50 protein-coding genes and 2 tRNA genes (1 of these 52 cut by a window edge) are annotated in these 56833 nt (G+C 69.2%); 26 read left to right on the top strand and 26 right to left on the bottom strand.

What is annotated here, in order from left to right:
- Window positions 1-94: 94 nt before the first annotated feature.
- Window positions 95-349 (top strand): Sec-independent protein translocase subunit TatA, encoded by a 255-nt coding sequence (gene tatA, locus ACIP9H_RS11645; protein WP_401587517.1) that lies wholly within the window; start codon window positions 95-97, stop codon window positions 347-349.
- Window positions 350-438: 89 nt separating this feature from the next.
- Complete coding sequence (tatC, locus tag ACIP9H_RS11640; RefSeq protein WP_401587515.1) at window positions 439-1239, top strand: twin-arginine translocase subunit TatC; 801 nt, start codon at window positions 439-441, stop codon at window positions 1237-1239.
- 165 nt (window positions 1240-1404) lie between these two features.
- Here tatC and ACIP9H_RS11635 read toward each other — a convergent pair whose 3' ends face one another.
- Complete coding sequence (locus tag ACIP9H_RS11635) at window positions 1405-1878, bottom strand: hypothetical protein (RefSeq protein ID WP_401587512.1); 474 nt, start codon at window positions 1876-1878, stop codon at window positions 1405-1407.
- 99 nt (window positions 1879-1977) lie between these two features.
- Window positions 1978-3939: an N-acetylmuramoyl-L-alanine amidase gene (locus ACIP9H_RS11630; RefSeq protein ID WP_401587510.1), complete on the bottom strand. Its 1962-nt coding sequence runs from the start codon at window positions 3937-3939 to the stop codon at window positions 1978-1980.
- 888 nt (window positions 3940-4827) lie between these two features.
- On the opposite strand from ACIP9H_RS11630, the gene ACIP9H_RS11625 reads away from it, so the two are divergent.
- Window positions 4828-5655 (top strand): alpha/beta fold hydrolase, encoded by an 828-nt coding sequence (locus tag ACIP9H_RS11625; RefSeq protein ID WP_401959002.1) that lies wholly within the window; start codon window positions 4828-4830, stop codon window positions 5653-5655.
- A gap of 503 nt (window positions 5656-6158) precedes the next feature.
- Here ACIP9H_RS11625 and ACIP9H_RS11620 read toward each other — a convergent pair.
- Window positions 6159-6515 carry a nuclear transport factor 2 family protein gene (locus ACIP9H_RS11620; RefSeq protein WP_401587507.1) on the bottom strand — a complete coding sequence of 119 codons (357 nt, stop codon included), beginning with the start codon at window positions 6513-6515 and terminating at the stop codon, window positions 6159-6161.
- Between the two features lie 323 nt (window positions 6516-6838).
- Between ACIP9H_RS11620 and ACIP9H_RS11615 the strand changes: the two genes are divergently transcribed.
- The 3 genes from ACIP9H_RS11615 to ACIP9H_RS11605 all read left to right on the top strand — a co-directional run bounded on the left by ACIP9H_RS11615 (window position 6839) and on the right by ACIP9H_RS11605 (window position 13577).
- A complete protein-coding gene (locus ACIP9H_RS11615) occupies window positions 6839-9118 on the top strand; it encodes an AAA family ATPase (protein WP_401587504.1) in 2280 nt (759 codons plus the stop codon).
- Window positions 9119-9198: 80 nt separating this feature from the next.
- Window positions 9199-9978, top strand: a complete 780-nt coding sequence (locus ACIP9H_RS11610) for an alpha/beta fold hydrolase (protein WP_401587502.1) — start codon at window positions 9199-9201, stop codon at window positions 9976-9978.
- A 449-nt stretch (window positions 9979-10427) separates the two neighbouring features.
- On the top strand, window positions 10428-13577 hold the full coding sequence (locus tag ACIP9H_RS11605) for an AAA family ATPase (protein ID WP_401587500.1): 3150 nt from the start codon (window positions 10428-10430) through the stop codon (window positions 13575-13577).
- A 371-nt stretch (window positions 13578-13948) separates the two neighbouring features.
- Here the strand turns inward: ACIP9H_RS11605 and ACIP9H_RS11600 are convergent, their stop codons facing one another.
- Together ACIP9H_RS11600 and ACIP9H_RS11595 are read right to left on the bottom strand one after the other, a co-directional pair.
- Window positions 13949-14896: a hypothetical protein gene (locus tag ACIP9H_RS11600; RefSeq protein WP_401958912.1), complete on the bottom strand. Its 948-nt coding sequence runs from the start codon at window positions 14894-14896 to the stop codon at window positions 13949-13951.
- Between the two features lie 456 nt (window positions 14897-15352).
- Complete coding sequence (locus ACIP9H_RS11595; RefSeq protein ID WP_401958909.1) at window positions 15353-16768, bottom strand: amidohydrolase family protein; 1416 nt, start codon at window positions 16766-16768, stop codon at window positions 15353-15355.
- Between the two features lie 1297 nt (window positions 16769-18065).
- Between ACIP9H_RS11595 and ACIP9H_RS11590 the strand changes: the two genes are divergently transcribed.
- The 3 genes from ACIP9H_RS11590 to ACIP9H_RS11580 all read left to right on the top strand — a co-directional run bounded on the left by ACIP9H_RS11590 (window position 18066) and on the right by ACIP9H_RS11580 (window position 22420).
- Window positions 18066-19016 carry an SDR family NAD(P)-dependent oxidoreductase gene (locus tag ACIP9H_RS11590; protein ID WP_401958907.1) on the top strand — a complete coding sequence of 317 codons (951 nt, stop codon included), beginning with the start codon at window positions 18066-18068 and terminating at the stop codon, window positions 19014-19016.
- Between the two features lie 255 nt (window positions 19017-19271).
- Window positions 19272-20843, top strand: a complete 1572-nt coding sequence (gene mdlC, locus ACIP9H_RS11585; RefSeq protein ID WP_401958905.1) for a benzoylformate decarboxylase — start codon at window positions 19272-19274, stop codon at window positions 20841-20843.
- Between the two features lie 302 nt (window positions 20844-21145).
- On the top strand, window positions 21146-22420 hold the full coding sequence (locus ACIP9H_RS11580) for an alpha/beta hydrolase (RefSeq protein WP_401958902.1): 1275 nt from the start codon (window positions 21146-21148) through the stop codon (window positions 22418-22420).
- A 186-nt stretch (window positions 22421-22606) separates the two neighbouring features.
- Here ACIP9H_RS11580 and ACIP9H_RS11575 read toward each other — a convergent pair whose 3' ends face one another.
- Together ACIP9H_RS11575 and ACIP9H_RS11570 are read right to left on the bottom strand one after the other, a co-directional pair.
- Window positions 22607-23248 (bottom strand): TetR/AcrR family transcriptional regulator C-terminal domain-containing protein, encoded by a 642-nt coding sequence (locus ACIP9H_RS11575; protein WP_401958900.1) that lies wholly within the window; start codon window positions 23246-23248, stop codon window positions 22607-22609.
- A gap of 177 nt (window positions 23249-23425) precedes the next feature.
- A complete protein-coding gene (locus ACIP9H_RS11570) occupies window positions 23426-24970 on the bottom strand; it encodes an MFS transporter (RefSeq protein WP_401958898.1) in 1545 nt (514 codons plus the stop codon).
- An 804-nt stretch (window positions 24971-25774) separates the two neighbouring features.
- On the opposite strand from ACIP9H_RS11570, the gene ACIP9H_RS11565 reads away from it, so the two are divergent.
- From ACIP9H_RS11565 to ACIP9H_RS11555, 3 genes are all read left to right on the top strand, one after another.
- Entirely contained in the window at window positions 25775-25942 is a 168-nt protein-coding gene (locus ACIP9H_RS11565) for a hypothetical protein (RefSeq protein ID WP_401587478.1), read from the top strand.
- A 106-nt stretch (window positions 25943-26048) separates the two neighbouring features.
- Window positions 26049-26537 (top strand): hypothetical protein, encoded by a 489-nt coding sequence (locus tag ACIP9H_RS11560; protein ID WP_401587475.1) that lies wholly within the window; start codon window positions 26049-26051, stop codon window positions 26535-26537.
- 378 nt (window positions 26538-26915) lie between these two features.
- Window positions 26916-27479, top strand: a complete 564-nt coding sequence (locus ACIP9H_RS11555) for a hypothetical protein (protein ID WP_401587472.1) — start codon at window positions 26916-26918, stop codon at window positions 27477-27479.
- Between the two features lie 190 nt (window positions 27480-27669).
- Here ACIP9H_RS11555 and ACIP9H_RS11550 read toward each other — a convergent pair whose 3' ends face one another.
- Window positions 27670-28041, bottom strand: a complete 372-nt coding sequence (locus tag ACIP9H_RS11550; protein ID WP_401587469.1) for a helix-turn-helix domain-containing protein — start codon at window positions 28039-28041, stop codon at window positions 27670-27672.
- A gap of 51 nt (window positions 28042-28092) precedes the next feature.
- On the opposite strand from ACIP9H_RS11550, the gene ACIP9H_RS11545 reads away from it, so the two are divergent.
- Together ACIP9H_RS11545 and ACIP9H_RS11540 are read left to right on the top strand one after the other, a co-directional pair.
- The gene (locus tag ACIP9H_RS11545; RefSeq protein WP_401958895.1) at window positions 28093-29004 is read left to right on the top strand and encodes a hypothetical protein; all 912 of its coding nucleotides are present in this window, start codon (window positions 28093-28095) and stop codon (window positions 29002-29004) included.
- On the top strand, window positions 29001-30770 hold the full coding sequence (locus ACIP9H_RS11540; RefSeq protein ID WP_401587464.1) for a hypothetical protein: 1770 nt from the start codon (window positions 29001-29003) through the stop codon (window positions 30768-30770). The genes ACIP9H_RS11545 and ACIP9H_RS11540 overlap by 4 nt, the downstream gene beginning before the upstream one ends.
- Before the next feature lie 251 nt (window positions 30771-31021).
- Here the strand turns inward: ACIP9H_RS11540 and ACIP9H_RS11535 are convergent.
- The 7 genes from ACIP9H_RS11535 to galU form a co-directional block, all read right to left on the bottom strand.
- Window positions 31022-31095, bottom strand: a tRNA-Ala gene (locus ACIP9H_RS11535).
- 57 nt (window positions 31096-31152) lie between these two features.
- Window positions 31153-32031, bottom strand: a complete 879-nt coding sequence (locus tag ACIP9H_RS11530) for a hypothetical protein (protein ID WP_401587462.1) — start codon at window positions 32029-32031, stop codon at window positions 31153-31155.
- A gap of 140 nt (window positions 32032-32171) precedes the next feature.
- The gene (locus ACIP9H_RS11525) at window positions 32172-32792 is read right to left on the bottom strand and encodes a GNAT family N-acetyltransferase (RefSeq protein ID WP_401587989.1); all 621 of its coding nucleotides are present in this window, start codon (window positions 32790-32792) and stop codon (window positions 32172-32174) included.
- Window positions 32789-33277, bottom strand: a complete 489-nt coding sequence (locus tag ACIP9H_RS11520) for a molybdenum cofactor biosynthesis protein B (RefSeq protein WP_401587459.1) — start codon at window positions 33275-33277, stop codon at window positions 32789-32791. Before ACIP9H_RS11520 ends, ACIP9H_RS11525 begins: the two co-directional genes overlap by 4 nt.
- Window positions 33274-33756 (bottom strand): cyclic pyranopterin monophosphate synthase MoaC, encoded by a 483-nt coding sequence (moaC, locus tag ACIP9H_RS11515; protein WP_401587457.1) that lies wholly within the window; start codon window positions 33754-33756, stop codon window positions 33274-33276. The genes ACIP9H_RS11520 and moaC overlap by 4 nt, the downstream gene beginning before the upstream one ends.
- A gap of 54 nt (window positions 33757-33810) precedes the next feature.
- Window positions 33811-35172, bottom strand: a complete 1362-nt coding sequence (gene glp / locus ACIP9H_RS11510; protein ID WP_401587455.1) for a gephyrin-like molybdotransferase Glp — start codon at window positions 35170-35172, stop codon at window positions 33811-33813.
- Window positions 35169-36077, bottom strand: a complete 909-nt coding sequence (galU, locus tag ACIP9H_RS11505) for a UTP--glucose-1-phosphate uridylyltransferase GalU (protein ID WP_401587453.1) — start codon at window positions 36075-36077, stop codon at window positions 35169-35171. The genes glp and galU overlap by 4 nt, the downstream gene beginning before the upstream one ends.
- An 81-nt stretch (window positions 36078-36158) precedes the next feature.
- Here galU and ACIP9H_RS11500 point away from each other — a divergent pair, with 81 nt between their 5' ends.
- The gene (locus ACIP9H_RS11500) at window positions 36159-36758 is read left to right on the top strand and encodes a 5-formyltetrahydrofolate cyclo-ligase (protein ID WP_401587450.1); all 600 of its coding nucleotides are present in this window, start codon (window positions 36159-36161) and stop codon (window positions 36756-36758) included.
- 58 nt (window positions 36759-36816) lie between these two features.
- On the opposite strand, the gene ACIP9H_RS11495 is transcribed toward ACIP9H_RS11500, so the two are convergent.
- Window positions 36817-39702: a penicillin acylase family protein gene (locus ACIP9H_RS11495; protein WP_401587447.1), complete on the bottom strand. Its 2886-nt coding sequence runs from the start codon at window positions 39700-39702 to the stop codon at window positions 36817-36819.
- A gap of 210 nt (window positions 39703-39912) precedes the next feature.
- Here ACIP9H_RS11495 and ACIP9H_RS11490 point away from each other — a divergent pair, with 210 nt between their 5' ends.
- From ACIP9H_RS11490 to ACIP9H_RS11475, 4 genes are all read left to right on the top strand, one after another.
- A complete protein-coding gene (locus ACIP9H_RS11490; protein ID WP_401587986.1) occupies window positions 39913-41412 on the top strand; it encodes a potassium/proton antiporter in 1500 nt (499 codons plus the stop codon).
- Between the two features lie 285 nt (window positions 41413-41697).
- Entirely contained in the window at window positions 41698-42942 is a 1245-nt protein-coding gene (locus ACIP9H_RS11485; protein WP_401587984.1) for an MFS transporter, read from the top strand.
- A 66-nt stretch (window positions 42943-43008) separates the two neighbouring features.
- Window positions 43009-43338, top strand: coding sequence for an FmdB family zinc ribbon protein (locus ACIP9H_RS11480; protein ID WP_401587444.1), 330 nt, complete (start codon window positions 43009-43011; stop codon window positions 43336-43338).
- Window positions 43339-43566: 228 nt separating this feature from the next.
- Complete coding sequence (locus ACIP9H_RS11475; RefSeq protein ID WP_401587981.1) at window positions 43567-44577, top strand: zinc-binding alcohol dehydrogenase family protein; 1011 nt, start codon at window positions 43567-43569, stop codon at window positions 44575-44577.
- A 61-nt stretch (window positions 44578-44638) separates the two neighbouring features.
- Here the strand turns inward: ACIP9H_RS11475 and ACIP9H_RS11470 are convergent, their stop codons facing one another.
- Entirely contained in the window at window positions 44639-45325 is a 687-nt protein-coding gene (locus tag ACIP9H_RS11470) for a helix-turn-helix domain-containing protein (RefSeq protein WP_401587442.1), read from the bottom strand.
- A gap of 278 nt (window positions 45326-45603) precedes the next feature.
- Here ACIP9H_RS11470 and ACIP9H_RS11465 point away from each other — a divergent pair, with 278 nt between their 5' ends.
- Both ACIP9H_RS11465 and mscL read left to right on the top strand, forming a co-directional pair.
- A complete protein-coding gene (locus ACIP9H_RS11465) occupies window positions 45604-46209 on the top strand; it encodes a hypothetical protein (protein ID WP_401587439.1) in 606 nt (201 codons plus the stop codon).
- 215 nt (window positions 46210-46424) lie between these two features.
- Window positions 46425-46901 (top strand): large conductance mechanosensitive channel protein MscL, encoded by a 477-nt coding sequence (gene mscL, locus ACIP9H_RS11460; RefSeq protein WP_401587436.1) that lies wholly within the window; start codon window positions 46425-46427, stop codon window positions 46899-46901.
- 30 nt (window positions 46902-46931) lie between these two features.
- On the opposite strand, the gene ACIP9H_RS11455 is transcribed toward mscL, so the two are convergent.
- A complete protein-coding gene (locus tag ACIP9H_RS11455; RefSeq protein WP_401587433.1) occupies window positions 46932-47141 on the bottom strand; it encodes a hypothetical protein in 210 nt (69 codons plus the stop codon).
- Window positions 47142-47281: 140 nt separating this feature from the next.
- Window positions 47282-48271 carry a sigma-70 family RNA polymerase sigma factor gene (locus tag ACIP9H_RS11450; protein WP_360916382.1) on the bottom strand — a complete coding sequence of 330 codons (990 nt, stop codon included), beginning with the start codon at window positions 48269-48271 and terminating at the stop codon, window positions 47282-47284.
- A gap of 187 nt (window positions 48272-48458) precedes the next feature.
- Between ACIP9H_RS11450 and ACIP9H_RS11445 the strand changes: the two genes are divergently transcribed.
- Window positions 48459-49028, top strand: coding sequence for a GNAT family N-acetyltransferase (locus ACIP9H_RS11445; RefSeq protein ID WP_401958889.1), 570 nt, complete (start codon window positions 48459-48461; stop codon window positions 49026-49028).
- Between the two features lie 52 nt (window positions 49029-49080).
- Here ACIP9H_RS11445 and ACIP9H_RS11440 read toward each other — a convergent pair whose 3' ends face one another.
- Window positions 49081-49584: a MarR family winged helix-turn-helix transcriptional regulator gene (locus ACIP9H_RS11440; RefSeq protein ID WP_401958887.1), complete on the bottom strand. Its 504-nt coding sequence runs from the start codon at window positions 49582-49584 to the stop codon at window positions 49081-49083.
- 106 nt (window positions 49585-49690) lie between these two features.
- Here ACIP9H_RS11440 and ribA point away from each other — a divergent pair, with 106 nt between their 5' ends.
- Together ribA and ACIP9H_RS11430 are read left to right on the top strand one after the other, a co-directional pair.
- Window positions 49691-50320: a GTP cyclohydrolase II gene (ribA, locus tag ACIP9H_RS11435; protein WP_401958885.1), complete on the top strand. Its 630-nt coding sequence runs from the start codon at window positions 49691-49693 to the stop codon at window positions 50318-50320.
- Between the two features lie 17 nt (window positions 50321-50337).
- Complete coding sequence (locus ACIP9H_RS11430; RefSeq protein ID WP_401587978.1) at window positions 50338-51096, top strand: dioxygenase; 759 nt, start codon at window positions 50338-50340, stop codon at window positions 51094-51096.
- Between the two features lie 87 nt (window positions 51097-51183).
- Here ACIP9H_RS11430 and ACIP9H_RS11425 read toward each other — a convergent pair whose 3' ends face one another.
- The 3 genes from ACIP9H_RS11425 to ACIP9H_RS11415 all read right to left on the bottom strand — a co-directional run bounded on the left by ACIP9H_RS11425 (window position 51184) and on the right by ACIP9H_RS11415 (window position 54179).
- Window positions 51184-52698 carry an MFS transporter gene (locus tag ACIP9H_RS11425; RefSeq protein ID WP_401587421.1) on the bottom strand — a complete coding sequence of 505 codons (1515 nt, stop codon included), beginning with the start codon at window positions 52696-52698 and terminating at the stop codon, window positions 51184-51186.
- 194 nt (window positions 52699-52892) lie between these two features.
- Window positions 52893-53519 (bottom strand): TetR/AcrR family transcriptional regulator, encoded by a 627-nt coding sequence (locus tag ACIP9H_RS11420; protein ID WP_401587419.1) that lies wholly within the window; start codon window positions 53517-53519, stop codon window positions 52893-52895.
- A 249-nt stretch (window positions 53520-53768) separates the two neighbouring features.
- Window positions 53769-54179 (bottom strand): organic hydroperoxide resistance protein, encoded by a 411-nt coding sequence (locus tag ACIP9H_RS11415; RefSeq protein WP_401958882.1) that lies wholly within the window; start codon window positions 54177-54179, stop codon window positions 53769-53771.
- Between the two features lie 105 nt (window positions 54180-54284).
- Here ACIP9H_RS11415 and ACIP9H_RS11410 point away from each other — a divergent pair, with 105 nt between their 5' ends.
- Window positions 54285-54779, top strand: coding sequence for a MarR family winged helix-turn-helix transcriptional regulator (locus ACIP9H_RS11410; RefSeq protein WP_401587414.1), 495 nt, complete (start codon window positions 54285-54287; stop codon window positions 54777-54779).
- Window positions 54780-54907: 128 nt separating this feature from the next.
- Window positions 54908-54980, top strand: a tRNA-Arg gene (locus tag ACIP9H_RS11405).
- Window positions 54981-55070: 90 nt separating this feature from the next.
- Here the strand turns inward: ACIP9H_RS11405 and ACIP9H_RS11400 are convergent.
- The 3 genes in view from ACIP9H_RS11400 to repSA are tightly spaced (each overlapping or abutting the next) and all read right to left on the bottom strand, a layout consistent with a single transcriptional unit that may run on beyond the window.
- Complete coding sequence (locus tag ACIP9H_RS11400; protein WP_401958880.1) at window positions 55071-56195, bottom strand: tyrosine-type recombinase/integrase; 1125 nt, start codon at window positions 56193-56195, stop codon at window positions 55071-55073.
- Window positions 56195-56413 carry an excisionase family DNA-binding protein gene (locus tag ACIP9H_RS11395; RefSeq protein WP_401958878.1) on the bottom strand — a complete coding sequence of 73 codons (219 nt, stop codon included), beginning with the start codon at window positions 56411-56413 and terminating at the stop codon, window positions 56195-56197. Before ACIP9H_RS11395 ends, ACIP9H_RS11400 begins: the two co-directional genes overlap by 1 nt.
- Window positions 56407-56833 carry the final stretch of a replication initiator protein RepSA gene (repSA, locus tag ACIP9H_RS11390; protein WP_401958876.1) on the bottom strand. The gene runs 974 nt beyond the window's last position, so the window shows 427 of its 1401 coding nt (coding positions 975-1401); the start codon falls outside the window, past its right edge — the gene reads right to left on this strand; it ends in the stop codon at window positions 56407-56409. The genes ACIP9H_RS11395 and repSA overlap by 7 nt, the downstream gene beginning before the upstream one ends.

Below are 56833 nucleotides of genomic sequence, written 5' to 3'. Positions count from 1 at the left end.
CAGGCCATTTCCTCGCCAGGCGCAGCGCCCTCATTCCACCGATAACACGGCACCACACCGGCTTTCACCTCACCCTCCAGAGAGGAAACCCTCCATGTTCGGCAGGCTCGGAGCTCCCGAAATCGTCCTCGTCCTCGCCGTCGTAGCGCTCCTGTTCGGCGCCAAACGACTCCCTGACATAGCCCGCTCTTTCGGACAATCGCTCCGGATCCTCAAGAGCGAGACCAAGGCCATGCAACGCGAGAACACCGGAGAACGAACGTCACCCACCCCCACCCTGCAGTCCACGCCCGACCACCACGCGGCCTCCCAGAAGACCCCACCCGAGGACGTCCTTGTCGAGCACTGACCCCGACCACGTACCGATCACGTGCGGCTTGCGCCACGCGTGAGGAACCGAGACCCTCCATGCCCCCCACACCGCATGAAGAAGCCCGGATGCCCCTCCTGGACCACGTGCGCGAACTGAGGAACCGCCTGGTCAAAGGCGTCGGAGCGATCCTCCTCGTCACCGCGGGCGCTGCCTTCTTCTACAAGCAACTCGTCGGATTCCTCATCGCCCCCCTGCCCGACTGCACCCCCGGCCAACTGGCCGGAGCGGCGCTGGCAGGGCATTGCGGAGTAATCGCCATCAACGGCCTGCTCTCCCCCTTCACTCTCGCGCTGAAGGTGTCGATCACCGCGGGCGTCATCGCAGCGAGTCCGGTCTGGCTCTACCAACTGTGGGCGTTCATCGCTCCAGGGCTGCACCGCAATGAGAAGAAGTACACCCTGGCATTCCTGGGCGCCGGCATCCCGCTCTTCCTCTCGGGAGCCGCCCTGGCGTATTGGCTCCTGCCGACCACGGCCCGGGTGCTCATCTCCTTCACACCCGCTCACACCACCAACATGCTCCCGGTTGACGACTTCCTCAACCTCGCCACCCGCTTCATCGTCGTCTTCGGTCTCTCCTTCGAACTCCCCCTCCTCCTCATCTTGCTGAACTTCGGCGGCGTGATCTCCGCACGGCAGATGTCCGGCTGGTGGCGCGTCATGATCATGGCAATCACGGTCTTCGCCGCCCTCGCCACACCCAGCACAGACCCACTCACCATGCTGCTGCTCGCCGCCCCTCTGAGCCTCCTCTACTTCGCCGCCTGCGCTGTGGCATGGGCTCACGACCGCCGCCGCGTACGGCGCACCCACGACGGCATGGACGACACCGAGTTCGCCTCGCTCGAAGTGGCCTCATCACGGTAGAGCTGGGCTGTTGGTCTCACTCGACCCAGCGTCACCCTTCTGCCACCGGACACCAGATCGCCCAATTCCGCTGAATGCCCAGGGCTACGAGCAGTCCGCTCTCACGGAGGTCGTGGAGCAGGCGCTGCTGGGCCTGTGACATCTCCAGTCGCGTGGGGGAAGGGGTCAGGACAGACCGGTGACGGTCACCTTCGCCCGGCCGCTGTCCGAGCGCAGGACAATGTCGAGCAGGAAGAAGTCGCCCGCTCGTGGCCCCATGACCTCCCACGCGCCGGCACGGAGGGTGCGGGAGACGGTCTCGTGGCGTTCGCCGGGCGCCGAACCGCTGATCGCCACGAGCTGCACCGGTGTCCGGCCAGTGTTCTTCAGCGTCACCGAGCGGGTCCGTGGGCAGTGAGTGGTGCGCGTAGCGGGGCAGTGCCGACGGACATCTCCGAAACGCGCCAACCCGCACGAGACATCGGCGGCAAAGGCAAAGTCGGACGAGCAGGTGGCACCGACGCGCAGGCCGCTCGCGGTGTCCGCCTGTTCGCCGGCTTCGGATCCGTGCGAACGCGCGACGGCGAAGGCGGCGAGCGCGGTGGTGGTGACGAGTACGGCGGTGGTGGCGAGTACGGCGGACAGGAGTGCTTTCCGCACGGGTGTGCTCCCAAGGTCGTGCTGTGGATCGATGGTGCAGGTGCCGGGGGCGGGGCCCGGAAGTCATACCTCGTGGGCCCGCCCCCGGCGGGTACTTCCTCAGCGACCGGAGCTGGAGGCGTTCTGCGACGGACTGGCCGTCGCGGTCACATCGCCGGCGTAGACCAGGGCGGTGCGGTGGTTGTACTGGATCGTGTACATCTTCTTGGCGCCGAAGACGACGGTGCCGGAGGACTTGAAGTAGTCGTCGGTCAGGGCGGGGGCTGAGGTGGCGACGTAGGCCTGGCCCGACGGGATGGTGTACATGCTCAGCGGCGCCTGAGTGGAGGGAGACAGGCCCGCGGGGTACTCGGCGGCATCGGGGTAGCTGGAGCCGTAGACCTTCACCGGCGGCGTGATGGGGGTCTGGCCACTGTGGATGATGGTCACGCCACGCGCGGGGACGGTGTTGACGCCGCCGGGGTTGTGGAACCAGACCTTGGAGCCGCTGTACCAGATCGCAGTCCAGTCACCGTCCTCGCCGGCGACGACGAACTGCTGCCCGGCCTGGGCGGTGCTGCCCCAGTCGTTGATGCGGTCGGTGCCGGCGGCGCCGGAGTGGATCGCCTGGTCGCCGAACAGCGGTGCGGTGTCGCTGGGGGCGGTGCGCAGGTAGACGAAGTTCGACGGCTGGGTGACCTTGGTGCAGGCGGTGGTGGCGCCGGTCGGGTCGTCGGAGGGGCAGATCTGGACGGTCTGCCGGTTGTCCGCGAAGCCGGGAGCGATGGTCACCACGGTGCCCCAGTCGCCGACGCCGTGCCCGCCTGCGACCGGGGCGCCGAGCAGATCCATGAAGTGCTCCCAGTCCCAGGACGGGCCCGGGTCCCAGTGCATGCCGGAGACCGTCGCGGACGTCGGACCGACAACGTTGTCATGGCCGAGGATGTGCTGCCGGTCCAGCGGGATGCCGAAGCGGCCGGCCAGGTACGTCACGAGGTCCGCGGTGGCCTGGTACTGGGCTTCGGTGTACCAGGTCGCGCCGTGGGCCGCGTACCCCTCGTGCTCGATGCCGATGGAGTGCATGTTGGTCGAGTAGTTGCCCGCATGGAAGGCGAGATCCTTGGTCGGCACCATCTGGGTGACCGCGCCGTCAGCCGACCGCATCACGTAGTGCGAGGCGCTGCCGCCGGGGGCCTGGAAGGTGGCTATGGCCGAGGCATAAGAGGACTCGGTGTCGTGGATGACGATCGAGTCGATCCGGATGCCGTTGGCGGGCCGGTTGGACACCTGCCCGTTGGACGGGGCGGCCGGAACGAACGTGCAGTTCACGGTGGCCGGGCACTCGGTGTCCGTCGCCGCTGACGACGCCAGGTGCAGCTTCGCCAACTGGCCGGTGGCGGGCCGGACCTGCGGGCCGGCGGTCAGGCTGATTCGCTGGCCGTCCGCCGTCGTGCGCACGGCGCCCTGGTGCAGGGTGGCGAAGACCCGGTCGGCGAAGGCGCGGGCGCCCTGGCGCTGCGCGGACTGGCTGTAACGGGCCACCGCGCCGTACCAGTCGCCCGGATCGGCGGAGGTGTCCCCGGCCGTGGCCTTCTGGTAAGAGGCCAGCAGGGCGGCGCCGCCGCGGATGTTGGCCGCCGCGTCCGAACGCAGCTGCCACGCTGGCAGGCCCGTCAGCTTCGCGGCCGCCTCCAGCGTGTGGAGCGCGGGATCCGCGGCGAGCTTCGCCACGTCCCTACGCCCGGCCGTCCCCGAGTCACCGCCGGCCAGCATCGAAGGCGTCACGTCCGTCAGATGCATCGGACCGTAGCCGCCACTCACGCTGTGCTGCCCGGCGTGCGTGTCCCATGCCGATTCCTGATATGCCACCGCCAGCAGCACCCGCGCCGGCACATGGAACTCTGCCGCCGCGGCGGCGAAGTCCCCCTGGCGTGCCAAGTCCGCCGGAGCGTGCCCGCCACTGGCCTGGGCGGTGAAAGGAACGGCGACCGCACCGGCAACTGCCAGTAGACCAGCGGCCACCAGCACGCCGGGACTCCGCCGCAAGGCACGTCGTCGGCGTACAGCTATTTCTCTTGTCATGCAAAATCCCCGAGTTAAGTCGGTGGACACAAATAAATGCCCACCGCTCCCATAGATCAGAACTTCCGAAATCGCAAAGTTCGGGCTGTGGAGACAACCAATCTGGTTGCGCAAGCGTCCGAGCTTCCAGTCATGGTGTCAGGTACAACCGCTCGCGACATTGGGATAAATCCCTATTCTCCTGTCATCGCGGGTACACCAAAATACCCAGACCCGCAGGCTCTGGGATCCCAACCGGCCTCCGCGGCCGTCCGTGGCCCCGTAGCGTCATTCGCCCGGCTGAGCCGCGCGACTACGGCCAGCAGGGATGGACGGGCAGGTACCGCCCGGTTCGGCCACAGGCGTGCATGGCGTGGTCGGCTTCGTATCCCGGCCGCCACCACGCCTGTCCGCGTGCCCGGGCTACGCTCGCGTGACACATGGATCTGGGAGTACTACAGCGATCTCGGTTGCCGTGATTGGCTGGACGCGGCCTTGCTCCTCCTCACTCCCGCCCTGCGGGCGCTGTGTCAGACCGTGATCGAGCGATGGGATGCCCGGTACCTCGCGGCGACAGGGCCGATCAAACCGCAGAGCCCTCAGAGCAGCCGGTCCTCGACGCAGGGCATGTGGTGGCACGACCGCTTCCCGCTGCTGATGGACCATGACGAGGAGATCCGGTTGCCGCCGTCCTGGTCACCGGAGCGCCGGCGGCTCGTCTTACCCGGTGAAGCCGGTCGACAAAACCGCACCTCCCGCGAGCGGCAGGGGGGCACATCTTCAAGGTGCCACGTCCTGGCCGCCAGACTACCGTTCGAGAGTGGCAGTCTTCCCAACTCTCTGGGTTCGGCCCGACTGGCGACGCTTCGGAACCCCGCCTTCCCACTGGAGCGAGAAAGGCTCAGGATCATGCCGTATACAACAGCCCAGGACGGAACCCAGATCTTCTTCAAGGACTGGGGGACCGGCCAGCCCGTCGTGTTCTCCCACGGGTGGCCGCTCACTGCGGACGCCTGGGACCCCCAGATGAAGTGGATGGTCGACCACGGCTTCCGGGCCGTCGCCCACGACCGTCGTGGCGGCGGGCGTTCCGGCCAGCCATGGGACGGTAACGACCTGGACACCTACGCCGACGACCTGGCGGCCGTGATCGAGGGACTCGACCTGCGCGACGTCATCCTGGTTGGGCATTCGACCGGTGGTGGCGAGGTCGCACGTTACATGGGGCGGCACGGGACGGGACGGGTGGCCAAGGCGGTCCTGCTGGGCGCCATCCCCCCGTTGATGCTGAAGACGCAGGCAAATCCCGAGGGCCTCCCGATCGAGGTCTTCGACGAGATCCGCGAGGGCGTCGCCAAGGACAGGTCTCAGTTCTACAAGGACCTCAGTGGCCCGTTCTACGGCGCGAACCGCGAAGGCTCGACCGTCAGCCAAGGCACCCGCGATGAGTTCTGGTTGTGGGGCATGACGGTAGGTATCAAGGGGGCCTACGACTGTGTCAAAGCGTTCTCTGAGACGGACACCACCGAGGACCTCAAGAAGATCGACGTGCCGACACTGATCGTGCACGGTGACGACGATCAGATCGTCCCCATCGTGGCTGCGGGCGCCAAGAGCTCGAAGCTGGTCAGGGAAGCGGTATACAAGGTGTACGAGGGAGCCCCGCATGGGCTGGCGATGGTGCCCAAGTTCGCCGAACGGTTCAACGCCGACCTGCTGAACTTTGCACAAAGCTGAGAACTGTGCATGGCGAGAGCTGTCGCCTTGGAATCCATGGCGGCTGACGACTCACGACCAAGCTGATGCGGTGGTGATCCGCCGTCGGCTAGCCGACGCCTCGCGGGTAGCAACGGGGGCGGGTCTGCCACAGGGCTGCCGCTGTTGGTTCCGCCAAGCAGGTCAGACTACGGGACTTGCGCCAGGTGACATCGCTGACGCTGCGTTCGCGCACGCATAGCACGATGAATATCAGGCCGGCGCATCAGCGGCCTTCCTCGGCCAGTGCGTCCTGTCATCATTGGCGAGTCACGCATAGAAGGAGAAGCAGGCCCTCTCCAGCAGCCTCCGCAGCAGAGCAACACTGTGGATCGTCCTCTGCGCTGTCCCGCTTTCCCGCTTGGTCATGCCGACCCATAGGTCGTCCTCTCCGAAAGCAGGCGTCCGGCCGCCGGGCGTTCACGCGACGAACCCCCACCACCCCAGCCAGGGGGCCGGGTGTATGTGGGATGGCGGGCGGCCGGTCAGGGGGCGATGCTCAGTTCGCTGATCAGCCCATGGGCCAGAACGAAACGGCAGCGCAGGTCGGCCTTACCTCCAGGGAAGTTCCCTTCGAGGTGCTGGTGGACGGTGTATCGGTTGTGGGCGTCCTGTTCGGCGCCGGCGAGCGTGACCGTGTAGGTGTACTCGGTGTCGGTCCGCCGGAGCCATAGGTTGATGGCCTCGGCTCCCTCATAGGTGTGTCCGTCGTCTGTGACAGTGGCGTCCGGTGCGAAGCCCTGCGCGGCAGCGGCGGCGTCCTTGGCGGCGCGGCCTGTCAGGTAGCGCGTGATCGGTTCGGGCAGGTCGGCGGGGTCGATCGGCGTCGGGTTCTGGGTCACGGGGTTCTCCTTTGCGCCAGGGGAAACAGTCCGCGGTGCGACTCAGCGGTGGAGGACGAGGCCGATACCCGGCCCGCCATGCGCGCGTCACTGCAGCCCCGAAAGTGCTGTACAGAAGCCAGCGGCTTCAATGTTAAGAGTGCCTTCGCATGGGTGCACCAGCCGCTTCCACGCCTTGCGCTGCCTCAACCCTGCGGCACACCGGGGCGAAGGCGTCCTACTACGCAGCCTGCGCGGCTTGACCAGCGTGGTCGTCGAGGTCCGCAGATACAACGCCACATCACCCATCGGACGCCTCACGTCGCGGCCGGTTAAGCTGGCGCATGTCCCTCATTGGTCGTGACCGAGAGCTATCGGCCCTCAGGGTTCTGCTCGACCGGTTGACTGCCGGGCTCAGCGAGCGCTTGGTCATCACCGGCCCCTCGGGAGTGGGGAAGACCGCGCTGTTGGCGGCCGCCGCTGCATTGGCCGCTGATCGAGGGATCCGTGTCGCATACGCGGGTGACCGCGCGCAGGCCGCGCCCCGTACGTCGCCGGGCCGTCCGGACGAGCCGGTGCTCGTGCTGGCCGACGTAGGCGCGGTCGAGGAGCCCGATCTCATAGGCCTCGGCTCCGAGGTGCCGTTGGCTCCGCGCGCGCTGTTGGTCACTGCGCGGGAGTACTCCGGGAGCGCGGCCGAGCTGAGGCTCGGTGGTCTGTCGGGCGCGGAGTTTGCCGCGCTGGTGCCCGGACTGCCGCGCGACGCCGTCCACGCACTGTGGCTGGTCTCCGGCGGGCTGCCGGGTCACGCGCTCCGCCTGTCCGGGCAGCTCTCGGGCCTCGACGGTGACGTCGACCCGGTGGTTCATCTCGCACTGGTGGCCCCCTCGCGAGCCCAGTTCCTCGAACTCGATCTCGGGCTCGTCCGGTTGCTGGAGTCGGCAGCAGAGCGGCCGCTCACGCCGGGCGACCGCGCCCGGGTCCTGGCGCGGCTCGCGCGTGAGCTGCTCGCCGACACCTCGGCTGCCGCGCGTCGCCGCGACCTGGCGAACACGGCTCTCGGTCTGGCCCGGGCCTCCGGTGACCCGGGCACTCTTGCTGAGGTCCTCGACAGCCGGTTGCACGCGCTGTGGGACCCGGCCGCCACGGCGGAACGTCTGGCCACGGCCGAGGAAATCGTCACAGAGGCCCGGCGGGCGCGTGACGCCGCGGCCGAGTGCCGCGGCCTGTTCTGGCGCTTCGTGGCGCATGCCGAGGCCGGGGAGCTGACGGCGGCCGAGGCGGCACTCAGCGTCTACGTGGGCGCCGCGGAACAGGCCGGTCGCACCGATGCCCGCGTGGTTGCACTGGCGCGGCAGGCGATGCTCGCCACGATTCGCGGCCGGTTCGAGGAGGCTGACGCACTGGCACACCAAGTGCTCGTTGCCGGCCGCAAGGCGGGGGTGAGCGACACCGAACGGCTGGCCGGTTCGGTGCGACATCAGCTGGACGTCATGCGAGGCCGTGCCGAGACCCGCGTCGAGCCATGGCAGAGGATGGCCCGCAGACTGCCCGGGCACTTCTTCGAGGCGACAGCGGCGCGGTCGATGCTCGAGTCCGGACGCGACGTCGAGGCCGGCCTTGAGCTGGAACGGCTGCTGCCGTCGGTCCTCGCCGGCACCGGCCCGCGATGGATCGGCGCACTGGCAGACCTCGCGGCAGTCGCCTCACGTATCGGGAGCGCGGTGGCCGCCACCGACCTTTACGAGTCGCTGCTCCCCTACCAGGGACGACTCGTTGTGTGGGGCGGAGCCAACACGATCACCGGACCCGTCGACGACTACCTGGGCCGCTTGGCAGCACGCCTCGACCGGCCGGATGATGCCCTCGGCCACTTGGACGAGGCCGCGGACCTCTCCCGTCGCCTCGGAACGCTCCCCTGGCTCGCCTGGACCCTGGCGGCGCGCGCGGAGGTACTCACACGGCGTGGCCGGCCCGGGGACCGGGAACGAGCCGGCGAGGACGTCGACCGGGCCCGGTCGATCGCCACACGGCTGGGCATGGGCGGTCTCCTCTCAGCCCTGCCGCCGGTTCCTGCGCCCGCGGACCAGTGGCGCTGGCTACCCGATGGACGCGACTGGCAGCTGGAGGCCGGCGCTGAGACAGCGCGCGTGCCCGACGGGCGCGGACCACGCTACCTGCGTGCGCTGTTGGCGGTGCCCGGCCAGGAGATCCTCGCGCTCGACCTGGTTGCGGGCGGCTCCGGGCTGGCGGTCCCGCCGACTGATCCGTTGCTGGACGATGCGGCCCGCGCCTCCTACCGCCGGCGTCTCGCCGCGCTTGACGATCAGCTTGATGCCGCCGACCGGGCCGGTGATAGCGACGCCGCGGCAGCCGTCCAGGCGGAGCGTGGAGCGCTCCTCGCCGAGCTCCGGCGCGCCGCTGGTCTCAGCGGGCGCCCCCGTGCTCACGGAAACGAGGCCGAACGCGCACGCGTCAGCGCCACGCGGGCACTGTGGAGGACCATCGAGCGCATTGAAGCCGCCGCGCCTCTCGCGGGCGCCCACCTGCGGGCGTCCCTGCGGACGGGACGCCTCCTCCGTTACCAGCCGGCTCCCGGCGGACCCGGCGGCTGGCAGGTGTGACGCCCACCACGCACAATTCGTTCGCCGCTGCGTTACGCCTTCTGTTGTGGACAGCACCCGCCACAGGAGGAAGACGCCACGTGATCACGTACGCAGGTCTGCGAGCAGAGCGCCACGGCGAGCCGGACAACAGGCCGCCGCTCGTCCTGCTGCACGGCCTCAGTTACGACCGTCGCCAATGGGGGCCGGTGTTGCGTGCTCTCGAGCTTTCCGACCCCGGTCGGAGCGTGCTCGTCCTCGACCTGCCCGGACACGGGGACTCGCCACTGCGGGAGCGGCACGGACTCGACGACGTCGCCGCGATGGTGCACCAGGCCGTCACCGAAGCCGGCCTGGCAGCACCCGTGGTGGTGGGACACTCCCTCGGCGCAGCCATAGCCACGGCCTACGCCGCGACGTACCGGGTGCGCGGCGTGGTCAACATCGACCAGCCGCTGCGCGTCGGAGGCTTCGCCGACATGCTCCAGCGCAACGAGCACCTCCTGCGCAGCCCGAACTACGGCACTGTCTGGAACGGCCTGCTCAGCCGCATGGGCATCGACACGCTGCCTCCCGAGACCCGGGACATGGCGAGCCCCGACGCGCTTCCGGCGCAGGAACTGCTTCTCAGCTACTGGAACGAACTACTGGCCACCCCGCCGTCCACGCTGCAAGAACGAAACGCCGCCCGTCTGGCCCGTATCGCCGCCCAGGGCACCCCTTACCGCTACGTCGCCGGCGCCGCGCCCGACCCGGAATACCAGGCCTGGCTCCGTCAAGCCCTGCCCGATGTCTCCATCATCGTCTTGGACGGCGGCGGCCACTTCCCCCACCTGGCTCATCCTGCCGAGGTCGCCCGCGTTCTGACCGACCACCAGTGATTTGGGGGCGACCGAAGGTCCGGATGCTTCTCAAGTCGGCCGGTGCGTTCGCACCGGCCGGCGCACCACCCATGTCCTGCACGGGCCACACTGGCCCCGGGTTCCGGGATCTCACCGTCTCCGCCCCGGTCACGGTGCGTGTGGTGGATCGGGCAGAGGTAGGGGCCGAACAAGGAAATCCCTCATGCCCGACTTCTCCATCGGGCAGACCGAACACTCTCCGTCACACGCCAACCACGAGGCGGTCTTCGCACAGGCCCGACGCGGCGTGATGCTCTCCAAGCGGGACGGCAGCCTGGAACGGCCTGAAGATCATCTTGAACTACGCTCACTGCGCGACATAAGTTGCCTGAACGAGCGCGGCCAAAATCGCCCGACCAGATGCTGCGCACGATCACGAAACACGGTAATGGCCTCCTTCCCGTCTGACTGGATCGCGAGAGAAACGCATGGCTCCGGCCAGCCGGCCGGGCCTCGCTCAGTCGAAGAAGGCCCAGTCAGCGGCCGACGGCGGCTACAACGCGTTATCGAACGACCACCCTGGAAACATTGTGTCTTTTGCGGACGTGCAGTCCACTGCGAACATCCCCGTGAGTCCGGTCTTCGTGGGCCGGGAGACCGAGCTGGCCGAGCTGAGGCGAGCAGCCGAGGCCGCGAACGAGGGTGACCCGCAGGCGGTGCTGGTGCGGGGCGAGGCGGGGATCGGCAAGACTCGACTCATCGAGGAGCTGCTGAGCACCCTGGATCCCGAGGCGTCCGTGGCGGCGGTGGGCGGATGCATCGAGGTCGGCGGCAACGGTCTCCCCCTTGCCCCGTTCTCCGAGGCGCTGCGCACGCTGTGGCAACGGTTCCCCGAGGAAGTACGCGCCGCAAGCACAGGGCAGGGAGAGCTTTTGGCCCGGGTGATACCGGAAATGGGCGCCGGCTCGTCCGCTGATCCGAGAGACGACGACGGAATACGGCTGTTCGCGCTCATCACTCGCGTTCTGGAGACATTGGCGTCCGAACGGCTGGTGGCGCTGGTCATCGAAGACCTGCATTGGGCCGATGCTTCCACTCGTAATTTGATGGGCTTCCTTTTCCGTACCCGGCGCACCGGGCGGCTCATTTTGCTGGGGACGTACCGTTCCGACGACATCCACCGCGGACACCCGCTGCGCCCACTGCTCGCCGAACTGGACCGACTACGGTCCGTGAGCCGCGTCGATCTACCACGCCTGGGGCGAGGAGAAGTGAACCGGCAGCTCACCGGCATCTTCGGAGCCATACCGGACCCACGTGTCGTCGATGACATCTACGACCGCTCGGAGGGCAACGCCTTCTTCGTCGAGGAATTGGCCCGCGCGCACCGCGACCACGTACAGACGGGACTCAACAGCCTGCACGACGTGTTGCTGACCCGGCTGGAATCGTTGCCCGAAGCGAGCCAGCAAGTCGTACGCGCGGCTGCCGAGGGTGGCGCCGTCGTCGGCTACCCACTTCTGAAGGCCGTGGCGGGCCTGTCCGAGGTCGACTTGATCGAGGCGCTGCGCGCGGCTGTGCTCGCCCGTGTCCTGGCGCCCGAGCCGAGCGGTGCGCACTATCGGTTCCGGCATGCATTGGTCCGCGAAGCCGTTGGCGACACCCTCCTGCCGGGCGAACGGCACCTGATCAATCGTCAGTACGGACAGGTGCTGGAGGCGGATCCCACACTCGTGCCGCAGGGGGAGCTAGCAGGACGGCTCGCCCAGCACTGGCACGCGGCGCAGGACGGGAGGAAAGCTCTGCGTATGAGCCTTGCGGCGGCCGAGGAGTCCCGCAACCGTTCTGCCCACGCTGAACAGTTGTGGCATCTGGAGCGGGCGCTCGAATGGTGGAACCACATGTCGGAGGAGGTCCGGCCAGCGGATCTGCCCGCGATCCACTGCCCGGAGACCTATCCCTGCAGTGCCTTGCAGGAGGACGGCATGACCCAGGTCGGCCTGCCGGAGCTGCTCGCCACGGCCGCCACCGCTGCGGTGCACAGTGGGAACCTGCACAAGGCGCTACACCTGACCGACCTTGCACTGGAACACTTCAGCCAGGCCGAGGCAGAACGGCCCCTACCTGCAGCGTGGTTCTGGACGCGGCGGTCCCGGATCATCGAGGGCTTGAGCCGCGGAGACGGCTGGCCCGAAGTGCAGACGGCGTGGCGCCTCGTCAAGGCCCTTCCTCCATCCGTCGTGGGAGCCGAAGTGCTGGTGCGCATCGCCATCTGGAACGAGCTGCACCGTCCTTCCACCAGAAACCGAGCCCCCGCCGTCGAAGCTGCACGGTACGCCGCGCGTGCAGGCGCCGAGACACAAGAACTCCACGCCCGTCTGTGTCAGTGCCTGCTGAACGCGGACACGGATACCGACGGCGGTGTCCTCGCAGAGCTCTACGCCATTCGCCAACGAGCCGAGGAACTGGGCGAACTCGGCATCGCCGGACGGGTGAGCCAAAGCTTGCCAACAATCCTCGAGGGCATGGGCCGCTCCCAGGAAGCCGTCGCCGCGGCCGACCACGGCATTGAACTCTGCCGCTCGCTCGGCCTCACCAACCGCGAAGGGTGGGTCCAGGCCAACCGGGCGATCAGTCTGCTCTCCCTGGGCCGCTGGGACGAGGCCGACTCAGCCCTCGACGAGGCCACCGCCCTCGCACGCGCCCAACTGTCACGCTCGGCATTCGCGACGCTGCGAGCGGCCGGTCTCCTGCTGCGCGGCGACCTCCAATCCGCGATCGTCCATTTGACCGCCGCCGAAAAGCTGCGTGGCACGGAACGGTTGCCGGCGCAGTTCCAAGTGGTGTTCAGTCACTGTTCCCTGGAGGTCGCCCTACGCCAGGGCCGTCTCGACGACGCCCGGAGAGAATTCCTCCATGCGGACACCGCCGGGCTGTGCGACCTCCCGCTCAGTTGGTCACTGCCGCTACTCTGCACCGCGGCAGCCATGGAGGGCGACGCCATCGACTCCCCTGGTGGCGTTGCAGCGAAGGTTTCCACTGCTCTACGGCGCACCGCGGACCGGCTGAGCACGGTCCTGCCTCTCTCCGCCGCCTACGCACACCTGCTTCGCGCCGAAGTACGACGCATCGAAGGAGCGGACGATCCGGACCTGTGGTCGGCCGCAGTCACCGCTTTCGAAGACGCCGGACGCCCGTACGAGACGGCCCGTGCGCTCTTCGGCGAAGGCCGCGCCTTCCTCACCGCACCGCGACGGCGATCCGAGGCGAACGACAGGTTCAGCCGCGCCCAAGCCCTCGCGACCAACCTCGGTGCAGGCCTTCTGATCAGCGATATCAGCCGACTCCACACCCGGGACGTCGGCCCTGCGCCGGCTGCCGCAGCCTCCAGCCGCCGGACAGCCATGGGCAAGAGACCCAGCCGGTCCCATAACGGATTCGGTCTGACGCCACGCGAGTGCGAAGTACTGCAGCTGGTGGCGCGCGGTTACAGGAATCACCGAATCGCCAAGGAGCTGTTCATCTCGGAGAAGACCACGGGCGCCCACGTGTCCAATATCCTTGCCAAACTCGGCGCCTCCGGCCGAACCGAAGCAGCAGCCATCGCCTTCCGGCACGGTCTCGCCACACCTTCGTAAAACGTGCCATTTGTCGCGCGATTGCGGGCTCTTGACAGATTCGAAGGAGCTTTTCCTCATCAACACAGACCGACAGGGTGGCTGCAAATTCCGCGCTCGTGTGATGAGTTCGGATGGCGGTGGGCTGAGGTGGTAGCGGTACAGGCACGAGCTTCGTGATCATCGTGGCCTCTTAAGCCAGTTGATCACGAGGTGGCCCGTGCCTGCCGCTGTATCTTTTCCTGTCCCCGCTGTCCTGCTGAAGCTGGCCCCGCTGAACCCGGGCCACGTCGCTGACCTGCGTCCCTACCGGGTCAAGCCAGAACGAGCACTCTCCATCCTGGGCATCACCAACGACCAGGACACTCAGCGAACTTGATCAAGCCCTGGGGTCACGGGCCCTCGAACATGTTTCGCTTGTAGACGATGTTGTAGTTGTCCCAGACGGTCAAGAGCAGGAAGATGGTGCTCGCGGCACCATTGGGCCTGTTCTCGACCAAAACAGGCGGATAGAATGTTCCTGTTCCGCTGGTCTCCCGGCTCCAACCCAAGCCATCGCCGTAGCCGACCCCGTAGTTGTTCAGTTCCTGCGACCATGTGACGAGATCGGCCCCGAGGATGGCAAGCTCCATGTTGCCGTTGTGAAGCGCGGCCAGGGCAGGCTGGGAGCGCGCGGATCCCCCGTGGTTGTACCACCCGTTCCAGACGCCGTACCCGTATGCCTGCCATGCGGTGTATGTCTGATTGTCACTGCCCACATGGGCTATGACGTACCGCGACGACTGCCAGTTGTAGGCGACCGCCGGCGGGTACATCGACTGCGTGTTGGGGAAGGTGTAGATGCCGCCGAATGCGTAGCCGTTGTAGAACCTGGCGGAGATGTTGTTATTGCCGCGCCCATGCCAGGCAATCATGAAACTTCCCTCGGGACCCGCCGATGCCGAACCCGGCAGCAGATCCTCGGTGGTCGTACCGGAGATGGCCGTCCAACCACTGTGTGATCCGTCGGCGTAGGCGCGCATCACGTATATCTGACCGCCGCCACCCGTGTGGAAAACCCACCAACCGTTGCCCCCCGCCGAGGTTATCCAGGGCTGCGTCGCCGTCGCCGAGCCCGGGACCATCTGCACGGCCGGCTGGTTGTTGATGGAACTCCAGATGGCATTGTTGTCCAGGGCGCGCCACACCGTCATATGGTTGCCATTGGTGTCATACGCTTCAGCAGCGCCGCGGCCCCGAACGTTCTGCCCCCCAGCCTGCTCGTTGTATATCTGCGATTCTTCGTTGGGGAGGGCGGAACTCGCAGCGTTCGCTGCAACGGTGGTGAACAGAACACTCACTGCCGCGGCGAGGGATGCTACGACGAGCCCCCATTTTCTGACGATAGGGATTGTCAATTTACTCACTCCTGTCAGGCGAGCCCCTCGAAGGGTGAACTTAAAGTGAACTCGCAATGGAAAAACGTGCACAGGGCCTGCGCTCGACGGCTGCGCCCCCGCGGTGTTGCAACCTCGTTCTCTCGCAACACAGTTCTGTGGTCACAACGCGGGTGCTTTCAGTCGGTCACTGCAATCGGGCCGGAGGGCACGGTAGGTGCCGGCCCTCCTGGTCCTTGCCGGCTTGTCATCCATTCGCCTGTGACCTGATCGGTCTGGCTGGTTGGACGGCTTGCCCTGTTTGTCCCGCTGGTCGGTGCAGACGGCCTTCGCGTGACGCCGAGGTGCGCCGGCTTCCACGAGGCCGGGATCCCGCAGGTCTGCCCCTTCCCCAGCCAGCTTCAAAACGGATTGCGATCATCACGCCTGGCGGGCGACGTACGGTGGCGGGACCATCGCTTCTTCCCATTCGGCGTCGCCGATCCTGGAGCGCAGGTACTCGACCGATTGCGCGACGAGGCTTCGAGCCCGGTCGAGATCGACGCCGACCAAGCGGCCTTGGTATTTCAGGACCCGGCCATTGACCATCACGGTGTCCACGTCGCCACGCCCGGCCTGGAAAACAATGTGGCCCGCAGGGTTGTGCACGGTTGTCATGACCGGGGTGTCGTTGCGTAGCAGAACCAAATCGGCGAATTTGCCGGGCGTAATGGACCCGATCTCGTCGTCGAGTCCGAGCGCCCGCGCACCACCGAGCGTGGCGTATTCCAGGACGTCCATCGCCCGGGTGTCGTTGTTGACAACGACGTTGCCCTGCTGGTGGGCGAGGTGATGCACCATCGCCCGCTCCGCGTTGAGGGTGGCTCTCATCGCGGAGAACATGTCACCGCTCCACCATGCGACCGAGTCCATCGACAGGGAGATCGGGACGCCGAACCTCCGTGCCTGGGACACAGGCGGATAGCCTTGCCCGGCGCTGTCCTCGCTCTCCGCCGAGATGGACAGCTGCGCACCGCTGTCGGCGATCAGACCGAAGGCCTCATCGCTGAGCGCGCCACCGTGCACGAGCGTGTAGCTCGGCGAGAGTGCTCCGTATGCGTGCAGGAAGCCGATCTGATCGTCTTCGTAGGCTTTGAAGACTCCCGCATGGGAGATGATCGGGAGTTCGCGTGCCCGGGCGAAGTCCAGGGCTGCCTTGGCCTCGTCGGTGGGACTGATGCGATCGAGGGCCAGCTGCATGGTCACCAACTGGTCTGTGCTGCTGAACCTGCTGTCGAGCATGTCGTCGACCCGACCGTCGACCACCCAACCCAGATCGGATGCCAACGCGTTGCCGTAGGCGAACCTGGCACGAGCGGGCACATCGAATAACGCGTCCACGGCGGCTTCAGCGTGCTCGGGCGTCCGCAGACCGTGGGAGTAGTCGAGCACCGTGGTCACGCCGTCGTACACGGCCTCGACCATGCTCATGTAGTTCGCGGCGTAGATGTCCTCCGGCCGGAACAGGTGACCCCATTTGATCATGATCCACTGGACGTAGTTGCCAAGGGTCCAGTCAGCACCCACCCCGCGCAAGGCGGACTGCCACATATGCCTATGGGTGTCCACGAAACCTGGAAGCAACAGGGCACCGCATGCCTCGATGACCGCGGCATCCGCAGGAACCTCCAGGTGGCGGCCCACCGCCTCAATGCGGGAGTTGCGGACCAGCACGTCCGTGTCCCGCAGCACGCCGTCATGCGGCTTCATCGTCACTACCGTTCCCCGTCGGAACAAGACGGGTTGCCCCAGCCGGGGTGTCGGTCGAGCCGCGATGTTGCGGTTGTGCATGTCCATCTCCGATTTTTCGTCTCTGGGGCGAGGTGATGCACAACAGCGCATCCGCCCCCCGAAAGATCTTCGTCCGCCGGCCTGTAGCGAAGGTGAACTGACACGGCAGCCGCCCTGTCAGTCAAGCGCGCAGCCCCGGCCAGGGCGAGCGCACCACTGTGGTGCCCGGAGCAGTGCCGTCCGCCTTCGACAGTGGGGCCCATGCCATCGACTCGTGGCTGTGCAGCAGACAGCCGATGGTTCGTTCCGACACTCGTGTCAGAGCTCTTGGCGCCCCCCTGCGTCAGGTGGCGCTCCCCACTTTGCCCGCCCAGGAATCCCCAAGGCATCGGGAAACTTCCCCGTCTTCGTGGACGTAAAAATTCATACCTGGTTGCGCGAATTATCCTAATTGATTCCCGCGTAGTGCCCAATCACTCCGCGGAATGGAGGCCAGTAGTCCGCGGATTGCGCGCCGGTGTCCGCGCGGAAATCCTGGGCCATTGGTCAAAAGCCTGCTGCGCAATACCGCGACCGGCATACCATGCTGGGCCGGCAGTCCGACCATCAGCACGCTGAGGAAGTCCTTCTGACGGTGGCGTCCCGCGCGGCCACGCCGCCTGAGGTCCCCACCGGTTCAAGAAAATTGGCTTCAGCACGGCCAGGAGGCTCTTCTTTTACACCCCGAAGGTTCGGAGGAGCTCTTCATAGAGGGCGGCGATGACCCACGGCCCGGCGTACAGGTGCCAACTTGGGGACCGGAGCGGTTCACCGGCCCCATGCTTTGAACTATCCGAAAGGTACGGGTTGGAAACCGCTCCCGAAGCCTGACCACGAGTGCACGTCACCTTGCTGTGACGGCAGGGGAAGAATCCCTACGCTCGCAAGCCGTCGCAGGGGGTGCTGGGCCGGCCGACTGGAGAGATAGGGGGTTCTCCCCATGTCAGCGACAGAAGTTCTTGCGAAGATCGACACACGGAGCTGGGCTGGTCGACCGGATCGGCCTGAACATCGCGTACGGACAAACCGTTCGGGTGCGTGCATCTCTTGGGCTTGACCTCCACGGTGCTATCAGGTTCGTGGAAGCTACCAGCGACCCATCGTCACCCTGGCGGTGCCGCCCAGGGAGTTCCGGACTTTCAGCGCCACGCCAAGGGCCAGCGGTCCACGCGCCGGATGCATTCATGCCCGAGTGAGTGACGAGCCGGTCGTGCCCTGAGAGACCTGCACGCTTGCCCCGGAGCATTCCCTCGGCAGGGGCTGATCGTGTTCGTCGCTGGCAACCACCCGTCCCACCCCCTACGAAGCGTCACGAAGGATCACCATGGACACGTCCCCAGCACGTCTGGCCACTGAGCCGAGGCCCGGCAGGATGAGGCCGCCGAGACGGGACCACGCACTGCGCCTGCATCTCGACCCGATCGAACAACTGGACCTGACCGGGCGTCGGCTGATCGTGATTGGTGGTACGAATGGGCTGGGACGCGCCATCGCCACCCAGTCCCTAGCCCGTGGTGCGGCAGTCACGGTGGTGGGCCGCACTCTCCGCGATGCTCCATCGGACCAACGGTCATTCGTTCCTGTCGACCTCTCTTCCCTGCGGGAGGCCGAGCGGATCGGCCGTGAACTGTCCGTGGAGGACTGCGATGTCCTCCTGTTCACGACCGGAACCTTCGCCGCCAGAGTTCGTGAGGAGACCCTCGATGGGGTGGAACGGGACATGGCGGTCAGTTTTCTGAATCGGCTGGCCATCCTGCGGGGACTCACGGGACGACTCGGCTCCGCCCGAGGCGATGACACCTTCCGCCCGCGGGTGTTCGTCATGGGCTCGCCGGGGTGGGGGGAGACCGGCACGCTCGCCGACCTGAACTCCGAGCACCACTATTCGGCCATGCGGGCGCACGGCAATACCCTCGCCGGAAATGAGGCGCTGGTGACGGCGGCACACTCTCGCTTTCCCGGCCCGGCCTATTTCGGCATGGCGCCGGGAGTCATCAGGACGGACATCCGCGCGAACCTGCTCGGCGAGGGAAGTGCGACGCACCGAGTGGTGGAGGGTCTCATCGGCGTTCTGGCCCCGTCCCCGCAGTCCTACGCCCGCTGCATGGTACCTCTCCTGTTCACCCCGGAGTTGGAGGGCCGCAGCGGCGACCTGTTCGGCAGGAAGGGCACGCCCATCCTGCCCTCGCGTGGCCTCGACTTGGGATACGCGCGGCGCTTTCTGGACGAGTCGGAAGCGCTGCTCGACAGAGCCCTGGCCGGCTACGCGAAGTAGGCGAGGTGGGCCGGCGCTCAGCGACAAAGCACCGATACCCGACACCGATGAGGAGCCCTACCGGCGGGAAGCGCGCCAATGGCTGACCTGTACCGGGTTCGCTTGAGCCGCAGGACTGCTCTATTCGTGCCGTTCTGTCACCACTGCATGTGAGGCGAGTTGGTCGGGCTGTCTGTTCACGCCCGATTTGCCCTTTACGCACACCGCTCCTACGGTCGTGGGACGGGCTCGATCACTCTGGGCAAGGGGCCGCTCATGGCGACCGTCAGCGATGCCTTCTACCGCGTCCTGCGCCATCACGGCGTGAGCGCCGTCTTCGGCAATCCCGGGTCCAACGAGCTGTCGTTCCTCACCGGCCTGCCCGAGGACATCCCCTACTACTTGGTCCTCCAGGAGGGCGCCGCGATCGCCATGGCGGACGGCTACGCCCAGGCCACGGACACCACGGGGTTCTTGAACCTGCACGCCGCGTCCGGCACCGGCAACGCGATGGGCTGCATGACCAATACCGCCGCCTGCCACACGCCGATGGTCGTCATGGCGGGTCAGCAGGCGCGCCGCTACGTCCCGGTGGGGGCGATGCTCACCAACGTCGACCCGACCAAGCTGTGCGACCCGCTGGTGAAGTGGTCCGGTGAGCCGTTGCGGCCGCAGGACGGGCCCGCGCTGGTCTCCAAGGCCCTGATGCTCGCCGACTCCGCGCCCCGCGGCGTGGCCTACCTGTCGGTCCCGCTGGACGACTGGACCGAGCCCGCTGAGCAGAGCGCCCTGACCCACCTCCTGGAGCGGGTGGTGGACGGCGCCCCGGTACTGGCCCCGCGAACGCTCACCATGCTGGTCGAAGCCCTGGACCGGGCGACGTCACCGGCGCTGGTCCTGGGGCCCGGCGCGGACACCGAGGCGGGATTCCGGGCCGCGGTGGCCCTCGCCGAGCGGGCCCGCCTGCCGGTGTGGGTGGCACCCAGCCCGCCGCGGACCCCGTTCCCGACCCGTCACCGCTGCTACCAGGGCCAGCTGCCGTCCGCCGTCGGCGCCGTCGCCGACACCCTCGCCGGGTACGACGTGGTCCTCTGCGTCGGAGCACCGGTCTTCCGCTACCACGCGCCCAGCGGCAGTGACTTCCTGCCGCCGGGCGTCCGCCTGTACGGGGTCACCGACGACCCCGACGAAGCCGCGCGTGCCCCGGTCGGGCGCATCGGCGTCGGTGATCCGTCCGACGCGCTGGTCCGCCTCGCCGATGCCGTCGCGCCGAGCGACCGGTCCTGGCCCCCGGAGCGGACCCTCCCCGAGGCGGACACCACCGGGCCGGCGTTCACCGCGGAGGCCATCCTCGACGCGATCGACGCCGGGAAGAACGACGACGCCGTCGTCGCGTTGGAGTGGACCTCGGCGGACATGATCCGCGACCGACTCACCCTCACCCGGCCCAAGTCGCTGTTCTACCCGGCCGCCGGCGGCCTCGGCTGGGGGCTGCCCGCCGCGATCGGGCTGCGGCTGGGCCGCCCCGAGCGGCCCGTCGTCGCCCTGATCGGGGACGGCGCGATGCAGTACACCACCTCCGCCCTCTGGAGCGCCGCCCGCTACCGGGTGCCGGTGACGTACGTGGTCTGCACCAACCACCGATACCGGGCCCTGGAGGAGTTCTCCGAGATCCTGCACGTCCCCAAGGGCGACTACCTCGACATCTCCGGCGTCGACGTCCTGGACCTCGCCCGCGGCTACGGCCTGGAGACGCACCGCGCGGAGTCCCTCGCGGACCTCACGGACTTCGTGCACCAGGGCATGACGTCCCAGGTCCCCCGCCTGGTCGAGATCCTCCAGCGCTGACCCGCGGCGCGCGAGCACTTCATGTGCGGCCGGAACGTCGTCCTGACGGGCTGTCCGTCGCGTCGCTCGTCGAGTCGAGCTTGGCCCGGCCAACTTACGAGGCACACATTATTCGAGCTCAGACGTGCCTGATACTCCCCGCGCCTGTCCGCCGACGTGGCAATGCGCGCCGGCTCTCTCGACGTCGGTGAACGGCCTTTGCTCGACGGGCGACACTCCGGTCCAAGCGCGCATAGAAGGATAAAACGACGGGAGAAGATGTCCTCTGGGACGAAGGTGGGGGTCGAACGAGAGGATCCGTCATGACCGCGCGCTCCACCGGACAGAACTGGGCACTCGACATCGCCATCGCCCAGGGCGGCTTCGACGCGCTGCACCCGGCCGCCAAGGGCACCATGGAACAGCTGGGTCACGATCACACCGACTTCGACAAGGTCTTCGCGCAGGTCCGTAGCGGCGCGATGCTTCCCAAGGCTTGGGCCACCGTGGCCGCCCAGGCGGAGGAGCGCGCGACGCACCATGAGGCGGAGGGCTTCGCCCAGACGGCTGCGGATCTGTATCTGCGTGGGGCCGTGATGTGGGGGCGGGCCCAGTACTCCGTCTTCGACGCGGGAGACCCCCGCAAGACCGCGTTCCGTGACCGGTGCAATCACTGTGTGGCCCGTCTCTCCGAGCTGCGCGGCAACCGGGTGCGCCGGGTGGTCCTCGACTTCGAGGGCAAGCACATCTATGCCTTGCTCCACCTGCCCGCCGGCGAGGTACGAGGTGCGCCCACCGTAATCCTCGGCCCCGGAATGGACATGATCAAGGAGGACTACATTTACGCCGCCGAGCGGTACTACACCTCCCGCGGCGTGGTGGCCCTGTCCATCGAGGGGCCGGGCCAGGGCGAGTCGCGTGCGGGCGGTTTGGCGGTGGACCTGACCAACTACGAGCGGGCCATCGGTCGTTACATCGATTACCTGGCGGAGCTGCCTGAGGTCGACGCCCGGCGCATCGGCATGTTCGGGATCAGCATGAGCGGCTACTGGGGCATGCGTGCGGCGGCGACCGACTCCCGGCTCGCCGCCGTGGCAACTTTCGAGGCGGTCTCCGGTGACTTCGAGACGATCTTCGAACGGGCGCAGCCCAGCTTCAAGAACAACTACATGTACATGTCCGGCTACACCGACGAGGATCTCTTCGACGCGGAGTTGGCGCAGCGCATGCCCCTGGGCGCTCTTGTCTCGGACATCACGTGTCCACTGCTGATGGGGATCGGCGAGTTCGACGAACTCACCCAGTTGGAGCAGGCTCTCGCCACATACGAGCGAGTCCGGGCGCCCAAGGAGATGCGCGTCTACGAGAACGAGTTCCATCCACTGGGCGGTACCGCGGCAGAAGTCTTCCGCTTCGGGGCCGAATGGCTCGAGCGGGCGCTGGCGGGAGAGCTGAGTACCCCGGGCCGCGATGAGCGCTACTACGTCCACAATGACGGCCGCACCACGAAGGGATCCGCCCACCCGGCCTGGTGGCTGGGAACGACGCCTCGCCAGATCACCGACGCGGCGGCCTCCGGTTCCTATCATTCCTCCTGACCGCGGAGTCGGTTCGCACCACCGTTGATGTCCCCTGGGCCAGGGGCGTTCATCAATGGCGGCGAGCCGGTTCGCCAAGTACGGGGACAGTCGCTTTGGACGACTTCGGGCAGCCCTTCAATACAAGGTGGCGGCATGAAAACGGGCGCGCACCTGGGTCGTCGACGCCCATGCCTGGACCAAGGGTCAACTCGGCCGGTGCGGCCGCTGCGCCCCCTCGGCTGCCAGCCCGTCGAGGAAAACATTCAGGCCGCTGAAAAAGCGCTCGCCCGCCTCGACGGCGTACATGGCCCGCAGTGACGTATCGGGGTCTTCGCCTGCGCGGGCGGCCTCAGCCTCGGCCTCGGACAACATGGCCTCGAATGACTCCTGCGGGATGCTGTCGCGAGCCTGCTCCTCGATGGTGTGGCCGAGCACGTAGTAGAAGAGCGCGAAAGCAAGCGTTGGTGCGCGCTCCGGGTCGACGCCGGCGTCCAGCAGCGTGGCCGTGAGCGCCCGTCCGGTACGTAGGGTGTTCGGCTGCACCACAAACGTTCCCGCGACCAGTCGTGCGCCTTCGCGACGTGAGCACATGGCTTGGCGCAGCGCACCGGCCAGACATGTCAGCCGTGCTCGCCATTCCCACGAGGGGTCGGGGGCGGCGATCCCGGACAGGATCTCCTCCGCCATGGCGTCCAGCAGTGCCTTCTTGTCTTCGAAGTGCCAGTACAGGGCGCCGACGTGCACGTCGAGCGCCGTGGCGAGTTTGCGCATGGTCAGCGCTTCCAGGCCCGCTTCGTCAAGCAGTTCAAGCGCCCTGCTGAGAACTATCGCGCGACTCAAACGCATGGTGCTGTTCCTTCTGAGAGCGTGGTCCTGGAGTGTTCGGTGGTGCCGGACGGCTGGCGGCCACCGGGTGCGTACGAGCGAACACACGAACCTCCGGAGGCCCACCTTAATGCTCGGTCGGTGAGGCACCGCCTGATGAGGTTCGGCCTGGGAGCCGGCTGGGTGGTGGCAAGCCGCTCACCGGCCCGTCCAGACCAGTTCGCGTGCGGCCTCGGCCGTCGGCTGCTGCGGGACTCGGGATCGGCTGCCCATGCCCAAGAAGACCGTGGCCATCACGGCGACCGCCGACACGCCGGCCGCGACAAGGGAAACGGTGTGCATCGCACCGAGGAAGGACGGCCCGGCCGCTTGAAGGGCGGCGCGGTTACCCGTCGCCAGGGCGGAGGTCAGCGAGGAAGAGGCGGCCTCGCGCACACCTGCCGGGACATTGGCGAGCCGGGCGTCCATGCCGCCCGCGAAGTGAGACCACAGGATCGATCCCAGGACCGCGACGCCCAGCGCGCTGCCCAACTGGCGCAGGGTGTTCAGCAGCGCGGATCCAGCGCCTGCTCGCTGCGGCGGCACGGAGGAGGAGGCCAGTGTCATTCCCGGAGACAGCACCAGCGCGAAACCGAACTGCAGCACAAAGGCTTCGAGCATGAACCAGGTGACGTTGGTATGCGCACCGAGACCGACCATGCCGACGAATGCGACAGCCATCAGGCCGAGCCCCATTGCCAGTGCGAACCGCGCGCCCATCCGCTGAGACAACCGCCGCGACAGCGGCGCGCCCAGTACGAGTCCCGCCGAGAGCGGAAGCAGCAGAAGCCCGGTCTGCAGCGGCGAGAAGCCCCGTTCCTCCTGGAGGTAGAAGGTGTCGACGTACAGGTAGCCGAAGACGACGAATGAGCCGAGGGTCAGCGCCGTCGCCGCGATGGTGAACGACGGGTGCCGGAAGAGGGCAATGTCGACCAAGGGCTCGTGATGACGGATCTCCGTGACGACCAGACCCAGCAGAACGACGATGCCCGCCATCAGGGGCACCAGGGTGCCGGCCGTGACCCATCCGCCCTCGTTGACGTGGATCACTCCGTAGACCAGCAGGGAGATTCCGGCGAGCGAGCCGGCCACCGGCTGAACGCGGAGATCACCCGAACCGCTTCCCGCGACCTCCGGGACCCAGAAGATCGTCGCCAGGAGTGCGAGCACGGCGAATGCGGCGACCAGTTCGAGGACCGAACCCCACCAGAGCCCTGCGCTGAGCATGACCCCGCCCAGCAGTGGACCGAGTGAGAGGGAAAGACCGGACGCCGCGGCCCAGATCGTGATCGCCCGGGCCCGGTTCTCCGCCGGGAAGATCCGGAGGATCGCCGCAAGGCTGGTCGGCATGATGGTCGCCGCGGCAACGCCGGTCAGTGCGCGCATGACGATCACCCAGGCAACCGAGTCCAGGCACCCGGCGATCGCAGTGGTGAGCGCGAATCCTGCCGTGCCCCAGACCAGCAGACGCTTGAGCCCGAACCGGTCGCCCGCGTTCCCCGCGACCAGCAGAAAGCCCGCGAAGGTCAACGTGTACGCGTTCAGAATCCACTGCTGGCCCGTGGCCCCGGCACCGAGTGCCTTCTGCATCTGTGGAAGCGCCACATTGAGGATGGTGCTCCCCAGAAGAACCACGGCCACCGAGAGGGAGAGCGCCAGCAACGCCCTCCCGGGCCGGAAGGCAACCGACGTGGCGGTCGTCATCGCAACACCCCTCATCCCAAACTTGAACACCGTACAACTTGAACATTGCTCAATTTACGCCGCAGATTTGTTCGAGTCAAACGCGAACCCTGAGGTCCGCAGGCAGATCGCGCCCGCACGATGAGGTGCCGCAGGGCAACGGTGTCCTGGCCGCGCCCGCTGGCACGGGACGGCGCCCTCCCGATGCCCGGTTGATGCGGTTCTCGGTGCTCAAACCGGCGCAACATCGGCGGATGCCCCCGAAGCGCGCCAGCCCGCACTACATCGGCCGCCACGGCACTGGACGGGACTCGGAGGATGTTCTGCTGAGCGGGATCCCGCTGCTGCTTACCACCGAACACGACCGGTCGAGCCAGCCTTCTACGGACAACCTCGGCCTGGCCCGACGCTCTGGCCGCACGAAGCGTCGCACACCAGAATCGGCAGTCACTTGACATATGGCATCGACCGCTCTCCCGGCTCAACCCAGTGGCTATTTGTCTAGCCGCGTTCGATGCTGCTCTCATGGATGTCCTTGCTCCTCGATTTCGCCGCATGGCCACCCTCGTCGCGATCGACACTGATGAGAGGGTGGCTCTTTTCCCGTGCCCTGATTCGGATCCGTCGCATTGGGCCTTGCCTCAAAGTTCCCTCAGATCGACGGAGTCCTACGCGGAAGCCGCTGCTCGAGTGGCGGAACGCTACTTCGGAGGGCGAGCCGTGCGTTGGGGCTCCGTAATCGGGCGACGCTGGGCCCGTCCTCCGGACGGCACATCGGCCGTACGGGTGGAGGAGCACGTCTTCCTCGCGCGCATCGGCCCCCCAATGCTCTCTGCCCCATTCGCCACCGACCTCCCCGACCTGAAGGCTCGGTGGACGCCGCGGGCAGTACTTGACGATGTCCTTCGGGAACCCCACTCCGACCGCACCACCGATCTCGTCGACGGCTACCTCGACGGGTGGCTGCCGGCCGGACCGATCACGCTCTTCTGAGATCCGTCGAAGACCGTCGGCGACGTCTGGCCAATTGCGGGCGATGACTCGTCTCCGACTGCTCCCATCGACGGACTCCCCTATAGATCCCCCACAAGGAGCGGCCATGCCAGTGCACGCCATCGAGGTCACCTTGATTCGCCCAGCCCTCAAGAGAGAGCTCAGGGCTGCCCGACACAAATGCCCAATCCCGCTGGCGGTTTCGGCCGACCGGACCCGTCTGCTCACCGTGATCAGCACTGCGAACCGGCAGGTTGCTCTGAGCGGCGTCTGGGCCGCACTGGGCGACCTGCTGCCCATCGACACCTTGTCCACCGCATATCCTGGCAAGGACGGCATGCACTTGCTCAGTGTGCAAGTAAGCGACGAGGTCTACGCGAGGGTGCGAGATGCCGCTGCAGCCTCCGGGCAGGATCCGGATGAGTACGCGACTCGGGCCCTGCGGGACGGCATGTCCCGAGATCGAGCCGATGAGGCCGCGCGTCTGAACACGCTGCTGGACCGCTTGGTCGCCGAGTTCGGGCCCGAGCAGATTACTGCCGCCGCAGCTCGCCGGATCGCTCTGCAATCAGAGGCCGTCACAGCCAGCGGATAGCAAATGCCGGCACCCCTCAGGGACTTCAGTACGTCGATCGCACAGTCCAGGCACGAGCGTCTCGGCACCCGCCCCGGCGCTGCGGACGCAACCCCAGTCGAGCTACGCCGAGCCGGCTCGCATGGCCGACTGGTACATCCGCCCCAAGCACGCACAACGGCAGGAGACACCGACCCGTCAGGCTCGCTTCCAGGCAGTCCGGCAGTAGCAACCAGACAAGGCACCTGGTCGGTTGCAACCGTCGCGTGCAGTCCAGAACCGACCGTGTCTGGCAAGGTCTGTTTTCCGACGCCGGATTTCCTGGATCTTGGCCCGTCATACCCGACAAGTCCCCTACGCTTGCGCCTGGTTGATGTTGGCCGTGACACAGGAGGAAGCATGCCGATGGAATCAGGCGCGCATTCCGCCGTGCTGGACACCCTGACCTTGGTGCACGAGCAGATGAAGGAGCAGCACGAGGGCTGTTCCACTCTGCGATCGCAACTCGCCCAAGCCGAGGGGCGCCTGGCCCGTCTCGAGGCCCTCTACGCGTCACTCATCGAGTCGCTGCCCGACCTGGGCGTCTCTCCGCAGCAACCACGCGAAGCGACTGAGGGCGAAACCGTCGAGGGTCAGGACGCAGAGGCTGAGGACCTCACCCCAACAGACGATCCTCAGCCTGCCATGACGGAAGTCGATAACGAGTCAGGCACGGCAACGCTTCCGGACCTGATCATGAACCTCATGGCAAGCGCGAACCGGCCCCTGCGCGTCAGTGACGTCCTGGAAGCCATCAACCGCCTGAGAGATCAGGGAAGAACCGACAAGTTGCGCAGCTCAAAGCGGCCCACCGAGAACGTCCGAACGGCCCTGAATCGCCTCGCGCGCAAGGGCCTTGTAGTCAAGGTCTCCCGCGGTGTCTACGAGATCGCTCGCGCCGACAACACCTCGGAGGCCGCCTGACGCAGACCACGCGCTCCTGGTCACTGCTTCAGGGGTGGTGCCGCCGGGGTGGAGCCCGGCGGCACCTCACGTGCCCCTGATCATGGTTCACGTACACCCGAGATTAGTGGAGAGCATCTCCGCTCGGGGGCGCGTGGCCGATTTCACCCTGCCATTCCACCGTAGAATGTGCGGAAAGTAGGCATACGTGTCAGTTCATGTCTCCAGCGACGGCCGACGCCGGGCTCGTCGCCCCGGGCCACAACGGCATCCCGAGACCGTCCTCAAGCCGGCTGACGGTGACGACGTCGGGCCAACTGTCCCCACGGAGCAGGTTCGCGATGACCTGCCGGTTGATCCCGCTCAGTTGCGCCAACTGCCTCAGGCTGAGGCCCTGACGCGCCATCTCGCGCTCCAGGGCCCGCGCGAGGGCCTGGACGACACCCGCCTGCGGGTGCCCGGGCAGCGGCGCGTGGGGCCACAGGTCCGGGTCCACGGCAAAGTCCCTCGGGGCCGTGCTGCGGTGCGTGCCACCGGGCATCGAGATGCGCTCCTCCACGTCGACGTGCACTATGTCCAGCAATGCGGCTATTTGATTAGCCGCTATTCGTGGCACGTCGTGCTGGAGCCAGAAATGAGTCATGCGATCCTGCGGTACCGCCCGAAAGACGCACCGCCGGAGTGGGAGGCGGTTGCCGACGGCGTGCGGATGCTGGTCGCGACCGTGGCCGACCACGTTCCGTACCGGCTCACCACGGTCTTGCGTGTAGTGGCGATGCTCGCTGTCCATGCCGAGCGAGCGGGCGTGCCCCGCGACCCGGCTGTGTGGCTGGACCAGTCGACCATCACCCACTGCCTGCTGACGGGCACGAAGCACGCTCCGAGCACGCTCCAGACCTACGCATCGCTGCTCAGCAGGGTCCGCGAGGTGCTGGTCTGGGTCGAGCGCGGCGAGCCGGCGCGGCCGCACCTGAGCGCCGACCGATCCCGCGCGCGGCCCTACAGCGCGAGCGCCCTCACCCGCCTGGCCGTGTGGGCGGACAACCTTCCGCCCACCCCCACCGGCCGTGGCAACGCCCGGGCGATGCTTGCTCTGGGTGCCGGCTGCGGCCTGTTCCCCGCAGAGATGCTCGCTGTGCGCGGGACAGACATTCACGTCCTGACCAGCGATGCGGTTGTCGTCCGCGTTCCTGGCAGCGACCGGCTGATCGTCTGCCGGTCGCTCTGGGAGGAGACCCTCGCCGAACTCGCCAGCAACGCGGGCCACCGGTACCTGTACGCCCCGGACCGCGAGGTGGAGCACCCGAAGAACGCGATCAGCAACTGGGTCGACAGAAACCGGCCTCGTGATCGCAAGGTCCCCGTCCCGGACATGAGACGCCTGCGCGCGACCTGGATCGTCTCCCTCCTCCGCGACCGCGTCCCTTCCGACCTCGTCGCCAAGGCCGCCGGCCTGCAGTCCGCCGCCTCTCTCGCTCCCTACCTGGCCTGGGTGCCCGAGATCTCCAAAGACGCCGCCGTTCGCCTGCTGCGGGGGTGGGCATGACGCACAAGCGTGAAGAGCGCAGGCCGGCGCCGTCACCGCATCCCTCCAAGCTCAACGACCGCCATGTGCGGCAGGTCCGCGACCTCGTCCGGGCCAGCGGAATTCTCGACGAGCTCGCCCCGTTGGAGGCCGCCCGTCCTGGTCCTCGCGGTCTTCCTGCCGAAAGTGTGCTGGTCGGCCTGATCCTCGCCGCTCGCGAGACACGCAGTACGAACATCGACGACGCCTGGGAGTGCATGCAGTTCCGGCTGCGTAAGCACTGGCTGAAGTACTTCGAGCTCAGGCCGGTCGATGCGACGGACATCGATGCCACGCACGCCTCGGCGAAGCGGTTCTACGATGCGTGGTCCCGCATCACGACTCTGCTGGACCCGGCCCGGCATGACCGGCGGACCCGGATGGCCCGCCACGAAACAGAGCCTTACCGTCTGGCCTGGGCACATCCGCGCAATCTCGATGCCTCGCACGCGCTTTCGCGCATCGCCAACCAGCTTGTCCTGGTGCCCGTCCGCATTGCCGTCGCCCGCGGTCTGATGGACGACTGGCGTGGCGATCTGTCGGTGGACACAACCGCGGTCCCTACCTGGGCCCGGCCGAGCACCAGGCGACACGCGTCGCTCGAAGTGACGGCCGGCCTGCACGTCTCCGGCGGCGGTGATGAGACCTTCGGCTACAGCGCCACGCTGTTGGTGGCGGGACATAGCGACCCGGCCACCTCCCGTCGCTACCCCCAACTGTGCATGGGCATGGCCGTCCACGCGCCGAGCAAAGACATCGGTCCCCAAGCCGTCCGCCTGCTGCAGATCGTCCAACGGCTCTGGCCCGTCAAGGGATTCATCGCCGGGGACCTCGCCTACTCCGATGCCAAGGTCGAGAACTTCCACACCCCCGTACGCGCCCTCGGCTACAAAGTCGTCCTCGACTACAAGACCACCATGGTCAAGAAGGAGAAGGACGCCCCCGAAGGAACCATCGCCATCGCGGGCGATCTGCTGTGCCCCCACACACCGCAGCGGATCATCGACGCCTACCACCAGATGTCCGCAGCGAAGAGCAGCTCCCAGAGAGAAGAACTGCTGCCCCTCATCGTCCAGGCAGACCCCTACGTCCTGCCCCTGAAGCAGTCGGCAGACCACCGCGGTCTGGAACGCCGCCAGTGCCCCGCAGCAGGCACCAGCCCGCGCGTCACCTGCCCTTGGGCCCAGGAGCGCGACGCGGACGCCGACCGATCGCGGCGTCGCACACAGCCTCCACGTCCAGGCCGTGCCGCGCACACCGTCGACCTGGACAATCCGCGCGCCCGTCGCGCCCATCCCGGGGCACGCCCAACGGTACGACCGCCCCACAGTCCCAAGCACCAACGTCCCGCGATCTGCCAGCAGTCCACGGTGACAGTGCCGGCCGACGTGATGCCCAAACTGCGCCAGGAACTCCCCTGGGGCCGGGCGCTTTGGCAACGCGCCTACCGCGGCCTGCGCAGCCACATCGAAGGGCTCAACGGCCGCGCCAAGAACGTCGACACGTTTCTGCACGCCCGCGAGAAGCGGCAGAGCCGCGGACGGGTGGCGCAGACCCTGCTGACCGCCGTCCAACTCATGGTCGAGAACCTGAGGACCATCGAGTCGTTCCTCCGCGAGCGACGCCTGTGGAAGGCGGAGTACTACACGATCGGCCAGGTTCCCCAGACGCCCGATCCGTACGAGGCGACGGATCTCCTCGAAGAGAGCGACATCGCCACCCCGCCGCCCGAGAACCCCGTCACGTAGACGTCCGGCAGGCACAAGCGAAGCCACACCGCCGCGCCGTGGGACCACCAGCACTCCGGTCCCACGGCCGCTTCGCCATGCCCGCGCAACCATCGCCGGCTCCGCTCGACGTGCCCACGGCACCGAACGGGGCTTCCCGAAGCGGCATCCGTGCCGTACCCAGCCTGAAATGCAGGAAATCCCACCCAGACAACCGATCTGGATGGGATCTCGTGAACCGTTCCCGACCTAAGTCGTGAACGGCCCTGTTGTGGACCTGAGGGGATTCGAACCCCTGACCCCCTCGATGCGAACGAGGTGCGCTACCGGACTGCGCCACAGGCCCTTGCAACGAGGAAAACTCTAGCACCCCGGCGGGGGTGCTCCGCTCACCCGGTGCGGATCACTCGTTGGCGGCGCGGGGGCGGTCGCGGTCGGAGTGCTGGTCGAACAGGGGGGTGCGGGAGCGGTCCCGGGTGCGGCGGGGGGCCACGGGGGCGGTGGAGAAGGTGGGGCGGGGCGCCGGGACTTCCCAGGCGTCCTCGGTGGGGGTGCGCTGCTGGTCCACCCACTCCGCGTGGTCGGTCTGCTCCACGAGGGCCCGGCGGTCGGCGGTGGCCGGCTCCTCGGCCGGGGGCAGCGGCGCGGGCTCGGTCGCTTCGGGGGCCTCGGGGGCGTGCTCGCGGGCCGTACGGGCGTCGCGGAGGCGTTTGGCGGCCTCGGCGGCGCGGCGCTGGTCGAACTTGACCTCGAAGCGGCGGCGCTCCTGGGCCCGCAGGTGGGCGATGTAGAACGTGAGCAGCACCGCCGGGATGCCCGGGGCCCACAGGAAGGCGACGCCGCCGACGGCGGCCACGATCATGCCGAAGGTGAAAGCGAGGAAGAGCAGCGTGGTGGTGCGCCGGCGCGCGGCGAGCACCTTGGCCCGGGGATTGGGCTTCTTGGCCTTGAGCTGCGCCCCGGCCTGCGCCTGCGCTGACCCCTGGCCCTGCCCCTGCGGCTTGGCCGCCAGTGGCCTGGGCTGCGCCGGCACCTCGGGCGCGGGCACGGCAAGGTCCCGGACGTCGACCGTGGGGTCTCCCTCGGTCTCCTCGTCCGGGTCCGCCGTTTTGGCGTACCTGCGCTCCAGCGCCGCGCGTCCGGACAGCAGCCGGATCGCGGTGCTGAAGCGTTCCGTCGGGCGCGCTTCGTTGAGCTCGTCCTGCCTACGGAGCCACATCGGCACCAAGTAGGCAGCCCAGGCCCCGACGATGACTGCGTAAATGAGGCCGCTGCTGCTCACGCCTCACACGGTAGGGGGGTTCGCGACGACGGATACGCAATTTGGCGCGGTGTGTCGCACGATCTGGCTGATACGCCGAAATTTTTTTCTGATTGCGTTCGTGCGAGGGCCGAAACGGCGACGAATTTCGAACAGATATCTTATTTGTGAGCCGTACCGGGTCGCGCCTGGTGCCACCGGTTCAGCATCCCCTCCGGCACCTCCTCGGCCGTCAGCGCGAACACGAGATGGTCCCGCCACGCCCCGTCGATGTGCAGATAGCGGGGGCGCAGTCCTTCGTCGCGGAAGCCGAGTTTCTCCACCACGCGCCGGCTCGGCCCGTTCTCCGGCCGGATGCACACCTCGACGCGGTGCAGGCCGACCGCGCGGAAGCAGTGGTCCACGGCCAGGGCGACGGCGGTCGGCATCACGCCGCGCCCCGCGACCGCCTCGTCGACCCAGTAGCCGATGTGGGCGCTGCACATCGAGCCCCAGGTGATGCCCGCGACGGTGAGCTGCCCGGCCAGCCGCCCCTGGTAGTCGATGACGAACGGCATCATGCGCCCCGAGGCGGCCTCGTGGCGCAGGTGCCGGACCATCTGCCGGTAGGTGGGCCGCAGGGCCACGTGGCCGGGCGGGGCGGGCGGCACGGTGGCCTCCCACGGCCGCAGCCAGTCGCGGTTGCGGCGGTTGACCTCGCGCCAGGCGCGCTGGTCGCGCATCTTTATCGGGCGGAGGAGGACGTCCCCGTCCACCAGCTCGGCCGGCCAGGACACGTTCAGCTCGGTCTCCCAGACGTAGGGTGATCGCCCCCGCGGAGCTGGTCGACGGCGTGCACGAGGAGCGGGGCCAGCACGGCCAGCCCGTCCTTGACGCCGCCGGTCGATCCGGGGAGGTTCACCACCAGGGTGCGCCCGGCCACGCCGCACACGCCACGGGAGAGCACCGCCGTGGGCACCTTCTCGCGGCCGGCGGCGCGCATGGCCTCGGCGATCCCCGGGACCTCGTAGTCCAGTACGTCGCGGGTCACCTCGGGGGTGCGGTCGGTGGGCGAGATCCCGGTGCCGCCGGTGGTGACCACGACGTCGTAGCCCTCCGCCACCGCCTGCCGCAGGGCCTGCCCCACCGGATCGCCGTCCGGGACGACGCGCGGGCCGTCCACGGCGAAGCCGAGCTCCGTGAGCCCGGCGACGACAAGGGGGCCGCCGCGGTCCTCGTAGACCCCTGCGGCAGCCCGGTTGGAGGCGGTGATCGCGAGTGCCCTCATCGGTCGCGGCTCCAGTCCCCCGACGCGCCGCCGGTCTTCTCCTCGACCCGTACGTCCGTGATGACCGCGCCCTTGTCCACGGCCTTCACCATGTCGACCACGGTGAGCGCGGCGACGCTGACCGCGGTCAGGGCCTCCATCTCGACGCCCGTGCGGTCGGTGGTCCGCACCGTGGCGGTGATGTCGACGGAGGAGTCGCCCACGGCGAGGTCGACCTTCACGCCCGAGACGGCCAGCGGGTGGCAGAGCGGGATCAGGTCGGGGGTGCGCTTGGCGCCCATGATGCCGGCGATGCGCGCGGTGGCGAGGGCGTCGCCCTTGGGAACGCCCTCGCCCCGCAGCAGTTCGACGACGCGCGCCGAGACCAGGACCCGGCCGGTGGCGCGCGCGGTGCGGGTGGTGATGTCCTTCTCCGACACGTCGACCATCCGGGCCGCCCCCGCGGCGTCGATGTGCGTCAGGCGCTGCTGTTCTGTCATCGCTACGGACACTCCCACTGCTCGCGCGTGCTCGCGTGGGAGTACGCTACCCGCTCAGTCGAGCAGGACCACGTCGACCTCGGAGCCCGCGGCGATCTCCGTGACGTCCTCGGGAACGACGATCAGCGAGTTGGCGTGGGCGAGCGCCCCCACCAAGTGCGAACCCGCCCCGCCCACAGGGGTGACCGTGCCCGTCGCGGCCTCGTGACGGCCGCGCAGGAACTGGCGCCTGCCCTTCGGGGACGAGGTCACGCCCGTCGGGCAGACCGCCCGCACCGACGGCCGGTGGATGGGCTCGACACCCATCAGCGTGCGGATCGCGGGGCGCACGAACAGCTCGAAGGAGACGTACGCGCTGACCGGGTTGCCCGGCAGCGCGACCAGCGGGGTGCGCTCCGGCTCCGCGGCCGCCTCCTCGTCCTCCGCGGCGGCGTCGGTCGTCGGGGGCTCGGCACGGGCGCCCGCGTCGACGAAGCCGAAACCCTGCGGCTTGCCGGGCTGCATGGCCAGCGTGCGGAACTCGATCTCCTCGCCCAGCGCCTCCTTGACCACGTCGTACGCGCCGACGCTGACACCGCCGCTGGTGACCACCAGGTCGGCGCGGATCAACTGGTCCTCGACGGTGGCGCGGAAGGTCTCGGCGTCGTCGGCGACCGCGCCGACGCGGTACGCCTGGGCGCCCGCGTCCCGCGCGGCGGCGGTGAGCATGAAGCTGTTGGAGTCGTGGATGCGGCCGGGACCGAGCGCCTCACCGGGCGGCACCAGTTCGCTGCCGGTCGACACCACGACGACCCGCGGCCGGGGCCGCACCCGCACCGCGGCTCGGCCGACGGCGGCGAGCAGCGCGATCTGCGGCGGCCCCAGCACCGTGCCCGCGGCGAGGGCCAGCTCACCGGCGGTCACGTCGCTGCCGCGGGCCCGGACGTGGGCGCCCGCCTCGACCTGCCGGTAGACCCGGACCTCGCCGGACGACGCCCCTGGCGCACGGCTCGCCGCGGCCATGCCGCTGACGGGCCCCGGCTCGCCGCTGCCGCCGTCGGTCCACTCGACCGGGACGACGGCCTCGGCACCGGGCGGCAGCGGCGCGCCGGTCATGATGCGCGCCGCCTCCCCCGGTCCGACGGTCGGCGGCTCGCCGCTGCCGGCCGCCACGTCGCCGATGACGGTCAGTACGGCCGGATGCTCGTCGTCCGCGCCCTGGGTGTCGGTGGTGCGCACCGCGTAGCCGTCCATCGAGCTGTTCTCGAAGGGCGGCAGCGACACCGGCACCATGACGTCCTCGACGAGCACGCACCCCTGGGCGTCGAGCAGTTGCAGCTCGATCGGCTCCAGGGGTCTCAACTGCCGGAGGATGTTGTCGAGATGTTCCGAGACGGACCAGACGCGATCGGCACCGGCGGCCGTACTACTGCTCAAGCCTGCATCTCCTCGTTGACATACGAACGCAGCCAGGTCCGGAAGTCCGGGCCCAGGTCATCACGTTCGCATGCCAGTCGGACAATGGCACGCAGATAGTCGGCACGGTCTCCGGTGTCGTAGCGCCGGCCCTTGAAGATCACGCCGTGCACGGGGCCGTCGGGGCCGCCCGCCTGGGCCAGTTCGCGCAGGGCGTCGGTCAGCTGGATCTCGCCGCCGCGGCCGGGCTGCGTCTTGCCCAGCACGCCGAAGATCGCCGGGTCCAGGACGTAGCGGCCGATGATGGCGTACGCGGAAGGCGCCTCGCCCGCCGCGGGCTTCTCGACGAGGTCGGTGATCCGGACCACGTTGTCGTCGTCGGTGGGGACGACCGCCGCGCTGCCGTAGAGGTGGATCTGGCTGGGGTCGACCTCCATCAGCGCCACGACGCTGCCGCCGTGCCGCTCCTGCACGTCGATCATCGTGCTGAGCAGCGGGTCGCGGGGGTCGATCAGGTCGTCGCCGAGGAGGACCGCGAAGGGCTGGTCGCCGACGTGCGGTTCGGCGCAGAGGACCGCGTGGCCGAGGCCGCGGGGGTTGCCCTGGCGGACGTAGTGCATGGTGGCCAGGTCGCTGGACTCCTGGACCTTGGCGAGCCGGGACTCGTCGCCCTTGCGGGTCAGGGCCTCTTCGAGCTCGTAGTTGCGGTCGAAGTGGTCCTCGAGCGGGCGCTTGTTGCGGCCGGTGATCATGAGGACGTCGGAGAGGTTGGCCGCGACGGCCTCCTCGACCACGTACTGGATGGCGGGCTTGTCCACGACCGGCAGCATTTCCTTGGGTGTCGCCTTGGTGGCGGGAAGGAAACGGGTGCCGAGGCCGGCTGCGGGGATGACAGCCTTGCTGATCCGAGTACGCGCGTGAGTCATGGTCTGCACAATAACCGCTGTATATGAGGTGAAGATGAAGTTCCGGTTGCTTGACGGCGGTAGGCGGCGTTTGTGAGCCAAATGAATAGCGGTCACGGTAGCAAAGCAGGGTTGCGAGAAAACCTCATCCGGGTGAGGAGCGGGTTGACGAACAGCGTCCGGACGGAGGCGGAGCGGCGAATCGCCCACCATGCGCTGGAGTTGCCCGAGCTGTCCGGGAAGTCCCGGACCGTGGCGGCCTACGTCTCGATGGGCACGGAACCGGGCACCCGCGCGCTGCTGGAGGCACTGCGCGAACGCGGCGTGCGGGTCCTGCTGCCCGTCCTGCTCCCCGACAACGATCTGGACTGGGGCCCCTACGAGGGCCCGGACGCGCTCGTGCGGACGTCCCGGGGCCTGTACGAGCCCACCGGCCCCCGCCTCGGCCCCGACGCCGTCACGGGCGCCCACGCCGTGCTGCTGCCGGGCCTGGCGGTCGACACGCGCGGCCTGCGCCTGGGGCGCGGCGGCGGCAGCTACGACCGCGTGCTGGCCCGGCTGGAGGCGTGCGGGGCGACGCCGGCCCTGGTGGTCCTGCTGTACGGGCACGAAGTCCTGGAGCGCGTGCCCGCCGAGCCGCACGACCGGCCGGTGGACGCGGCCGTCACCCCGGACGGCGTACGGCGGTTCGGGCCGCGCTGAACGCGAGGAGGGGCGGGCCCCACGGGCTCGCCCCTCCTGGTACGTGCGCGTCAGCGGCTCACGGCGTCAGCGCGAGCGTGTCCTGCGTCTTGGCGTCGACCGAGGGCTTGGTGAACGCCCACGGCAGGAGTTCGCCCTTGGCCCACTTCGTCGTCTGGTCCGAGTAGTGCGAGCTGTAGGCGTGGCCGGAGGCGCCGGTGAGGTTGATCCACCGCGACTTGTCGAAGTCGTCCAGCGAGACCACCATCCGCATCGACGGCACCCAGACCACCTCGTAGCCGCCGGCCGCGTTCCAGCCGGTGGCGTCGACCGCCGCCTCGCCGCCGCCGAGGTTCCAGGGCCCGCGGTTCAGCAGCCAGCGCACGACGGCCGGGCCGCCGGTGCCGAGCGTCTGGTTGCGCAGCTCCAGCTGGTGCAGCCGGCCCCAGCTCCAGGTGTCGATGTTCTTGCCGAGCTTGGCCGTCAGCTCGTAGCGGGCGTCCTTCATGGCCTGGGCGAGCAGTTCGTCGCGGGTCGTGCGCGGCTTGCCGCTGTCCTTGTCGAAGAAGGCCGTGGGGGACGTGGTCCACCACGGGTTGTCCTCGTCCTTGATGATCGACCGCACCACCTCGAACCAGCGGTCGCCGCCGTCCGGCTGCGCCTGGTCCGCGTCGCGCTGGCCGCACTCGCGCACGAGCTGGGACTTGCCGCTCAGGTCGTCGACCGGACCGGACCGGTCGGCCGCCGGCACGGTCAGGCACTGCCCCTTCGGGCGCAGTTCCTTGGGCAGCTTGTTGCCGAAGGCGAGCTTGAGGGTGTTGCGCCAGACCGCGTTGAAGTAGGCCGCGGCCGCGGAGTCCGCGTCCTGGTTGTAGTCCCAGCTCTCCAGCAGCTTCTGCGCGTTGCGGACGTAGTCGTCCTTGTCGTTCTTGATGTCGATCTTCAGCAGGTACGGCACCAGCAGCTTGGCGATCTCGCTGCTGTTGTCGCTCTGCATCTTCTGCATGTCGTCCATCGAGACCAGCCCGCTGTCCTTGATCTTGGACGCGATCAGGTCGTTGATCCGCTGGCTGCGCGTGCCGTAGCCCCAGTCCTGGGTGAGCAGGTAGGGGTACTTGTGCTGGTCGACCACGGCCTGGTTGGCGGTGACGATGTAGCCGCGCGGCGGGTTGTAGTCCCAGGGCATGGCGTCGAAGGGGATCGGCTTGCCCCACTGGTACTTCGGGTCCCAGCCGGGGGCCGGGTAGGTGCCGTCGTAACCGGCGGCGCGGGTCGGGACCTGGCCGGGGGCCTGGTACCCGATGTTGCCGTGGGCGCCCTTGCCGTCGGCGTAGATCAGGTTCTGCGAGGGGACCGCGAAGTCGCGGGCCGCGGCCCGGAACTCGTCCCAGCCGGTCGCGGTGTCCAGCTCGAACACCGCGTCCATCGTCTTGGACGGCTGGAGGGCGGTCCACTTCAGGGAGATCGCGTAGCCGTCGCCGCGGTCGGGCGCGGAGTTGTCCACGGGCGCCCGGTCGCCGACCTTGAGCAGCTCGGAGCTGCGGTCGGAGACCACCGGGCCGTTGTTGGTGCTGCGGACGGTGATCGTGCGGTCCGCTCCCCCGGCGACCTTGATCGTCTCCTGGCGGGTCTGCAGCGGCCGCTGCTTGCCGTCGTACAGGTAGGTGCTGTCGGAGAGCTTCTCCAGGTACAGATCGGTGACGTCGGCACCCAGGTTCGTCATGCCCCAGGCGATCGACTGGTTGTGGCCGATGACCACGCCCGGCATGCCGGAGAAGGTGTAGCCGGCGACGTCGAAGGGGCAGGCCTGGGAGACCGTCGTGCAGTGCAGGCCCATCTGGTACCAGAGCGAGGGCATCTGGGGCGCCAGGTGCGGATCGTTGGCGAGCAGCGGCTTGCCGGTGGTGGTGTGCTCACCGTCGACGACCCACGAGTTGGAGCCGATGCCGTTGCCGTTGGGGCCGAGCAGCGCCGGGATCTGGTCCAGGGTGCCGGAGAGCGAGGCGAGCTGCGACTGCAGGTTGCCGGCGGCCTCGTCGACGGTGGAGCCGGTGCCGCCGTCGGTGCCGGTACCTCCGTCGGTGCCTGTGCCGGCACCTCCGTCGGTGCCTGTGCCGGTACCGCCGTCGGTGCCGGTGCCTGTGCCTCCGTCGGTGCCTGTGCCCGTGCCGGTGCCCGTGCCCGAAGTGTCGCCGGACGCGCCGCTCGTGGCGGTGCCGGGCGGTTCGTACGCACCTGTGACGGTATTGACCGTTCCGCCGTCGACGATCGCCTGGTGCCGCGCGTACGGGTACGCCGGGTACAGACTCGCGATCTGCTGGGGGTTCAGCCGGCTGGTCAGCAGCGCGCGGTCGATCTCGTCCTGCATGTTGCCGCGCAGGTCCCAGGCCATGGCCTTGAGCCAGGCGACCGAGTCGACCGGCGTCCACCGCTCCGGGGTGTAGTCGTTGGTCAGCTGGAGGGCCGCGTACTCCACGGACAGGTCGGCGCCCTTGTGACCGTCCAAGTAGGCGTTGACGCCGTCCGAGTAGGCCTGCAGGTAGTCCTTGGTGGTCTTCGACAGCTTCGTGTCGTACTCGGCCTGCGCGACCCGCCGCCAGCCCAACGTGCGCAGGAAGGCGTCGGTCTCCACCTGGCCGCTGCCGAACATCTCCGAGAGGCGGCCGGCGGTCAGGTGCCGGCGCACGTCCATCTCGTAGAAGCGGTCCTGCGCCTGGACGTACCCCTGGGCGCGGAAGAGGTCCTGCGGGGTGTCCGCGTAGATCTGCGGGATGCCGTTGCCGTCCCGCTTGACCTGCACGGGCCCCGACAGGCCCTTGAGCTGCAGCGTTCCGGTGGTCTGCGGGAGGGAGGCGCGAACGGTCGCGACGCTCCAGTACGACCCGAAGGCGATGCCCGCCACCAGCAGGAGTACGACCCCGATCACGATCAGGCGCACGCGGCGGGACTTTGTCTTGGGGGGCATCGATGTCCTTCGAGGGCAGGGTGGACCGATTGCTAGGGGCCACCTTAGGCGTAGTGTCCAGCCGCCTCCCAAGCGGTGCCGGGAGCGGGGACGGAAGCTGTACGGAAGCGGTGCAGAAGCCACTCCCGGACGGGCCGCAGAGATCGCAGCGACCCCAAGCGCAGGTAAAATGTTAGGCAGGGCAACGAACTGCGGTGAAAGGAACGGCTCCTGACTGTCAACCGCCTCAACGAGCTCCTGCTGGTGTGCGCCGCCGTGCTGCTCATCGCGGTGATCGCCGTGCGCCTTTCCTCGCGCAGCGGACTGCCCAGCCTGCTGATCTACCTGGGTATCGGCGTGGCGATCGGGCAGGACGGCCTCGGCGTGAAGTTCGACAACGCCGAACTAACCCAAGTGCTAGGATATGCCGCACTTGTGGTGATTCTTGCCGAGGGTGGTCTGGGCACCAAGTGGCGGGAGATCAAACCGGCGATGCCGGCCGCCACCGTGCTCGCGACCTTCGGGATCGCGATCAGCGTCGGCGTCACCGCGGCGGGCGGGCACTACCTCGTCGGACTCGACTGGCGGCAGGCGATCCTCATCGGCGCCGTGGTGTCCTCCACCGACGCGGCGGCGGTCTTCTCCGTACTGCGCCGGGTCCCGCTGCCGACCCGGCTGACCGGTGTCCTGGAAGCCGAGTCGGGCTTCAACGACGCACCCGTGGTCATCCTGGTCGTCGCCTTCTCCGAGCACTGGCCGGTGCACAACTGGGGCGTCCTGCTGGGCGAGATCATCCTGGAGCTGGCGATCGGCTGCGTCGTCGGCCTGGCGGTCGGCCTGCTCGGCGCGTACGCCCTGCGCCACGTCGCGCTGCCCGCCTCCGGCCTCTACCCGATCGCGGTCATGGCCATCGCCGTCCTCGCCTACGCGGGCGGCGCCATGGCGCACGGCTCGGGCTTCCTCGCCGTCTACGTCGCCTCCGTCGTGCTCGGCAACGCCAGGCTGCCGCACCGGCCGGCCACCCGCGGCTTCGCCGAGGGGCTCGCGTGGATCGCGCAGATCGGGCTGTTCGTGCTGCTGGGCCTGCTGGTGACCCCGCACGAACTGGGCGACGACATCGTGCCGGCGATCGTCGTCGGGCTCGTGCTGACCATGGTCGCGCGGCCGCTGTCGGTGGCGGCGAGCCTCCTGCCCTTCCGCATGCCCCTCCGCGAGCACGCGTTGATCTCCTGGGCGGGACTGCGCGGCGCGGTGCCCATCGTGCTCGCCACCATCCCGATGGTGGCCCAGATCGAGCAGAGCGAGCGGATCTTCAACATCGTCTTCGTCCTGGTGATCGTCTACACCCTGGTGCAGGGCCCGACCCTGCCGTGGATCGCCAAGGCCCTGCGCATCGACGACCCGGGCGAGGCCGAGGACCTGGGCATCGAGTCGGCCCCGCTGGAACGGCTGCGCGGCCACCTGCTGTCGATGCGCATCCCCACCCGGTCGCGCATGCACGGCGTGGAGGTCAACGAACTGCGGCTGCCGCCCGGGGCCGCGGTCACACTGGTCGTCCGCGAGGGCAAGAGCTTCGTGCCGCTGCCGACGACCGTGCTGCGGACCGGCGACGAACTCCTGGTCGTCGCGACCGACCCGGTGCGCGACAAGGCCGAGGCGCGGCTGCGCGCGGTCGGCCGGGGCGGCAAGCTGGCCGGATGGCTGGAATCAGGGCGCGAAACCAGCCGTTAACATAGCTGCACGACAGTCACCACCAACTCTGCCTGACGCAGAGCTGGCGCGACCGCCCGGCGGCCGGACACCCGGTATCTACCTCGGTCAAGCGCGAGAGGACAGCTCTCGGCGCACCGTACGCGACCAGACGTCCAGGGTGCGCTACCAGGCGGCAGAAAGGCCCGGGCCGTGGCATCCACGGTCGATCGATCCTCCGGTTCTCCCCGTCCCTCACCTCGTACGCCGCACAAGGCGCGCCGGGACCGTGCGTCGTCCGGCGCGGGACGGCCCGGCTACGGACAGCTGCTGCGCACGCCCGGAGCGTGGACGTTCCTGCTGCCCGGCTTCACCGCCCGGCAGCCTTTCGCGATGCTCACGATCGGCATCGTGCTGCTCGTGCAGCACACGACCGGCTCCTACGGCACCGCGGGAGCCGTGTCCGCCGTCACCGGCGTCGCCATGGCGCTGTTCGCCCCGCAGAGCGGCAAGCTCGCCGACCGCTTCGGGCAGGGCGCGGTGCTCGTACCCGGCGTGCTCGTGCACACGGCCGCCGTGACGCTGCTGTCACTGCTCGCCCTCGCGCACGCCCCCCTGTGGGCACTGCTGGCGGTCGCGGTGCCGGCGGGTGCCTCGGTGCCGCAGGTCGGGCCCATGGTGCGCGCACGCTGGGCGGCCACCCTGCCGGAGAAGTCCCCGCTGCTGCCGACCGCCGCAGCCTTCGAGTCGGTGACCGACGAGTTCACCTTCGTCATCGGCCCGGTGCTGGCCACGGCCCTGTGCACCGGCGTCCACCCGGCGGCCGGGCTGCTGGCCGAAGCCGGGCTGACCCTGGCGGGCGGCCTGGTCTTCGCCGCGCAGCGACGGACCGCGCCCGCGCCGGCCGCCCGCGCCACGGGCGGCACCCGCGGACGGCAGCCCTCGGCGCTGACCGTGCCGGGCGTGCGGGTCCTCGCGGTCGCCTTCCTCGGCATCGGCGCGGTCTTCGGCGGCATGCAGGTCTCCATGACGGCCTTCACCGAGGAGATCGGCCGGCCGGACATCAACGGCCTGCTGTACGGCACCTTCGCCGCCGGGAACATGCTGGCCGGCATCGTCTGCGGCGCGGTGGCCTGGAAGTCCGGGCCCCGGCGGCGGATGGTCATCGGCTACACCGCGCTGACCGCGGCCACCTCGATGCTGTGGGCGGCACACGCCGTGCCGCTGCTCGGCGGGCTCGGGCTGCTCGTCGGGCTGACCATCGCCCCGGCACTGATCACCGGCTACACCCTGGTGGAGTCGCTGGTGCCCGCGCAGGTCCGCACGGAGGCGTTCACTTGGCTGACGGGCGCGGTCGCGCTCGGGCAGGCGGCGGCGGCCACGGCGGCCGGCCGGCTCGCGGACGGCATCGGTGCGAGCGCCGGATTCACCGTGCCCCTGGCCGGTACCGCACTGGCGCTGATCACCTTGCTGGCACTGCGCGGCAGGCTCGCTCCGCAGTCCGCGGGACTGGTCGCGGCACGTGGGGACGGCAGTGGTATCGGTCACCGAGTGCCGGTCACGGTGGACTGACGCCGCGGAATGCTGCACTATTGACCGTCGTTAGCACTCACTGAGTCAGAGTGCCAGGAGGAGCAAGTGCCGACCTACCAGTACCAGTGCACCGAGTGCGGCGAGGGCCTCGAGGCGGTGCAGAAGTTCAGCGACGACGCGCTCACCGAGTGCCCGGCGTGCCACGGCCGCCTGCGCAAGGTCTTCTCCGCGGTCGGCGTTGTCTTCAAGGGTTCCGGTTTCTACCGGACCGACAGCCGCGGCTCGTCGTCCAGCAGCGCCCCGGCGGCCAAGGCCGGCAGCGGTTCCGAGTCGAAGTCGTCCGCGTCTTCGTCGTCGTCCTCGTCCTCTTCGACGGGTTCGTCCTCGGGCACCGGCGGCTCCTCGTCCAGCTCGGCGAGCACCTCCGCCGCCTGAGCGGAGGGCTTCGCGTGTCCGCACACGCGGATCCGCCCGAGCGGCGCCCCACTTTCGGGTGAAGGCCCCCGTCGGCAACGACCGGGGGCCTTCGGCGTACGCCCGCTCGCGGGGTGAGCGGGACGGGCAGGGTGAACCGGGCCGTGGCGGGCGGCCCTGCCGCCGGTATCGCCCCCGGCCGGTTTCACCGTGCGCGGCGACGGCTGCGGGCCACAGACTGGAGACATGCTGAGCGGTTGGGTCGTCGACCGGCCCGGGCCCATGATCACGGAGCCGTTGGTGCGCGTCGCCCGGCCGAAGCCGGTGCCGGGACCGACGGAGCTGCTGCTGCGCGTCGAGGCGTGCGGCGTCTGCCGGACCGATCTCCATCTGGCCGAGGGGGACCTGCCCCCGCACCGCCGGGAGACCGTGCCGGGGCACGAGGTCGTCGGGCGGGTCGTCGCCATGGGCGATCTCGCCGCCCGCTTCGCCGAGGGCGACCGGGTCGGTGTGGCCTGGCTGCGCGGCACCTGTGGGAACTGCGCCTACTGCCGGTCCGGACGGGAGAACCTGTGCCCGTTCTCCGTCTACACCGGCTGGGACGCGGACGGCGGCTTCGCGGACTTCACCACCGTCCCGGAGGACTACGCATACGCGCTGCCCGAGGACGCCGACGGCCACGACGCCGTGCACCTCGCGCCCCTGCTGTGCGCCGGGATCATCGGCTATCGCGCACTGCGCCGCAGTGACCTGCCGCACGGCGGACGGCTGGGCATCTACGGCTTCGGGGCGTCGGCGCACATCGCCGCGCAGGTCGCCCTGGCCGAGGGAGCGACGGTGCATGTGCTCACCCGGTCCCAGAAGGCCCGCGAACTCGCGCTGGAACTCGGTGCGGCCTCGGCGGCCGGTGCCGACGCCCGCCCCCCGGAACCGCTCGACGCGGCCATCCTCTTCGCGCCCGTCGGCGACCTGGTGCCGGTCGCCCTGGAGGCGCTGGACCGGGGCGGCACGCTGGCCGTCGCCGGCATCCACCTCACGGACATCCCCTCGCTCAACTACCAGCGCCATCTGTTCCAGGAACGGAATCTGCGCAGTGTCACCTCCAACACCAGACAGGACGGACAGGAGTTCCTGGCCCTGGCGGCCAGGATCGGGATCCGGGTGACGGCCACCCCGTACCCGATGGACCACGCGGACCGTGCCCTGGCGGATCTGGCCGCCGACCGCGTCAACGGCGCCGCCGTGCTCGTCCCGGGCTGACGGCGGGCGGCGGGCGGCTCCGGGCTCCCGGCTCCCGGCTCCCGGCTCCCGGCTCCCGGCTTCAGTCGACGCGTATCAGGCACCCCGTGACGTTCGAGGGGACGATCCGTATCCACAGGTCGTGGGTGCCGTCGGCCCACGGGTCGGGGTGGGCGTCCCTGGCGAGCGCGCGCACCTCGTCGGAGTCGGTGACGTGCTCGACGTTCCCGAGAAGCAGCACGCTCCAGCCGGCGCTGAGGGACGCGTCGAACCGATCGACCTCGAAGGCGACCTCGGTGCCCCGCCCGGCGGCCGGCGGGGTGTGCGGCGCCGTGCGGTAGACGATGGTGCCCTCGACGACGGAGTAGATGACCGGCAGTACGGCGGGATGGCCCGTGGCGGTGGTCAGCGCGACCCTGCCGACGTCCTGCCCCGACAGCCGGGTCCAGCACTCGTCCGCGCCCAGGTCGCAGGGCACCGGCTGGCCGGTCACCACATCGTCGGGACAGCTTTCGAGGTCACCCCCGAGCAGGCGGCTGGCCGTGGTCCGCAACGCGCCCGCGAGACGGAGCAGGGCGTTGGTGCCGATGCTGTGGTGGCACTGCTCCTCCACGTAGCGCACATAGCCCGGGGTCATCCCGGCCCGTGTGGCCACTTCCTCGCGGCTGAGCCCCAATTGCTCCCGCCGCTCCGCGACGCGGCGGGACACGTCGCCGGGGTGGGACCTGGAGTTTCCGGACAGGCCGTCGTGCAAGGTCTGCCTGGGCACGTCGACCACCTCCCGTTGTCGGGCTCAGGCGCTTCGTTTCGCTCTCCAGCACATCACCGCCCGGGCCGTGCCGCCAGGTCTGAATCCGCGGTCCCCTCGACCGGGCGACGAAGTTATCCACAACCGGTGAGTAATCCACAGGCCCGGAACGGCCGTCGGCGCGGTGGGGCATCGTGGTCCGTGCCGGTCCGACGACGAGAGCGGCGGCGAAAGCGGCGAGAACAAGTGACGGCACGTGGCCGGCAAGCGGTCAGCAAGTGGCGGAGGTGGCCCCAGTGATGGGTGAGAAGAGCGTGAACCGGGTGAACAGCGTGAACAGCGTGGGCGATGTGGCGGCAATGGCGGCACCAGCGACAGCGGGTGCGATCTCCCGGTCGGGCGCCGGGGCTCCGGCACCGCGCACGGTTCCGGATTTCGCGCCGATCAGGGCGGGCGGCGGGAGCCACCGCTTACGGCGGCTGCTGCGCCGGCGCCGCCGGGTGGTGGCGGCGGGACTTGCCATGACGGCCGCGGCAGTTGCGGCCACCGCGCCCCGGGAGGCCCCTCGGCCCGCGTGGTCCGGCCGGGCGGGGCCCGCGCCCGCGGTGGCCGCCGCGGCGCGTGACACGGTGCGCGCGCCCGTGCGGATCGCGGACGCGGAGGCGGTACGGCTCGTGCGCCCCGGCGACCGGGTGGACGTGATGGCCGCGGCGCGCATCGTCGCGCGGGCCGCGCCCGTGGTGGACGTACCACGGGAGTCCGACGGGTTCTCCGGTGTGCTCGGCCAGGACGGCGCGGGCGGCGGCGCGGACGGGGCGCTGATCGTGCTCTCGGTCCCGCGCGACACGGCCGCCGCGCTCTCCGGGGCCGCAGCGGGGACCCCTTTGTCCCTGGCGCTGCGGTGAAGGCGACGGCCACGGACGGTGGCCGCGGGCCCGGACCCCCGGGGCGGAGGGGGCGGGTCGGACAGGGGTGTGTCGCGCGGCGCCCAAGCCCGTACCCTCAGAGGCCGAACCGCTCACGGACCCCAGGGTTCCGCCGTCCGTCCCGTGGTGGGCCCGCTGACGCGTCAGGGTTCCGTAGGCCGAACATGCACGGTCGTTCGAAAGGAAATCGTCCCTTGAAGGGCTTCAAAGCCTTCCTTCTGCGTGGCAATGTCGTCGAGCTCGCTGTCGCCGTCGTCGTCGGCGCGGCGTTCAGCAAGATCGTCGATGCGTTCGTGAAGGGCCTCATCAACCCGGTGATCGGTGCCATCGGCACCAAGAACCTCGACGGCTACATCGTCTGCATCGAGAAGCCCTGTGTCGCCTCCGGCGGCGAGCTCACGAAGGGCGTGGGCCTGCTGTGGGGCTCCGTCGCCGGTGCCGCGCTGACCTTCCTGATCACGGCCGCGGTCGTGTACTTCCTGCTGATCCTCCCGATGAACAAGCTCAACGAGCGCCGCAAGACAGGCAAGGAGGAGGCGCTGCCCGGCCCGACCGAGCTGGAACTGCTCACCGAGATCCGCGACCTGCTCGCCCGCCAGCAGGGCAACGGCGGCGGTCACACCATCCCGTCGCCCTACGACCACGGCGGCGGGAACCGGACGCGCCAGTAGGCGCGGCGCGCACGGGCGCGCATGTCCGTCTCAGATGTGGTGCGGGGGCTTCTCGTCGAGGAAGCGCGCGAGATCTCCCGCACCGCCCTGCCCCTGCCGGTCGCCCCAGCCGGCGTCGGTGTCGTCGCTCGACTGCCGGTCCAGCGGGTCGTCGAAGACCAGCGCCGTCGCGGGGTCGCGTGGTTCACGCGGCCGGTCGGGTGCGGGCTGCGCGGCGGGGTGGGGATCGGAACTGCTCATGGGCTCCAGGGTACGGGGGTCCCGTACCGGGCCGGCCCGCTCCGGACAGGGGTCGGGCCCCGGTGCAGGGGGGTGGCACCGGAGCCCGAGTCTTGGGTGGGGGGTAGGTGCGGGCGCCGCAAAGGACGCCCGCCGGGGGGTCAGGCCGCCTCGATGGACAGCCCCGTCTGGCGCGCCATGCGCTTCAGGTCGGCCAGGGCGTGCTTCTCGATCTGCCGGATCCGTTCACGGGTCAGGCCGTGCTGCTTGCCGACCTCGGTCAGCGTCCGCTCGCGGCCGTCCACGATCCCGTAGCGCGCCCGGATGATGGACGCGGTCCGGTCGTCGAGCCGGTCGATCAGGTCCTCCAGTTCCTCACGCCGCAGCATGACGAGCACGGAGTCCTCCGGCGAGGCCGCCGAGGTGTCCTCGACCAGATCGCCGAACTGGGTCTCGCCCTCGTCGTCCACGGACATGTTGAGGCTCACGGGGTCGCGCGCCCAGTCCAGCACATCGGCGATGCGCTCCGGGGTGGAGTCGAGTTCGGCGGCGATCTCCGCGGGCTCCGGGTCGCGTCCGTGCTCACGGTTGAACTCGCGCTGCACCCTGCGCACACGCCCCAGCTCCTCCACCAGGTGGACGGGGAGCCGGATCGTGCGCGACTGGTCCGCGATGGACCGGGTGATCGCCTGGCGGATCCACCATGTCGCGTACGTGGAGAACTTGAAGCCCTTGGCGTAGTCGAACTTCTCGACGGCGCGGACCAGGCCCGCGTTGCCTTCCTGGATCAGGTCCAGCAGCGGAAGGCCGCTGCGCGGATAACGTCGCGCGACGGCGACGACAAGACGCAGGTTGGACCGGATGAAGACGTCCTTGGCCCGCGCACCTGCGGCGGCTATCGCCTCCAGTTCCTCGCGGTCGGCGCCGCCTCCCGAACCCAGCTCCTCGCCTGCGAGGAGCTGCTCGGCGTAGACGCCGGCCTCGATCGCCCTGGAAAGCTCGACTTCCTGCGCGGCGTCGAGCAACGGCGTGCGCGCGATCTCGTCGAGGTACATGCCGACGAGGTCGCGGTCGGCCATCTCGCCGTGGCCGTGCGCGCGGGCGCTGCTCTTCCCGCCGTTGGTGCTGCGGGCGACGGCACGGGTTGCCATGCGTGCTCCCTTGCGAAGGTTCGGTCGGGTGTCGGTCGAATGAGCCGCCTCTCAGCAGCTTCGCGACTACCTCTCGGCTGCCCACTCGAAAAGTGATAACGACTGGAATCCGGACACAATTCCCATGCGCAGCCCCATTTTTTACGATCTTGCAGTACCCTGTCCGGCCACAGCGAGAGGTGGATCATTGCCGAAGCCCCCGGAAGTGCAGGTCAGACCGGGTCGGGAGGAGGACCTGCGGGCCCTCACCGAGCTCTACAACCACTACGTCCGCGAGACGCCCGTCACCTTCGACCTGGAACCGCTTTCCCTGGAACAGCGCCGTCCATGGCTGCTCTCCCACCCGAAAGACGGACCGCACCGCCTTTTGGTTGCCCTCGAATCCACAGAAACCCTCGAATCGGCCGCAACTCCGGACACCCCGGCCCCGGCCGGCCACCTCCTCGGCTATGCGACGAGCAGCCCGTTCCGCCCGAGGGCGGCCTACGCGACCTCGGTGGAGACCTCTGTGTACTGCGCCCCCGGCGCGGTCGGCCTGGGTGTGGGCAGCCTGCTCTACACCGCGCTCTTCCAGGCTCTGCGGAACGAGGACGTGCACCGCGCGTACGCGGGCATCGCCCTGCCCAACGAGGCCTCGGCGCGGCTGCACGCCCGGTTCGGCTTCCGCCCGGTCGGCGTCTTCCGCGAGGTCGGCCGGAAGTTCGGCCGCTACTGGGACGTCGCCTGGTACGAGAAGGAGCTGACGCCCGTCGCCTGACCCGGGCCCCTCCCGGCCGCGCCCTTCGGAGCCGCCGGGCGCCGGGCGCCGGTCAGCGCAGCCAGGGCAGGTCCGAGACCGTCCCCTTCCCGGGCTGGAGTCCTTCCGCGATGGTCCGGCAGATCTCGCCCAGTTGCCGGGTCTGCTCCGGCGAGAGGCGGTCGAAAATCGCCCCGCGCACCGCCTCGACGTGCCCGGGCGCGGCGGCGGCGAGCGCCGCGAAGCCCTCGTCCGTCAGGACGGCGAGCTGGCCGCGCCGGTCGGACGGGCAGCTCTCGCGCCGCACCCAGCCGTTCTCCTCCAGCCGCGCTATGGCATGCGAAAGCCGGCTGCGCGTAATCTTCGAGCGTTCCGCGAGCTCCGTCATCCGCATCCGGCGCTCGGGCGTCTCCGAGAGCCACACCAGCAGCGAGTAGTAGGCGTGCGGCATGTTCGCGTCGCGCTGGAGCTGCCGGTCCAGGGCGTCGGAGACCAGCTGGGTCGATGCCATGTAGGCGCGCCAGGCGCGCTGCTCCTCCTCGCTCAGCCAGCGGGGTTCGGTCCTGCTCGTCGTCATGTGCCCATGGTACGAATTTATCTTGAAACCTCAAGCAATTAGGGGTACCGTCCACCCTGCTCGCTTGAAAGTTCAAGAAACACCGGGCAAGGAGCTCCAGGAACCGATGACCACCTCACCCGCGCTCCCCCAGGCCGCGATCCGTACCCGCGTGAGCGTCCCGCTGCGCTTCGCCGACGGCTGGACGACCTCCGCCGACGTTCTCACCTTCACCGGCCTCGCCGACGGCAAGGAGCACATCGCGCTCGGCCTCGGCGATCACGAGGGGGCGCCGGTACCGCTCGTGCGACCGCACTCCGAGTGCCTGACGGGCGACGTGTTCGGTTCCCAGCGCTGCGACTGCGGGCCCCAGTTGCGGGAGGCGGCCGAGCGCATCGCCGCCGAGGGCGGTTATCTGCTCTACCTGCGCCAGGAGGGCCGCGGCATCGGCCTGTACGCCAAGCTGGACGCGTACGCCCTCCAGGACCGGGGCCTGGACACCTACGCCGCCAACCGCGCCCTCGGCCGGGCCGACGACGAGCGCGACTACACCGCCGCCGCCCAGATGCTCGGCGCGCTCGGCGTGGACACGATCCGTCTGCTCAGCAACAACCCCGACAAGGCGGAGCAGTTGTCCGCCCTCGGTGTCGCGGTCGCCGAACGCGTGCCGACCGCCGTGCACCTCTCGCCGGCCAACGTCCGCTATCTGCGCGCCAAGGCCGAGCACACCCACCACACCCTCGACCTCCCGGCCTGAGGAGGCCCCCCATGCGCATGCCCGCCCTCTACCTGTCGCACGGCGCCCCGCCGCTCGCCGACGACCCCGTGTGGCCGGGTGAACTGGCCGCCTGGTCGGCCGGGTTCCCCCGCCCCACGGCGATCCTGATGATCTCCGCGCACTGGGAGGAGGCCCCGCTCGCGCTCGGCGCGACCACCACCGTCCCGCTGGTGTACGACTTCTGGGGCTTCCCCCAGCACTACTACGAGGTCAAGTACGCGGCCCCCGGCGCGCCCGCGCTGGCCGAGTCGGTGCGCAAGCTGCTGCGCGGCCCGGGCATCCCGGTGCAGGACATCCCGGACCGGGGTCTGGATCACGGGGCGTACGTGCCGCTCGTGGAGATGTTCCCGGGCGCGGACATCCCCGTGCTGCAGGTCTCGATGCCCACGCTCGACCCGCAGCGGCTGATGGACATCGGGCGGAGGCTGGCCCCGCTCCGCGACGAGGGCGTGCTGATCGTCGGCAGCGGCTTCTTCACGCACAACCTGGCCGCGCTGCGGCACGCCGGTGGCGTCCCCGGCTGGTCGGCCGAGTTCGACGACTGGGGTCGGCGGGCGCTGGACGCCCAGGACGTGGACGCGCTGCTGGACTTCTCGCACACCTCCCCTGCGGGCACCCTCGCCCACCCGCGCACCGAGCACTTCGCCCCGCTCTTCGTCGCCATGGGCGCGGCCGAGGACGATCTCGCCGCGCAGCGCAGCGTCATCGACGGCTTCTGGATGGGTCTGGCCAAGCGGTCTGTGCAGTTCGGCTGAGCCTCCGCCCCGCTCACCGCAAGCCGAAGGGCCCCGCTTCCGTCCGGAAGCGGGGCCCTTCGTACGGTGCGCCGGGGGGCGTCCGGGTCAGTGGGCGATCACGGGAACGACGATGTCCTCGGCGCTGCCCTCCGCCCCGTCCCCGGACGACGCCGCCACGACGCCGCCGCCGTGGCCGGCGTTGATGAAGGTGAAGGCGATGATCGCCGACACCGCCAGGATGCCGGCGGCCCACCAGATCGCGGTCGAGTAGCCGTGCACCGCGGCCGCGTTGATGAAGCCCTGCTTGCCCAGCGTGCGGGCCTCGGCGGCGTGGGAGGCGATCCACGCGGTGGTGGCGCTGGCCGCGATGGTGTTGAGCAGCGCGGTGCCGATGGCACCGCCGACCTGCTGCGAGGTGTTGACCATGGCGGAGGCGACACCTGCGTCACGCGGCTGCACACCGTACGTGGCCAGGCTCATGGCCGGCATGAACGCCGTACCCATGCCGAGGCCGAGCAGGATCTCAGCCGGCAGGATCAGGCCCGCGTAGGAGCTGCCGACCTGGAGCTGGGTCAGGATCAGCATGCCCACGGCCGCCAGCGCGAAGCCGGGGGTCATCAGCAGCCGCGGCCGGACGCGGTTCATCAGACGCGCGCCGATCTGGGTCGAGCCGGTGATCATGCCCGCGATCATCGGCAGGAACGCGAAGCCGGTCTTCAGGGCGGAGAAGCCCTGCACGACCTGGAGGTAGTAGCCGAGGAAGAGGAAGAGGCCGAACATGGCGATGATCGCCAGGCCGAGCGACATGTACACGCCGGCGCGGTTGCGGTCGGTCACCACGCGCAGCGGCAGCAGCGGCGCCTTCACACGGGACTCGACGACCACGAAGGACACCAGCAGGACGACCGCGACCACGAACAGGGCGATGGTCTTGCCCGCGAGCCAGCCGTCGGACTCGGCGACGGTGAAGCCGTAGACCAGCGAGACCAGACCCAAGGTGGCGAGCAGCGCACCGGGGATGTCGAGGCTGCTGTTGTTGCGGCTGCCGGCGGGCTCGCGGATGACCCGGAGCGCACCGAAGACGGCGACGGCGGCGAAGGGGATGTTCACAAAGAACGTCCAGCGCCAGTTCAGGTACTCGGTCAGCGCGCCACCGAGGATCAGGCCGACCGCGCCGCCACCACCGGCGATGGCGCCGAAGATGCCGAACGCCTTGGCGCGCTCCTGGGGCTCGGTGAACATCACCGCGAGCAGCGACAGCGCGGCGGGCGCGAGCAGCGCGCCGAAGGCACCCTGCAGGGCGCGGGCGCCGAAGAGCACCGCCTCGTTGGCCGCGGCGCCACCGATCGCCGAGGCGGCCGCGAAGCCGATGAGACCGGTGATGAACGTGCGGCGGCGGCCCCACATGTCGGCGATGCGCCCGCCGAAGAGCAGCAGTCCGCCGAAGACGAGCGCGTAGGCCGTGATGACCCACTGCTTGTTGGCGTCGGAGATGCCCAGGTCGACCTGGGCGGTGGGAAGCGCGATGTTCACGATGGTGCCGTCGAGGACGACCATCAGCTGAGCTATCGCGATGAAGGCCAGCGCCTTCCAGCGCTGGGCGTGGGCCGTTTCTGACATGGAAGAACTCACTAACGGTGGGGAGACGGGCACGACGGTGAACTCTGCAGACCGCATGGGCGCCGCGCGCCGATGCGGGCGGGCGCGACTCATGGACCAGAGAAGACGAAGGGGACCTACAGTACGTAACGGGTGAATGGTCGGCTAGTGAATTACCGGTCGGCCGGCCACGGCGCGCGGCTGCCGGCGGAGGCTCAGTGGTGCCCCCGAAGGTCGTCCAGCGTCACCGACGATCCGGGCAGCACCGAACGTGCCGGAGCCTCCAGACCGTCGACGAACAACTGAAGGTGCCGGTGGATGAAACGGCCCATGTCGCAGTGCGATCCCGGCAGCGGCCGGGTGAGCTGGCTGATCGCCACCATCAGATCGCCGACGTCGATGTCGTCGCGGAGCCGTCCGGACCGGCGAGCAGCCTCCATCAGACGCGCGACGCCGTCGTGCAGACGGACGCGGCCCTCCTCCAGGCGCGGATCACCCTGGCCGAAGCGCGCGACGAGCATGGGACACAGCGCCCCCACCCGCTCGTCGGCGGCTTCGTGCACAAAGGCGCGCAGCGCGTCGAAGGGGTCCGGTTCCTCGGCGAGCAGCCGCTCGGCGCGGTCCGCGATCCGGTCCATCACCGAGTACGCCACCTGGATCGCGAGTTCCTGGCGGTCGGCGAAGTGCCGGTAGACCGTCGCGTTGCCGACGCCCGCGCGGCGGGCGACCTCGTCGAGGGGTGCGTCGGCGCCGTACTCCAGGAGGACTTCACGGGCCGCGGCCATGATGCGTTCACGATTGCGTGTCGCGTCCGCGCGCTGCTTCACGGCGGTCTGGACCATGACGGGTCCTCCTCTCCCACGGTGCCGGGTGTACTGCCTGACGGTTGTCCGGTGCCGCGCATCCGGGGAACGTGTCCCCGCTTGCGCGACACAAGGGTAAACGGGGACGTCGTCCCCGGATATTTCAGCGCCTGTTGTGACCTGACTCACATTCAGCCGCATACGGGAAGGGCCCCGGCCGCACCATGGCGACCGGGGCCCTCCTCGTCTCCGTCGTGCGGGCCCACCGTCCTGGGCCCGGCATCGCGACTACTCGACGACGAGCTGGACGTCGATGTTGCCGCGGGTCGCCTTGGAGTACGGGCAGACCGCGTGGGCCTGCTCCAGCAGCTGGTGGCCGGTCTCGTTCTCCAGCTCCGGCGGCAGCTCGGCCCGGAGCACCACGGCCAGGGCGAAGCTCGTCTCGTCCTTGCCAATCGAAACCTCGGCGGTCACCGAGATGTCCTTCGTGTCCACCTTGGCCTGGCGGCCGACCAGGGCCAGCGCACTGGCGAAACAGGCCGCGTAGCCGGCGGCGAAGAGCTGCTCGGGGTTGGTGCCCTGACCGTTGCCGCCCATGGCCGGGGGCATGGCCAGCGCGAGATCGAGCTGGCCGTCGGAGCTCACGGCCCGCCCGTCGCGGCCGTTGGCGGTGGCGACAGCGGTGTACAGCGCGTCCATGGGAATCCGTCCTCTTTCGATCGCGTACGAACTCGTTGCGCCAAGTAGAGCACACAACTCAGTTGTGCACAACTAAAGTGTGGGCACTTCGGATACCCTGGACCCATGACCGCCCCTGCCTCTGCCCCCGCATCCGCATCCGCGCGGGCCGGCGACGACTACCTGCGCCTGGAGCAGCAGATCTGCTTCTCGTTGCAGTCCGCGTCCCGCGCCTTCGGCGGTGTCTACCGGGTCGTCCTCAAGGACCTCGGCCTCACGTACCCCCAGTACCTCGTCATGCTCGTGCTGTGGGAGCACGGCCCGCTGCCGGTGAAGCGCATCGGCGAGCACCTGCGCCTCGACTCCGGCACGCTCTCCCCGCTGCTGAAGCGCCTGGACACGGCAGGCCTCGTACGGCGCGAGCGCTCCGCCGACGACGAGCGCTCGGTCACCGTCCACCTCACCGAGGACGGCGCCGCCCTGCGCGAGCGCGCGCTCCAGGTGCCGCGCCGCATCTCCGCGGCCACCGGGCTCGGCCTGGACGAGATCATCGACCTGCGCACCCGCCTGGACCGGCTGACCTCGGCGCTCGACGCGGCCGACCTGGCGGAGGACGCCTGACGGCGCTTTACCGCCGGCCGGTGCGGACGCGCACGTCCGCACCGCCCCGCCCCTGATCCGCTACCCTGTCCTGGGCTGCCCTCCGGGGCGGCATCGCCTCGCCGGGACCCTGTCCCACGCGGGGCGTGGCCTCAGTAGCTCAGGGGATAGAGCACCGCTCTCCTAAAGCGGGTGTCGCAGGTTCGAATCCTGCCTGGGGCACATGGTGAAGGGCCAGTTCAGGGGCTTGGTCCCCCGGAACTGGCCCTTTCTCGTGATCGCGGCCGTGCCACTTCCGTGCCACAACGTCCGCTACGAGTCCGCGTCACCTCGCGCCTTGCGGATCATCGAGCCGAGCCGATCGGCGATCTCCCGATCCCGGCCGTTGACCATGTGCTGATAGATCAGAGCCGCACGGGGTGTGCTGTGGCCCATCCTGGTCATCAGCTCTCGCAGGCTCGCGCCGGAGGCGGCGAGGGTGTTCCCGGTGTGCCGGAGATCGTGGAAGTGCACGTCTGCCGTGACGCCCGCCGTGGTCCGCGCGCGGATCCAGTCGTCCCGGAAGTTGCTTCGCCGCAGCTGCCCGCCCTGGGGGCCGAGGAAGACGTGGCCGTCCCGGCCTGGCCCGGAGTAGATGTCGAGATGCCCCTGAACGTCCGGCAGGAGTTCGCTCGGGAAGGCCACCGGCCGGATACCGGCGTCGGACTTCGGTGCCTTGTCGAAAAGGGCTCCGGTCTGCATCTCTGCCTGCGAGCGCCGGACCATGAGCACGGCCTTGGCCGTGTCGACGTCCCGCCGGCGGAGCGACGCCAGCTCCCCGAAGCGCAGCCCGGTGAAGGCAGCCAGGAGAACCAGCAGCCGGTAGCGCGGGCCCATCGCGTCAGCCACGGCGTACACCTCCGCCACGGTGAGGACCGGCCGCTCCGGGACGTCGTACCGGTCAGCGCCCTTGACCCGACACGGGTTGCGCCGGATCAGTTCGTCGTCCACGGCCGTGTTCAGGATCGCCCGCAAGACCTGGTACGCCTTGACCACGGTCGGCTCACCAGTGCGCGTCAGGCACGCGGTTCGCCAGGCCCGCACCTGGGCTGTCGTGATCGAGGCCAACGGCCGGTCACCGAAGGTGGGGAGCAGGTGCAGCCGGACCACCGACTCGTGGCGCTCGCGCGTGCGAGCAGCCATCTTCCGGTCGTTCAGCCACACGACGGCGTAGACACCGAAGCTGACCTTGCCAGCATCCGGATCGGACCACTGGCCGCGGGTGATATCCGCCTCGATGTGAGTCAGCGCGACTTCCGCATCTGTCTTGGTCGCGTACGTCTCCTCTGCACTGCGAAGCTGCGCCGTCTCTGGGTCGCGGTACCTCACCTGCCACCGGCCCGACGCGAGCTGCCGAACCGAGCCGAAGCGACGGCGCCTGCCCTGACTGTTCGGCATCAGGCAACCCTCCTCAGAACAGCAGGACGAACTGTCACCGGGCGGACCGTGTGCTCAGCGATGAACGCGGAGACAGCGCTCTCGGGGATGCGAACGTGGCGCCCGACCTTCACGAAGGTGATCCGGCGTTCCTCGATCAGGCGCCGGGGGAAGCGCACGGTGGTCCCCAACGCCTGGGCGACTTCCTGCACGGTGAGGAGTCGATCCACGCTCACCACTCCCCCGCTTGGTCGTCAGGCATGTCGGAGAGTGCTTCGCGGGCGGTTTCGCGGTTGGTCTGGATGTCGCGGTGGATGGTGGCGGCGAGGAGGGATTCGCCGGGGGTGTGGCCGTGGCCGGCGTAGGCCCAGTGGGCGAGGACGAGCGTGGTGGCCTCCGGGGAGTCGTCGGGGTCGGGCAGGCCGAGCGAGCGCCGTTGCTGAGCGGCGCGGTAGTCGGCCCGGACCTGGCGCAGGGCACCCAAGGTCGTCGAGTAGAGACGGGATTTGGTGGAGAAGTGGCCGCGGAAGCCGAGCATGTGGGCCCAGTCGAGGAGCTTGCGGTCGGGGTAGAGCTTGTGGAGGTCGAAGCAGGCTTCGATCAGCCGCCGCGGATGGGGCGGGACGCCCAGGAGTACGAGGGCTTCGCGGTTGCCGACG

Source organism: Streptomyces sp. NPDC088732 (genome assembly GCF_044751205.1).
GTDB lineage: Bacteria > Actinomycetota > Actinomycetes > Streptomycetales > Streptomycetaceae > Actinacidiphila.
The sequence above is the reverse complement of the archived record's forward strand: the minus strand, read 5'-3'. Positions and strand labels throughout refer to the sequence as shown.

Coding starts and splice junctions, on each gene's coding strand:
- tatA (WP_401587517.1), top strand. CDS start 95: ATGTTCGGCAGGCTCGGAGCTCCCGAAATCGTCCTCGTCCTCGCCGTC.
- tatC (WP_401587515.1), top strand. CDS start 439: ATGCCCCTCCTGGACCACGTGCGCGAACTGAGGAACCGCCTGGTCAAA.
- ACIP9H_RS11630 (WP_401587510.1), bottom strand. CDS start 3,939: ATGACAAGAGAAATAGCTGTACGCCGACGACGTGCCTTGCGGCGGAGT.
- ACIP9H_RS11625 (WP_401959002.1), top strand. CDS start 4,828: ATGCCGTATACAACAGCCCAGGACGGAACCCAGATCTTCTTCAAGGAC.
- ACIP9H_RS11615 (WP_401587504.1), top strand. CDS start 6,839: ATGTCCCTCATTGGTCGTGACCGAGAGCTATCGGCCCTCAGGGTTCTG.
- ACIP9H_RS11605 (WP_401587500.1), top strand. CDS start 10,428: ATGGCTCCGGCCAGCCGGCCGGGCCTCGCTCAGTCGAAGAAGGCCCAG.
- ACIP9H_RS11595 (WP_401958909.1), bottom strand. CDS start 16,768: ATGGACATGCACAACCGCAACATCGCGGCTCGACCGACACCCCGGCTG.
- ACIP9H_RS11590 (WP_401958907.1), top strand. CDS start 18,066: ATGGACACGTCCCCAGCACGTCTGGCCACTGAGCCGAGGCCCGGCAGG.
- mdlC (WP_401958905.1), top strand. CDS start 19,272: ATGGCGACCGTCAGCGATGCCTTCTACCGCGTCCTGCGCCATCACGGC.
- ACIP9H_RS11580 (WP_401958902.1), top strand. CDS start 21,146: ATGACCGCGCGCTCCACCGGACAGAACTGGGCACTCGACATCGCCATC.
- ACIP9H_RS11575 (WP_401958900.1), bottom strand. CDS start 23,248: ATGCGTTTGAGTCGCGCGATAGTTCTCAGCAGGGCGCTTGAACTGCTT.
- ACIP9H_RS11570 (WP_401958898.1), bottom strand. CDS start 24,970: ATGACGACCGCCACGTCGGTTGCCTTCCGGCCCGGGAGGGCGTTGCTG.
- ACIP9H_RS11565 (WP_401587478.1), top strand. CDS start 25,775: ATGCTCTCTGCCCCATTCGCCACCGACCTCCCCGACCTGAAGGCTCGG.
- ACIP9H_RS11560 (WP_401587475.1), top strand. CDS start 26,049: ATGCCAGTGCACGCCATCGAGGTCACCTTGATTCGCCCAGCCCTCAAG.
- ACIP9H_RS11555 (WP_401587472.1), top strand. CDS start 26,916: ATGCCGATGGAATCAGGCGCGCATTCCGCCGTGCTGGACACCCTGACC.
- ACIP9H_RS11545 (WP_401958895.1), top strand. CDS start 28,093: ATGAGTCATGCGATCCTGCGGTACCGCCCGAAAGACGCACCGCCGGAG.
- ACIP9H_RS11540 (WP_401587464.1), top strand. CDS start 29,001: ATGACGCACAAGCGTGAAGAGCGCAGGCCGGCGCCGTCACCGCATCCC.
- ACIP9H_RS11520 (WP_401587459.1), bottom strand. CDS start 33,277: ATGAGGGCACTCGCGATCACCGCCTCCAACCGGGCTGCCGCAGGGGTC.
- moaC (WP_401587457.1), bottom strand. CDS start 33,756: ATGACAGAACAGCAGCGCCTGACGCACATCGACGCCGCGGGGGCGGCC.
- galU (WP_401587453.1), bottom strand. CDS start 36,077: ATGACTCACGCGCGTACTCGGATCAGCAAGGCTGTCATCCCCGCAGCC.
- ACIP9H_RS11500 (WP_401587450.1), top strand. CDS start 36,159: ATGAATAGCGGTCACGGTAGCAAAGCAGGGTTGCGAGAAAACCTCATC.
- ACIP9H_RS11495 (WP_401587447.1), bottom strand. CDS start 39,702: ATGCCCCCCAAGACAAAGTCCCGCCGCGTGCGCCTGATCGTGATCGGG.
- ACIP9H_RS11465 (WP_401587439.1), top strand. CDS start 45,604: ATGGGTGAGAAGAGCGTGAACCGGGTGAACAGCGTGAACAGCGTGGGC.
- ACIP9H_RS11455 (WP_401587433.1), bottom strand. CDS start 47,141: ATGAGCAGTTCCGATCCCCACCCCGCCGCGCAGCCCGCACCCGACCGG.
- ACIP9H_RS11450 (WP_360916382.1), bottom strand. CDS start 48,271: ATGGCAACCCGTGCCGTCGCCCGCAGCACCAACGGCGGGAAGAGCAGC.
- ACIP9H_RS11440 (WP_401958887.1), bottom strand. CDS start 49,584: ATGACGACGAGCAGGACCGAACCCCGCTGGCTGAGCGAGGAGGAGCAG.
- ribA (WP_401958885.1), top strand. CDS start 49,691: ATGACCACCTCACCCGCGCTCCCCCAGGCCGCGATCCGTACCCGCGTG.
- ACIP9H_RS11430 (WP_401587978.1), top strand. CDS start 50,338: ATGCCCGCCCTCTACCTGTCGCACGGCGCCCCGCCGCTCGCCGACGAC.
- ACIP9H_RS11425 (WP_401587421.1), bottom strand. CDS start 52,698: ATGTCAGAAACGGCCCACGCCCAGCGCTGGAAGGCGCTGGCCTTCATC.
- ACIP9H_RS11420 (WP_401587419.1), bottom strand. CDS start 53,519: ATGGTCCAGACCGCCGTGAAGCAGCGCGCGGACGCGACACGCAATCGT.
- ACIP9H_RS11415 (WP_401958882.1), bottom strand. CDS start 54,179: ATGGACGCGCTGTACACCGCTGTCGCCACCGCCAACGGCCGCGACGGG.
- ACIP9H_RS11410 (WP_401587414.1), top strand. CDS start 54,285: ATGACCGCCCCTGCCTCTGCCCCCGCATCCGCATCCGCGCGGGCCGGC.
- ACIP9H_RS11400 (WP_401958880.1), bottom strand. CDS start 56,195: ATGCCGAACAGTCAGGGCAGGCGCCGTCGCTTCGGCTCGGTTCGGCAG.